The sequence below is a fragment of the Paenibacillus sp. UNC496MF genome (genome assembly GCF_900113915.1).
In the GTDB taxonomy this organism is placed as follows: Bacteria; Bacillota; Bacilli; order Paenibacillales; family Paenibacillaceae; genus Paenibacillus_Z; species Paenibacillus_Z artemisiicola.
This window is the reverse complement of the sequence record NZ_FORE01000010.1, coordinates 341028-398698: the sequence shown is the minus strand read 5'-3', so window position 1 is coordinate 398698 and position 57671 is coordinate 341028. Positions and strand designations below refer to the sequence as shown.

General features: G+C 60.0%; 47 protein-coding genes (1 of these 47 only partly in view). 3 read left to right on the top strand and 44 right to left on the bottom strand.

All coding sequences use genetic code 11. The annotated features are described in order from the left end of the window. Positions 1 to 31 precede the first annotated feature (31 nt). A complete protein-coding gene (locus tag BMZ79_RS19605; RefSeq protein WP_090642659.1) occupies positions 32 to 244 on the bottom strand; it encodes a hypothetical protein in 213 nt (70 codons plus the stop codon). A 303-nt stretch (positions 245 to 547) separates the two neighbouring features. Between BMZ79_RS19605 and BMZ79_RS19600 the strand changes: the two genes are divergently transcribed. Then, positions 548 to 2158, top strand: a complete 1611-nt coding sequence (locus BMZ79_RS19600) for a nitrite/sulfite reductase (RefSeq protein ID WP_090642657.1) — start codon at positions 548 to 550, stop codon at positions 2156 to 2158. Positions 2159 to 2286: 128 nt separating this feature from the next. On the opposite strand, the gene uvrA is transcribed toward BMZ79_RS19600, so the two are convergent. The 7 genes from uvrA to ftsE all read right to left on the bottom strand — a co-directional run bounded on the left by uvrA (position 2287) and on the right by ftsE (position 13379). After that, the gene (uvrA, locus tag BMZ79_RS19595) at positions 2287 to 5172 is read right to left on the bottom strand and encodes an excinuclease ABC subunit UvrA (RefSeq protein WP_090642656.1); all 2886 of its coding nucleotides are present in this window, start codon (positions 5170 to 5172) and stop codon (positions 2287 to 2289) included. 21 nt (positions 5173 to 5193) lie between these two features. Beyond that, the gene (uvrB, locus tag BMZ79_RS19590; protein ID WP_090642654.1) at positions 5194 to 7197 is read right to left on the bottom strand and encodes an excinuclease ABC subunit UvrB; all 2004 of its coding nucleotides are present in this window, start codon (positions 7195 to 7197) and stop codon (positions 5194 to 5196) included. Between the two features lie 327 nt (positions 7198 to 7524). After that, complete coding sequence (locus BMZ79_RS19585; RefSeq protein WP_090642753.1) at positions 7525 to 8808, bottom strand: PDZ domain-containing protein; 1284 nt, start codon at positions 8806 to 8808, stop codon at positions 7525 to 7527. Positions 8809 to 8983: 175 nt separating this feature from the next. Then, positions 8984 to 10417 carry a S41 family peptidase gene (locus BMZ79_RS19580; protein ID WP_256252861.1) on the bottom strand — a complete coding sequence of 478 codons (1434 nt, stop codon included), beginning with the start codon at positions 10415 to 10417 and terminating at the stop codon, positions 8984 to 8986. A gap of 176 nt (positions 10418 to 10593) precedes the next feature. After that, on the bottom strand, positions 10594 to 11769 hold the full coding sequence (locus BMZ79_RS19575) for a murein hydrolase activator EnvC family protein (RefSeq protein ID WP_090642651.1): 1176 nt from the start codon (positions 11767 to 11769) through the stop codon (positions 10594 to 10596). A gap of 16 nt (positions 11770 to 11785) precedes the next feature. Continuing rightward, positions 11786 to 12703, bottom strand: coding sequence for a permease-like cell division protein FtsX (gene ftsX, locus BMZ79_RS19570; RefSeq protein ID WP_090642650.1), 918 nt, complete (start codon positions 12701 to 12703; stop codon positions 11786 to 11788). Further along, positions 12693 to 13379 (bottom strand): cell division ATP-binding protein FtsE, encoded by a 687-nt coding sequence (gene ftsE / locus BMZ79_RS19565; RefSeq protein WP_090642648.1) that lies wholly within the window; start codon positions 13377 to 13379, stop codon positions 12693 to 12695. The genes ftsX and ftsE overlap by 11 nt, the downstream gene beginning before the upstream one ends. Positions 13380 to 13612: 233 nt before the next feature. Here ftsE and BMZ79_RS19560 point away from each other — a divergent pair, with 233 nt between their 5' ends. Next, positions 13613 to 15094 carry a VanW family protein gene (locus BMZ79_RS19560; protein ID WP_090642647.1) on the top strand — a complete coding sequence of 494 codons (1482 nt, stop codon included), beginning with the start codon at positions 13613 to 13615 and terminating at the stop codon, positions 15092 to 15094. Between the two features lie 283 nt (positions 15095 to 15377). On the opposite strand, the gene argH is transcribed toward BMZ79_RS19560, so the two are convergent. The 14 genes from argH to BMZ79_RS33665 form a co-directional block, all read right to left on the bottom strand. Further along, positions 15378 to 16793: an argininosuccinate lyase gene (gene argH / locus BMZ79_RS19555; protein ID WP_090642645.1), complete on the bottom strand. Its 1416-nt coding sequence runs from the start codon at positions 16791 to 16793 to the stop codon at positions 15378 to 15380. 175 nt (positions 16794 to 16968) lie between these two features. Beyond that, positions 16969 to 18207 carry an argininosuccinate synthase gene (locus BMZ79_RS19550; protein ID WP_090642644.1) on the bottom strand — a complete coding sequence of 413 codons (1239 nt, stop codon included), beginning with the start codon at positions 18205 to 18207 and terminating at the stop codon, positions 16969 to 16971. Between the two features lie 175 nt (positions 18208 to 18382). After that, positions 18383 to 19342 (bottom strand): ornithine carbamoyltransferase, encoded by a 960-nt coding sequence (gene argF / locus BMZ79_RS19545; protein ID WP_090642642.1) that lies wholly within the window; start codon positions 19340 to 19342, stop codon positions 18383 to 18385. A gap of 14 nt (positions 19343 to 19356) precedes the next feature. After that, positions 19357 to 20571, bottom strand: coding sequence for an acetylornithine transaminase (locus tag BMZ79_RS19540; RefSeq protein WP_090642641.1), 1215 nt, complete (start codon positions 20569 to 20571; stop codon positions 19357 to 19359). Positions 20572 to 20604: 33 nt separating this feature from the next. Further along, the gene (gene argB, locus BMZ79_RS19535) at positions 20605 to 21396 is read right to left on the bottom strand and encodes an acetylglutamate kinase (protein ID WP_090642639.1); all 792 of its coding nucleotides are present in this window, start codon (positions 21394 to 21396) and stop codon (positions 20605 to 20607) included. 23 nt (positions 21397 to 21419) lie between these two features. After that, entirely contained in the window at positions 21420 to 22661 is a 1242-nt protein-coding gene (gene argJ, locus BMZ79_RS19530) for a bifunctional ornithine acetyltransferase/N-acetylglutamate synthase (protein WP_090642638.1), read from the bottom strand. A 39-nt stretch (positions 22662 to 22700) separates the two neighbouring features. Continuing rightward, on the bottom strand, positions 22701 to 23750 hold the full coding sequence (gene argC / locus BMZ79_RS19525) for an N-acetyl-gamma-glutamyl-phosphate reductase (protein ID WP_090642636.1): 1050 nt from the start codon (positions 23748 to 23750) through the stop codon (positions 22701 to 22703). Positions 23751 to 23882: 132 nt separating this feature from the next. Further along, the gene (locus BMZ79_RS19520) at positions 23883 to 24722 is read right to left on the bottom strand and encodes a YitT family protein (protein WP_256252881.1); all 840 of its coding nucleotides are present in this window, start codon (positions 24720 to 24722) and stop codon (positions 23883 to 23885) included. A gap of 441 nt (positions 24723 to 25163) precedes the next feature. Continuing rightward, positions 25164 to 26277, bottom strand: a protein-coding gene (prfB, locus tag BMZ79_RS19515) for a peptide chain release factor 2 (protein WP_143088998.1) whose coding sequence is annotated in 2 segments (ribosomal slippage) — positions 25164 to 26204 and positions 26206 to 26277 — 1113 coding nt in all. Because the reading frame shifts where the segments join, the coding sequence is not laid out codon by codon here. A 62-nt stretch (positions 26278 to 26339) separates the two neighbouring features. Then, positions 26340 to 28847 carry a preprotein translocase subunit SecA gene (secA, locus tag BMZ79_RS19510; RefSeq protein ID WP_090642631.1) on the bottom strand — a complete coding sequence of 836 codons (2508 nt, stop codon included), beginning with the start codon at positions 28845 to 28847 and terminating at the stop codon, positions 26340 to 26342. A 150-nt stretch (positions 28848 to 28997) separates the two neighbouring features. Beyond that, complete coding sequence (hpf, locus tag BMZ79_RS19505) at positions 28998 to 29543, bottom strand: ribosome hibernation-promoting factor, HPF/YfiA family (RefSeq protein ID WP_090642630.1); 546 nt, start codon at positions 29541 to 29543, stop codon at positions 28998 to 29000. A gap of 251 nt (positions 29544 to 29794) precedes the next feature. After that, positions 29795 to 29992 carry a cold-shock protein gene (locus tag BMZ79_RS19500; protein ID WP_090642628.1) on the bottom strand — a complete coding sequence of 66 codons (198 nt, stop codon included), beginning with the start codon at positions 29990 to 29992 and terminating at the stop codon, positions 29795 to 29797. A 132-nt stretch (positions 29993 to 30124) separates the two neighbouring features. Then, positions 30125 to 30583 carry a CDP-glucose 4,6-dehydratase gene (locus BMZ79_RS33670; protein ID WP_143088997.1) on the bottom strand — a complete coding sequence of 153 codons (459 nt, stop codon included), beginning with the start codon at positions 30581 to 30583 and terminating at the stop codon, positions 30125 to 30127. A gap of 30 nt (positions 30584 to 30613) precedes the next feature. Continuing rightward, a complete protein-coding gene (locus BMZ79_RS33665; protein ID WP_218154725.1) occupies positions 30614 to 30925 on the bottom strand; it encodes a CDP-glucose 4,6-dehydratase in 312 nt (103 codons plus the stop codon). Positions 30926 to 31058: 133 nt separating this feature from the next. Between BMZ79_RS33665 and BMZ79_RS19490 the strand changes: the two genes are divergently transcribed. Further along, positions 31059 to 33002, top strand: coding sequence for a tetratricopeptide repeat-containing glycosyltransferase family 2 protein (locus BMZ79_RS19490; protein WP_090642625.1), 1944 nt, complete (start codon positions 31059 to 31061; stop codon positions 33000 to 33002). Positions 33003 to 33067: 65 nt separating this feature from the next. Here BMZ79_RS19490 and BMZ79_RS19485 read toward each other — a convergent pair whose 3' ends face one another. The 22 genes from BMZ79_RS19485 to BMZ79_RS19380 form a co-directional block, all read right to left on the bottom strand. Further along, positions 33068 to 33391 (bottom strand): hypothetical protein, encoded by a 324-nt coding sequence (locus BMZ79_RS19485; protein WP_090642624.1) that lies wholly within the window; start codon positions 33389 to 33391, stop codon positions 33068 to 33070. A gap of 8 nt (positions 33392 to 33399) precedes the next feature. Then, positions 33400 to 33777 carry a flagellar export chaperone FliS gene (fliS, locus tag BMZ79_RS19480; RefSeq protein ID WP_090642622.1) on the bottom strand — a complete coding sequence of 126 codons (378 nt, stop codon included), beginning with the start codon at positions 33775 to 33777 and terminating at the stop codon, positions 33400 to 33402. Positions 33778 to 33792: 15 nt separating this feature from the next. Further along, the gene (gene fliD, locus BMZ79_RS19475) at positions 33793 to 35268 is read right to left on the bottom strand and encodes a flagellar filament capping protein FliD (protein WP_090642621.1); all 1476 of its coding nucleotides are present in this window, start codon (positions 35266 to 35268) and stop codon (positions 33793 to 33795) included. 15 nt (positions 35269 to 35283) lie between these two features. Then, positions 35284 to 35688, bottom strand: a complete 405-nt coding sequence (locus BMZ79_RS19470; RefSeq protein ID WP_256252849.1) for a flagellar protein FlaG — start codon at positions 35686 to 35688, stop codon at positions 35284 to 35286. A 70-nt stretch (positions 35689 to 35758) separates the two neighbouring features. After that, on the bottom strand, positions 35759 to 36814 hold the full coding sequence (locus BMZ79_RS19465) for a glycosyltransferase family 2 protein (protein WP_177222218.1): 1056 nt from the start codon (positions 36812 to 36814) through the stop codon (positions 35759 to 35761). Between the two features lie 100 nt (positions 36815 to 36914). Further along, a complete protein-coding gene (locus tag BMZ79_RS19460) occupies positions 36915 to 37682 on the bottom strand; it encodes a flagellin N-terminal helical domain-containing protein (RefSeq protein ID WP_090642618.1) in 768 nt (255 codons plus the stop codon). 233 nt (positions 37683 to 37915) lie between these two features. Then, positions 37916 to 38692, bottom strand: a complete 777-nt coding sequence (locus BMZ79_RS19455; RefSeq protein WP_090642616.1) for a flagellin N-terminal helical domain-containing protein — start codon at positions 38690 to 38692, stop codon at positions 37916 to 37918. 127 nt (positions 38693 to 38819) lie between these two features. Then, entirely contained in the window at positions 38820 to 39056 is a 237-nt protein-coding gene (csrA, locus tag BMZ79_RS19450; RefSeq protein WP_090642615.1) for a carbon storage regulator CsrA, read from the bottom strand. Continuing rightward, positions 39050 to 39505, bottom strand: coding sequence for a flagellar assembly protein FliW (gene fliW / locus BMZ79_RS19445; protein WP_177222217.1), 456 nt, complete (start codon positions 39503 to 39505; stop codon positions 39050 to 39052). Before fliW ends, csrA begins: the two co-directional genes overlap by 7 nt. A gap of 97 nt (positions 39506 to 39602) precedes the next feature. After that, positions 39603 to 40181, bottom strand: coding sequence for a DUF6470 family protein (locus BMZ79_RS19440; RefSeq protein WP_090642612.1), 579 nt, complete (start codon positions 40179 to 40181; stop codon positions 39603 to 39605). A gap of 1 nt (position 40182) precedes the next feature. Then, positions 40183 to 41091, bottom strand: a complete 909-nt coding sequence (gene flgL / locus BMZ79_RS19435) for a flagellar hook-associated protein FlgL (RefSeq protein WP_256252846.1) — start codon at positions 41089 to 41091, stop codon at positions 40183 to 40185. Positions 41092 to 41109: 18 nt separating this feature from the next. Further along, the gene (flgK, locus tag BMZ79_RS19430) at positions 41110 to 42642 is read right to left on the bottom strand and encodes a flagellar hook-associated protein FlgK (RefSeq protein ID WP_090642610.1); all 1533 of its coding nucleotides are present in this window, start codon (positions 42640 to 42642) and stop codon (positions 41110 to 41112) included. A 16-nt stretch (positions 42643 to 42658) separates the two neighbouring features. Further along, positions 42659 to 43159, bottom strand: coding sequence for a flagellar protein FlgN (locus BMZ79_RS19425; RefSeq protein ID WP_177222216.1), 501 nt, complete (start codon positions 43157 to 43159; stop codon positions 42659 to 42661). Positions 43160 to 43170: 11 nt separating this feature from the next. Continuing rightward, positions 43171 to 43449: a flagellar biosynthesis anti-sigma factor FlgM gene (gene flgM, locus BMZ79_RS19420; RefSeq protein WP_090642607.1), complete on the bottom strand. Its 279-nt coding sequence runs from the start codon at positions 43447 to 43449 to the stop codon at positions 43171 to 43173. A gap of 161 nt (positions 43450 to 43610) precedes the next feature. Next, on the bottom strand, positions 43611 to 44036 hold the full coding sequence (locus tag BMZ79_RS19415; RefSeq protein WP_090642606.1) for a flagellar protein: 426 nt from the start codon (positions 44034 to 44036) through the stop codon (positions 43611 to 43613). Positions 44037 to 44200: 164 nt separating this feature from the next. Then, positions 44201 to 45007 (bottom strand): ComF family protein, encoded by an 807-nt coding sequence (locus tag BMZ79_RS19410; RefSeq protein ID WP_090642604.1) that lies wholly within the window; start codon positions 45005 to 45007, stop codon positions 44201 to 44203. A gap of 7 nt (positions 45008 to 45014) precedes the next feature. Continuing rightward, a complete protein-coding gene (locus BMZ79_RS19405; protein ID WP_256252844.1) occupies positions 45015 to 47555 on the bottom strand; it encodes a helicase-related protein in 2541 nt (846 codons plus the stop codon). A 193-nt stretch (positions 47556 to 47748) separates the two neighbouring features. Next, positions 47749 to 48330: a glycosyltransferase family A protein gene (locus BMZ79_RS19400; RefSeq protein ID WP_371263751.1), complete on the bottom strand. Its 582-nt coding sequence runs from the start codon at positions 48328 to 48330 to the stop codon at positions 47749 to 47751. Between the two features lie 273 nt (positions 48331 to 48603). After that, positions 48604 to 49332: a response regulator transcription factor gene (locus BMZ79_RS19395; protein WP_090642601.1), complete on the bottom strand. Its 729-nt coding sequence runs from the start codon at positions 49330 to 49332 to the stop codon at positions 48604 to 48606. Between the two features lie 7 nt (positions 49333 to 49339). Next, positions 49340 to 50500 (bottom strand): sensor histidine kinase, encoded by a 1161-nt coding sequence (locus tag BMZ79_RS19390; RefSeq protein ID WP_090642600.1) that lies wholly within the window; start codon positions 50498 to 50500, stop codon positions 49340 to 49342. 71 nt (positions 50501 to 50571) lie between these two features. After that, entirely contained in the window at positions 50572 to 53274 is a 2703-nt protein-coding gene (locus BMZ79_RS19385) for a stalk domain-containing protein (RefSeq protein WP_090642598.1), read from the bottom strand. Between the two features lie 149 nt (positions 53275 to 53423). Continuing rightward, positions 53424 to 57671, bottom strand: the 3' portion of a protein-coding gene (locus tag BMZ79_RS19380; protein WP_256252843.1) for an Ig-like domain-containing protein. It continues 168 nt past the right edge of the window; the window shows 4248 of its 4416 coding nt (coding positions 169-4416); the start codon falls outside the window, past its right edge — the gene reads right to left on this strand; its stop codon occupies positions 53424 to 53426.

The window sequence follows — 57671 nt, the reverse complement described above, 5'->3', positions numbered from 1 at the left end:
CAGTCCGTTCATTGCGCTTCGCGCGGGGGTCTTACGACGCCCAAACTTTGAAGATCATCACGTAGTTCGCGAACAGGAATACGAGCAGCGACACCGTCGTCCAGCCGATCGCGAATTTATTTTTCTTCGGACTCGTGATCAGCCGAATCCATCCGATGAAGATGACGATCGTGAACAGCAGCATCATGATATCCATGGGATCGAATTTCGCGAGTGCCGTTGTTGCAGTCTCAGCAAGATACATGGGGGAGATCCTCCTTCGTTTTCGCACGTAGCCTATATTACTTATGTTAGCCTCATCACGGGTCCGTTGCAAGACGCAATTGGGAATCGTAACAAGTTTGTCACCATTTTCCGGAAGGCGTTTCGCTTATTATAAACGATCGGCCTTCTAAATATAACAAACTCTTATAGGTATGGCGCCGCTTTTCATTGTCGGTCACCCGGAAGTATGATACGATTCAAGTAATGATTTCATACAAAAATCGTCGGAATTGGCCCTGGCCGTGACGGCCGGGCTACATCGCCCAAGGAGGAACAATGAACCATGGCCTATGAAGCCGTATGGATGAACAACCCGGATAAATTGAATAAATTCGAGTTCGTCAAACGGGAAAAGGACGGTCTCGACGTCATTCGTACCATCATCGACAAATACGCGAAGGAAGGCTATGCCTCCATCCCCGAGGACGACATGAACCGGTTCAAATGGGCAGGCGTCTATGAGCAAAAGCCGAAGGACGGCCATTTCATGATGCGGATCCGGATCAACACCGGCATTATGACATCCGCGCAAGCGCGCGCAATCGCTTCCATCGGCCGCGACTACGGCCGCGACCTGATCGACGTCACGACGCGCCAAGCGATTCAGTACCACTGGCTGAGGGTCGAGAACCTGCCGGACATCTTCAAGCGCTTGGAAGCGGTCGGCCTGTATTCGTACGAAGCGTGCGGCGACTGCCCGCGCACGATCGTCGGCAATCCGCTTGCCGGCATCGACCCGAACGAGCTGATGGACACGCGGGAAATCGTCGAGCAAGTCAACGACTTCTACCTGCTGAACCGCGACTTCTCCAACCTGCCGCGTAAATATAAAATGTCCATTTCCTCCAACATCTATAACAACGCCAATGCCGAAATCAACGACCTCGCCTTCGCGCCGGCGACGAAAGTCATCGACGGCGAAGAAGTCGTCGGCTTTCACGTCTACGTCGGCGGCGGCCTGTCCGCCAAGCCGCATTTGGCGAAGGAGCTCGACCTCTTCGTGCGTCCCGAGGACGTGCTGAAGGTCTCGATCGGCGTCACGACGATCTTCCGCGACTACGGCTACCGCGAGAAACGCCATCAAGCCCGCCTGAAATTCCTCGTGGCGGATTGGGGACCGGAGAAGTTCCTCGAGAAGCTGAAGGAGATCATCGGCGACATGCCGACTAAAGGCGAGAACAAAATCGTCGGCTGGAATGCCGTCTACTACGACGGCGTCTACCCGCAAAAGGAGAAAGGCTTGAACTTCATCGGCCTGAACGTGCCGGTCGGCCGTACGAACTCTTCGGAGCTGGAGCAGCTGGCCGATGCCGCCGATCAATTCGGCGATGGCACGATCCGGACGACGATGTCGCAAAACATCATCCTGGCCGGCATTCCGGACGACAAGGTCGAAGCCGCGCTTCAACTGCCGGTGCTGCAGCGCCTATCCCCGAACGCGAAGCCGTTCATGAGCCGGACCGTGTCCTGCACGGGCAACGAATTCTGCAACCTGGCCGTCGTGGAGACGAAAGAACGCGCGCGCCGCGTCGCGGAATTCCTGGACGAGAACGTACAGCTCGACGAGAAGATCCGCATCCACTTCATCGGCTGCCCGAACGCCTGCGGCCAGAAGCATATCGCGGATATCGGCCTGCAGGGCGCGCTCGTGAAGACGCCGGACGGCATGGTCGACGCGTTCGACATCGCGGTCGGCGGCATCCTCGGCCCTGGCGCCACGTTTAACCAATCGCTCAAGGGCCGCGTCAAAGGCGACGACCTGGGCGGCGTGCTCGTGCAGCTGATCAACTTCTACAAAGAAGGACGCGAAGCCGGCGAGACGTTCCACAATTACGTCAACCGCGTCGGCGTGCCGGCCTTCCAAGAGAAGCTGACCGAAATCTTGGCAAGCTAATCCCAAAAGCATGTTATAAACAACTAAAACCGGGGACTCCGCTTCGTGCGGAGTCCCCGGTTTTAGTTTGCCTGCCGGCGGAACGATCTGCCGTGCCGCGAGGCGAAGGCAGAGTCGTGCCTGCTTGCTTATTGTTCGGCTCCGGCCGCGACCCGCTCCACCTCGCGGTGCTGCGCGAGCGTGCGTTCGCGGTCCCGATCCAGAATCGGCTTCAAGTACCGGCCCGTGTAGGAGCCATCGACCTTGATCACATCCTCCGGCGTGCCGGTGCCGACGATCAAGCCGCCGTTCTTGCCGCCCTCCGGCCCCAAGTCGACCAAATAATCGGCGGTCTTGATAACATCGAGGTTGTGCTCGATGACGAGCACGGATTCGCCCGAATCGACCAGGCGATGAAGCACGGTGAGCAGCCGGTCGATGTCGTCGACATGCAGCCCCGTCGTCGGCTCGTCGAGAATGTAGAGCATCTTGCCGGTGCTGCGGCGGTACAGCTCGGCCGCCAATTTCACGCGCTGCGCCTCGCCGCCCGACAGCGTCGTGGCCGGCTGGCCGAGGTTCATGTAACCGAGGCCCACGTCCAGCAGCGTCTGCAGCTTGCGGTGGATCCGGGGTACGTTCCGGAAGAACTCGCACGCGTCTTCGATCGTCATCTCGAGCAGATCGGCGATGCTCTTGCCTTTGTATTTCACGTCGAGCGTCTCGCGGTTATACCGTTTGCCTTTGCAGATCTCGCAAGGCACGTAGACGTCCGGCAGGAAGTGCATCTCGATCTTGATGATGCCGTCGCCGCGGCACGATTCGCAGCGGCCGCCTTTCACGTTGAAGCTGAAGCGGCCTTTCTTGTAGCCGCGCACCTTCGCTTCGTTCGTCGAGGCGTATAGATCGCGGATATCGTCGAATACGCCCGTGTACGTCGCCGGATTGGAGCGCGGCGTCCGGCCGATCGGCGATTGGTCGATGTCGATGACCTTCTCGACGTGCTCGAGGCCGCGGATTTCTTTATGCTCGCCGGGACGGACCTTCGCCTTGTTGAGATCGCGCGCCAGCGTCTTGTACAGGATTTCGTTGACCAGCGTCGATTTGCCGGAGCCGGATACGCCCGTCACCGCCGTGAACACGCCGAGCGGGAACTTGACGTTGACGCCGCGCAGGTTGTTCTCCTTGGCGCCGCGGACTTCCAGCCACTTGCCGTTCGGCTCGCGCCGCTTCAGCGGAACCGGGATGAACTTGCGGCCGCTCAAGTAGGCGCCGGTCAGCGACTGTTCGTCCGCCATGACTTCCTTCGGCGTACCCATCGAGACGACTTGTCCGCCATGGATGCCCGCGCCCGGTCCGATATCGATGATGTAGTCGCTCGCGAGCATCGTATCCTCGTCGTGCTCGACGACGATCAGCGTATTGCCGAGATCGCGCATATGCTCGAGCGTCTGGATGAGCTTGTCGTTGTCGCGCTGATGAAGCCCGATGCTCGGCTCGTCGAGAATGTACAGCACGCCCATGAGGCTCGAGCCGATCTGCGTCGCCAGCCGGATGCGCTGCGCTTCCCCGCCGGAGAGCGTACCCGCCGCGCGGCTGAGCGACAAGTATTCCAAGCCGACGTTCACGAGGAAGCCGAGCCGGCTGTTGATCTCTTTCAGGATGAGATGCGCGATCAGCATCTCTTTCTCGTTCAGGCCGAGCTCGCTGAAGAAGCGATCCGCTTCGCCGATGGAGAGCGACGTCACATAGGCGATGTTCTCGCCGCCGATCGTCACCGCCAGGCTTTCCTTCCGCAGCCGCTGTCCTTTGCAACCGGAGCACGGCTTGGCGCTCATGTACTGTTCGATATATTCGCGGATGCCGTCCGAGCCGGTCTCCCGGTAGCGGCGCTCCAGGTTGTTCACGATGCCTTCGAACGGCACGAGCGCTTCCTTGGCGTGGCCGAAGTCGTTGGTGTACCGGAAGCGGACGCGTTCGCCGCCCGTGCCGTACATCAGCTTCTTCAGCTGCTCCGGCGAGAGGTCGTCGACCGGCACGTCCCGCGCGATGCCGAAGTGCTTGCACACCGCGTCCAGAAACTGCGGATAATAGTTGGACGTGCTGCCCGCCCACGCCTCGAAGGCGCCCTCCGCGATTGACTTGGACCCGTCCGGCACGAGCAGGTCCGGGTCGACGATCATCTTCGCCCCCAAGCCGTCGCAGTCCGGGCAAGCGCCGTACGGGCTGTTGAACGAGAACATCCGCGGCGCCAGCTCGTCGATGCTGAAGCCGCACACCGGACAAGCCAGGTTCGAGCTGAACAGCAGCTCTTCCTTCTCCATGACGTCGACGAGCACCTGCCCGCCGGACAGCTTGAGCGCGGTCTCGAGCGAGTCCGCCAAGCGGCTGTGGATGTCTTCCTTCACCACGATCCGGTCGACGACGACCTCGATGTTATGCTTCTTGTTCTTCTCCAGCTCGATGCTCTCGCTCAGCTCGCGGAGCTCGCCGTTGACTCGCACGCGCACGAAGCCCTGCTTCTGCACGTCCGTCAGCAGCTTGGAATGCTCGCCCTTGCGGCCGGATACGACCGGCGCCAAAATCTGCAGCCGCGTCCGCTCCGGATATTCCATGATGCGGTCGACCATCTGCTCCACGGTCTGCGACGTGATCTCGATGCCGTGATCCGGGCAGTGCGGCTTGCCGACGCGCGCGAACAGCAGACGCAGGTAATCGTAAATTTCCGTTACGGTGCCGACCGTGGAACGCGGGTTCCGGCTCGTCGTCTTCTGGTCGATGGAGATGGCCGGCGACAGCCCGTCGATGGAATCGACGTCCGGCTTCTCCATCTGGCCGAGGAATTGGCGCGCGTAAGCGGACAGCGACTCCACGTACCGGCGCTGCCCCTCCGCGTAAATGGTGTCGAAGGCCAGGGAAGACTTGCCGGAGCCGCTCAGGCCCGTCAGCACGACGAATTTGTCGCGGGGAATCGTCACGTCGATGTTTTTGAGATTATGGGCTCGCGCCCCTTTGATTACGATCGAATCACTAGCCACGTTCTTACCTCTCCTCCCGGCCTACAGGCCCAACTCCGCTTTAAGCTCCAGCAGCGCGTCGCGAAGCTCCGCGGCGCGTTCGAACTGCAGGCTCTTCGCGGCTTCCTTCATCTCGGCTTCCAGGCGCTGCACCAGCGACTGGCGCTCCTTCTTGGACATCTTGTCGACGCCGACCCCCGTCAAATAATCGCTCTTCTGCTCGGCGGCCTTCGTCGCTTCGATGACGTCGTGCACCTTCTTGCGGATCGTCTGTGGCGTAACGCCGTGCTTCTCGTTGTACGCCACTTGGATGGCGCGCCGGCGCTCCGTCTCCGCGATGGCGGTATTCATGGAGTCCGTGTGTTTGTCCGCATACATGATGACCCGGCCCTCGGAGTTCCGCGCCGCCCGTCCGATCGTCTGGATGAGCGACCGCTCCGAGCGGAGGAAGCCCTCCTTGTCGGCGTCGAGAATCGCGACGAGCGACACCTCCGGCAAGTCCAAGCCTTCCCGCAGCAGGTTGATCCCGACGAGCACGTGGAACGTCCCCATCCGCAAATCGCGCAGAATCGCCAGCCGCTCCAGGGTCTTGATGTCGGAGTGCAAATAGCGCACCTTGATGCCGACGTCCTTGAGGTAATCCGTCAAGTCCTCGGACATCTTCTTCGTCAGCGTCGTGACCAGGACGCGCTCGTCCTTGGCGATCCGGTCGCGGATCTCGACGAGCAGGTCGTCGATTTGGCCTTTCGTCTTGCGCACTTCGATGATCGGATCCAGCAGGCCCGTCGGACGGATGATCTGCTGGATCATCTCCGGACAATGCTCGATCTCGTAAGGGCCCGGCGTCGCGGAGACGTAGATCGCCTGCTTCACCTTGCCTTCGAATTCCTCGAAGCGAAGCGGCCGGTTGTCCATGGCGGACGGCAGCCGGAAGCCGTGCTCGACGAGCACTTCCTTCCTCGCGCGGTCGCCGTTGTACATGGCGCGGATCTGCGGGATGGTGACGTGGGACTCGTCGATGACGACGAGCATGTCGTCCGGAAAATAATCCATCAGCGTATACGGCGTCGCGCCCCGTTCGCGGAACGTGAGCGGACCCGAGTAGTTCTCGATGCCGCTGCAGAAGCCCATCTCCGCCATCATCTCGAGGTCGTAGCGCGTCCGCTGCTCCAGGCGCTGCGCTTCCAGCAGCTTGCCTTGCCCGCGCAGCTCTTCCAGCCGTTCCTCCAGCTCGCGCTCGATATTCTTGATCGCGACCTTCATCGTCTCTTCCTGCGTAACGAAGTGGGAAGCCGGGAAAATCGCGACGTGGTCGCGTTCGCCGACGATCTCGCCGGTCAGGACGTCGATCTCGGTAATGCGCTCGATCTCGTCGCCGAACAGCTCGACGCGGAGCGCCCGCTCGTTGTTCGCCACCGGAAAAATCTCGACGATGTCGCCGCGGACGCGGAACGTGCCGCGGATGAAGTTAATGTCGTTGCGCTGGTACTGGATGTCGACCAGCTTGTGGAGAATCGCGTCGCGCGGCTTCTCCATGCCCACGCGCAGGCTCAGCACCAAATTCCCGTACTCGATCGGCGAACCGAGACCGTAGATGCAGGACACGCTGGCGACGATGATGACGTCGCGCCGCTCGAACAGCGAGCTCGTGGCGGAGTGCCGCAGCTTGTCGATCTCGTCGTTGATGCTGGAATCCTTCTCGATGAACGTATCCGAGGACGGGATGTAGGCTTCCGGCTGATAATAATCGTAGTAACTGACGAAGTAGGAAACCGCGTTATCCGGAAAAAACTCTTTGAACTCGCTGCACAGCTGCGCCGCAAGCGTCTTATTGTGCGCGATGACGAGCGTCGGCCGGTTCAGCTTCGCGATCGTATTGGCGATCGTGTACGTCTTGCCGGTGCCGGTCGCGCCGAGCAGCGTCTGATGCACCGCTCCCTCGCGCACGCCGTCGACGAGCTCCCGGATCGCCTCCGGCTGGTCGCCCTGCGGCGTATAATCGGATTTCAGCGCGAAGAGCTTGCCTTGCTCCCGTTGTTCGATCATGAATTCGCTACACCCCGATCCTATGAGTTCTATGAATGATCCTAGTAACTGTATGCCCATAATGGGACGAAAAAATAGACGGACTATGGTAAATTACACGCCCGATCCGAATGAGCAAACGCGCGTTGCGCCCGGTGCCTGCCGGCCTCGGATAAGCGGCAATCGACATAAGAATATGTGTTCCCATTCTTATTTATTATACCGTGTCGCCCCCCATGTTGCAATGAGGGATCATCTTTCCATGCATGCCAAAAGCCGCCTCGCCCCAAGAAAAAAAAAGCCCCGGCGCATGCCGGAACGGCATGGCCGGGACCCCAAGGCGCCCGTTTACATCGACGCCGTCGTCGAACGGTTTCGGCTCCGCGCCGTTCGCTTCCGCAGCAGGTCGAACAGCGACGCCGGCGACGCCGCGGCGTAAAAGGCCGCCTGATCGTCCGGCGCGAGGACGACGCCGAGCTGGTGATGCTCGCCCGCGTAGCGCGCGCGCTGCACGAACTTCACGTGGCCTTCCAGATTGATCGCTTCGAGCTTGCAGAAGGCCGAGTTCAAGTACAACGCCGCGTGCAGCTCTTCCTTCGTCTGTACCCCGACGCCGTTCGCCTTCTGGATGATCTCTCCCGCCTGCAGGCCCATCGCTTCCGCCGGCGTGCCCGGGATGACGGCCAGAATCCGCAGTCCGCGGTCGTCGTGGACGAAGAGCGGCGCGTTCGAGTCTTCCTTATAATAGCTGACGGCGACCAGCGCTTCGTGCAGCAGCAGCGCGCAGAGCACCGCAACCAGCAGGAGCGGCGGCCAGTAATACGCCGCGATCGCCGCGGCGCCGACGATAACGCCGTAAACCAGCAGCGCCTTCGAGGAGCTGCGCGTCTTCGCGCCCGGCAGCATCGTGCGGGTCAATTCCGTGAAGCCGATCATCATCGGGAAGCCGATCATCGTGACGCCGTGGCTCCACGCCCCGCCGCCGCCGAGCAGCAGCGACCACGGCAGGTGGACGGCATCCCCGCTTCCCGCGGCCGCCGGCACGAGCAGCAGCATCGGCACCGGCCAATAGCCCTGCAGCATATACCCGCCGATCAGCTTGCCGCGCTTGCCTTCGAGGAACAGCGGGCTCGCGAACCGCGCGCCCTGCCAGCGGATCAGCAGCCCTTCCGCGAGATGCATGAGCGCCACGAGCACGAGCAGGCCGGGAATGTCCAGCCCGGCGATCGAACGGACCGCCTCGCCGATCCAATCGCTCCGCCCGTCGAGCGCCGTGAAGCCCAGCCCCCACTGCGCCAGGCCGAGCATGCCGGCGCTGTAGGCGAAGCAGAGGTAGCGCACGCGCACGAGCAGCAGCACGATCGCGGTGCCCCACAGCCAGAGCACCGCTTCGCCGTCGACCGCGACGCCGAGAAACAGCCCCGCAAGGGACAGCGGCACGCCGACGGCAAGACCGGCGAGCATCGTCCGCGCCAGCTGATTCGGCCACGCGTGCAGGCGCACGTGGAACAGCTTGCGCTCCAGCCGCGTCTGCCGGAAATATTGGAGCATGATCAAAATCACGCCGATATAGTAAAACGGGGACAACAGCAGCCCGAGAGCCGCCGATCCCATCATGCGAAGCACATCCATGACCGCGTCCAAGCTCCTCACTCCCTTGTGCATCCAGATGAACGGCCGGCGCCGGCGAGTCGATCGCCCTATGTAAATCCGCATAAACCGCCTAAAAAAGAAGAAGGCCGGTTCCGCATGGCGCGGAAGCTCAGCCTTCTTGTTATTCGACGCGCGGGTTCGATTTCCTGCTGGATTATTTTGCAATCCCCAGCTTGGCGTCGAGCACCTCCACGGCTTTGCGCATCTGGGTGTCGCTGTTCTCGTCGCGGATCTTCGCGATGATCCGCTCCTCCAGCTTCTCCGCCGTCGCCTTGTCCGCATTGCCCGTGACCGGCAGGCCTTCCTTCTGCTGAAACGCCTTGACGCCGCTCGCCGTCGCCGCGCTGTAAAAGCCGTCCTTGCGGTCGACCTTGTAACCGAGCCCCTCCAGCATGATCTGCAGGCTCTTCGTCTCCTCGTCGATCGTGTCCGGCTTGAGCGTCTTCGTCTTGGACATGCGCGCCGCGGTGTAGTAATCCGGGGGCTGCACGGCCACGTCCGGCTTCAGCCCTTTCTCGTGCACCCAATTGCCGAGCGGCGTGAGCCACTTGGCGATCGTCATCTTGACCAGGCTGCCGTCGCCCAGCTGCTTGTCGTAACTGACCTGCACCGTGCCTTTGCCGAACGACGTCTCGCCGACGAGGACGGCATGCGCCTCTTCCTTGAGCGCGCCGGCCAGCACCTCGGAGGCGCTAGCGCTCCCTTTGTTGATGAGCACCGCGACGGGATATTTCTTCCCGGGCCCGTTCGACACGGTTTTCTCCCGGTGGCCGCTCTTGTCCTCCACCTGCACGATCGGCTCGCCCTTCGGCACGAACGGCTGCGCGACCGACACCACGACCGGCAGCACGCCGCCGGGATTGCCGCGCACGTCGATGACGAGCCCCTTCATGTGCTGCTTCTCCAGCTTGTCCAGCTCCTCGGCGAACCGTTCTCCCGTGTTCAGCGAGAATTGGCGGATCTCGATGACGCCGATGCCGTCGTCGCGCAGATGGGCGTAGACGGTCTCGTAGTCGATGTCGTCGCGCACGATCGTCAGCTGCAGCGGCTTGGCCATGCCCGCGCGCTGGATGGTGAGCTTGACCTTCGAGCCCTTCGGCCCGCGAATCTTCGCCACGGCGTCGTTCAGCGGCAGGCCGGCCAGCTTCTCGCCGTTGACCGCCACAAGCACGTCGTTCGGCTGCACGCCCGCGCGCTCCGCCGGAGAGCCCTTGATCGCCGACTCCACGGTCACCTTGCCGTCCTTGATCTGCACGCCGGCGCCGATGCCCGTGAACGAGCCTTCGATCGTTTCGGAGAACTGCTTGGCCACGTCCTTCTGCATGTACACCGAGTACGGATCGCCGAGCGCTTCCATCATGCCGTTGGCCGCGCCGTCGAGCACCTTCGCCCGGTCCACGTCGCGGAAATATTTCGTCTCGATCAAGCCGAGCACGGTATTCAGCTTCTGCAGCTCGTTCTCGGTGAGTCCGTATGATCCGGACGATTCCGACGCCGCCGCCCTGGCCGCCCCTTCGCCGCCGATGACGATGAATCGGTCCGCCACGGTCAGCGTGACCAGCACGGAAGCCGCCATCGTCAGCAACATGAACGCCGCCACTGTTCGTCCTCTAAACTGCACGTCAACACCCCTTCGCGCGCCGGCGGTTCAACCGGCGTCCGTATTCGCAACTTTCCTAGTATATGACAAGCCGCACCCAATTATTTGCTGCTTGGGTGCGGCGCGTCGGTTCGGCCACGGAGCGTACGGCTCGGGCCCGCTATTTATTTCAGATACGGCGCCGGATTGACGGCTTTCTGGTTCGACCGGACTTCGAAGTGGAGATGGTTGCCCGTCGACATGCCCGTGCTGCCGACCTCCGCGATCTTTTGGCCGCGCTTGACCTGCTGGCCCTTCTCGACCAGGATGCCGCCGTCGCGGATATGGCCATAGACGGTCCACAGGCCGCCGCCGTGGTCGATGATGACGCAGTTGCCGTAGTCGCTCCACCATTGGGCGACGATGACGAGGCCGGACTCGGCCGCGTAGATCGGCGTGCCCTTCGGCACCGCCATGTCCATGCCGGTATGCAGCTTCTTCGCGCCGGTGATCGGGTGGATGCGGTAGCCGAACGGCGAGCTCAGATGCCAGTTGGCTTTAAGCGGCATGCCCAGCTTGCCGCCGGGATTGTAGTAGACCTTGAGCGAGTTTTTCTTCGCTTCGAGATCGGATACCTTCTTCGCCAGCTGGATCAGCAGCTCCTCTTGGTCCGAGCTGATCTCGTCGAGTTCGTCCGCCTGGCTGCTGTACTTCTGCACCATGACTTCCTTCTGTTGTTCCTTGTCCTTCAGCAGATCGTGGTAGTCCGCCAGCTTGCCGTACATCGTCTTCACTTCGGCCAGCGAGCTCTCGACTTCCCGCTTCTTCTGCTCGACGAGCGCCTTGTCTTCCTTGCGGCTCGCCAGGATCTCCTTGTCCTGCCCCAAAATGGAGGACAGCGAATTCATGCGGTCGATGAAATCGCTGAAGCTCGTCGCGCTGAGCAGCACGTCCAGGTAGGACACGATGCCGTTCGTATACATGAGGCGGACGCGGGACTTCAGCAGCTTGTCCTGCTTCAGGAGCCGGTCCTCCGCGGCCTGGAGCTCCTCGCCCGTCTTCCGCACTTCCGCTTCCTTATCGTCAATCTGGGTTTGCACCGTATTCAGCTGGGTGCCGACTTCGTTGATCTGGGAGACGATTTCGGAGACGGACTGCGCCGTCTTGTCCTTCATCTCCAAGATGTACGCCTTGTCCTTGTCCGCCTGGTTGCGGTTATGCGTGGCCGCGCTCATTTCCTTGCGGACCTGCGCGAGCTCCTTGTTGATCTTGTCCAGCTGCGAGGACGCCTCGCCCGGCGTCGGTTGAAAGATGGCTCCCGCGAGCACGAGCGTCGCGAATAGCAGCAAACCTTTCTTCACGTTTACAGTCACACCCCTACACTTTCAAATATTTGCGTACGGACAGCGTGCTTCCCCAAATGCCGATGAGCATGCCGAGCCCGAAAATGACCGCCGATACGGTAAGACCGGCTTCCTTCAGCGTCACGAGCTTGATCATCATGAGGCCGAGCTCGAACTGGGAAGCGTCGACGAGCTGCGAGTAGCCGAGCAGCAGGCCGGCGACCGTGACCGCCGCGCCGATGAAGCCGATGAGCGCCCCTTCGATGAAGAACGGCCACCGGATGAAGTTGTTGGTCGCGCCCACGAGCTTCATGATGCCGATTTCGCGGCGCCGCGCCAGAATCGTCGTTTTGATCGTGTTGGAAATGAGGAACATCGCCGTCAGGGCCAGCCCCGCCACGATGACCAGGCCGATGTTGCGGACGGCGTTCGTGATCCGGAACAGCTTCTCGACCGTCCCCTTGCCGTACTTCACGCTCGTGAACGGCTTCGCGGCATCCGCGTTGCCGAGGGCGTCGATCTTCTTCGCCGCGTACGCGATGTTCTGCGGGTCGAAGACGTCCACCGTGAAGGAATCCGGCAGCGGGTTGTTCGTCTCGTCGTAGCCTTCGAGCAGATCCGTGCCGTCGGCGCCGATGCTCTTGCGCAAGTCCTCGAGCCCCTGCTCCTTGGACACGAACGTCACTTTCTTCACTTCGGGCATGTTGCCGATGGCGTTCTTGAGCTCGCCGATCTTCGCCTCCGGCGTATCGAGCTGCAGGTAGACCCGGATCTGAACCTGGCTCTCGATCTGGCCCGCCAGAACGTTGACGTTCATCGCGAGCAGCAGGAACACGCCGAGGATGAACAGCGAGATGACGATGGAGCTCACGGAGGCGAAGGTCATCCAGCCGTTGCGCACGACGTTCTTCAGCCCCTCGCGGAAATGCCGGAGGACGGTGCTAATTTTCATACCCGTACTCCCCTCTCGCTTCGTCGCGCACGATCGAACCGTTCTCGATGGCGAGGACGCGCTTGCGGAGCGTGTTCACGATCTCTTTGTTGTGCGTGGCCATGATGATGGTGGTGCCGCGGAAATTAATCTCTTCGAGCAGATTCATGATGCCCCACGAGGTCTCGGGATCGAGGTTGCCCGTCGGCTCGTCCGCCACGATGACGGACGGATTATTGATGATGGCGCGCGCGATGGCGACGCGCTGCTGCTCGCCCCCGGACAGCTGCTGCGGCAGGCTGTTGTGCTTCCCGCGCAGGCCGACGAGCTCGAGTACCTCCATCGTCCGTTTCTTGATGATGCGTCTCGGCGCTTCGATGACTTCCATGGCGAAGGCGATGTTTTCATAGGCCGTCAGCTTCGGAAGCAGGCGGTAATCCTGGAAAATCACGCCGATGTTCCGGCGGACGAACGGGATTTTGCGCGGCTTCAGCTTGCCGATGTTGAATCCGTTGACGGAGATCTGCCCCTTGGTCGGGATTTCCTCGCGGTAGATCAGTTTCATGAAGGTGGATTTTCCCGCCCCGGAGGGCCCTACCAGATAAACGAATTCATTGCGCTCTATGAGAACGGAAACGCCGCGCAGCGCATGAGTGCCGTCCGCGTACGTTTTCCAAATGTCTTGAAGCTCGATCACGATATCACATCCTGTAGGTAGTCAGCTTCTAGGTATTCGACAGAAGCAGGCGAAATCCTCTACGAAAGTCCCACATTCTGCATTTTTTCATATTTCTCATCAAGGGGATCGCGCGGTTTCGGGGGAGGAGAAAGATGATTTTTCGACAAACGCATGGTTTGAAAACCCGTATGCAAAATCCGCCGTGGACGTGCATATACATGAAGGGACCCCGCCCAAGGAGTTGACGCCAAATGAAAATCAAAAGCCTCCATCTCGCCTGGACGCTGCTCGTCGCCTGCCTGCTGCTGTTCTCCGCCGGGTGGGGCGGCGTTTGGGTGTACGCTTCGCAGCATTCCGTGCCCAAGCCGCTGGCCGTGACGATCGGCGGTGCCGGTCCCGCGAAAGGTTCGACCGCGCTCGCGAGCGACGCGGCCCTCCGTCTCGGCGGTCTGGACCTCGCCGCGGCCAAGCAAAAGCTCCTCGAGCGGAAGACCGCGCTCAGTCAGCTCAAGCTGACCGTGGACGGCGGAACCGCGGGCGCGAAGAAAACGACGTGGACGCTAGCCGAGCTCGGCCTGTCCGTCGATACGAAGGCCGCCGAAGCGGCGCTCGCGACGCTGGAGACGGGCGGCGTCTGGACGCGCGCGAAAGCCCGGTGGCGGTTTCCGGAACGGCTGAGCGTCGGCGTCAGTTGGAACCAAGCGGCGTTCGAGAAGCGGATCCGCAGCCAATGGGGCTATTTGGACGCCGGCGAACCCGTGAACGCGAAACGAACGATCACCGCGGACGACCGGGTCGTCTATACGGCGCATAAGGACGCCTACCGGCTGGATGCGGACGCGATGTTCAAGACGGCGGTGCGGACGGTGGAGCAGGCGCTCGCGCAAGGATGGGACGGAACGCTCGCGCCCCTCTCCCTGTCGGTCAAGCTGAAGGCCGTCCATCCCGCCGTTACGCTGGACCGGCTGAAGGCCCAAGGCGTCGAACGCAGGATCGCCTCCTTCTCGACGGACTTCAAGACGAGCGGCGCCGGCCGCGCCTATAACGTGGACGTGACGGCGCGCACGCTGAACGACTGGGTGCTCGCGCCGGGCGAAGTCTTCGATTACGGCAAAGTCGTGGCGGCCACGAACGAGAAATACGGCTACCGCGCCGCGCCCGTCATCCTGAACGGCGAATTCGTCGACGGCGTGGGCGGCGGGATCTGCCAAGTATCCAGCACGCTGTACAACGCGGTGCTGCGGGCGGGGCTCGAGCTGGTCGAGCGGCGCAACCATTCGCTGCCCGTCGCTTACCTGCCGATGGGCCAGGACGCCACGTTCGCGGAAGGCGCGATCAATTTCCGGTTCAAAAACACGACCGGCAAAACGATCGTCATTCGCGCGGAAGTGGAAGGCCGGCATTTGACCGTGAAACTGTTCGGCACGATGCCGCAAAACGTCCGCTATGCGATCTCGTCCAAGACGGTCGGCACGATCGCGCCGGCCGTCAAAGAAGTGCCGCGCCCCTCGCTGCATCCGGGCTCCCGCCAACTGATCGCGTCCGGCAAATCCGGCTACGTGGTCGAGACGTACCGCTCCAAGCTCGTGAACGGCAAGGTCGTCGCCACGAGCCGGGTGTCGCGTGACACGTACAAGGCGCAGCCGTCCGTGTACGCCGTGGCGCCGGAGCAGGTCCATCCGGACGGCCATTCCGGCGAGAAGCCGCTGCTCGAGGACGGCGTGGCGGAGTAGACGGCTCGGCGGCGACGCGACGGCTTGCGCGGCGACCCTCAAGCGAGCGAGCAAGCTCGGCGGCGCCCCGCCGTTGTAAGGCAACGCCGCGCAAGCACGCGGCTTCGGCAGCCGCACGGCGCGTTCTCGCCCGCGCGCGCTCGCCGGCAGCCGCGCGGCCCGCGCGGCGTCGGTTCTCGCGCGGCACCGGTTCCCGCCGCACGGCAAAAAGCCCCGCCGCGGGGCCGGCCCAATGAAGGGCCGGTCCCGGACGGGGCTTTATCGCTGCCCGCGGCCGCTTGGCTTAGCGGCTGCGCTCGGCGTATTCCGCGACCCACGCCGCGGTCTCGGCCAGCTCGCCTTCGGCGCGGCCGATCGCTTCCGCGACCTGCTTCGTCGCCGTGCCGCCGTAGACGTCGCGGGCGTTCACGACGTTCTCCGGCTGCAGGACGGCGTAGATCCGGTCGTCGAACAGCGAGGAGAACTGCTTGAATTCGTCCAGCGTCAGGTCGAGCAAATATTTGCCCTGCTGGATGCAGTACAGCACCGTTTTGCCGATGACTTCGTGCGCTTGGCGGAACGGCAGTCCTTTGCCGACGAGGAAGTCGGCGATGTCCGTCGCGTTGGAGAAGTCCTGGTTCACGGCCTGGCGCATCCGGTCCTTGTTGACCTTCATCGTCGCGATCATCGGCGCGAACAGCTGAAGCGCGCCCTGCAGCGTGCGGACCGTGTCGAACATGCCTTCCTTGTCCTCCTGCATGTCCTTGTTGTACGCCAGCGGCAGCGACTTCAGCACCGTCAGCAGGCCGACGAGATTGCCGTAGACGCGGCCCGTCTTGCCGCGGACAAGCTCCGGCACGTCCGGATTCTTCTTCTGCGGCATGATGCTGCTCCCCGTGCAGAACGCGTCGTCCAGCTCGACGAAGCGGAACTCCGTGCTCGACCAGAGGATCAGCTCCTCGCTCAGGCGCGACAGGTGCATCATGATGATCGACGCCTGCGACAGGAACTCCAGGATGAAGTCGCGGTCGCTGACGGCGTCGAGGCTGTTCTCGTAGACGCGGTCGAACTTGAGCTGGCTCGCCACGAAATGGCGGTCGATCGGGAACGTCGTGCCCGCCAGCGCGCCGGCGCCCAGCGGCAGCGTGTTGACGCGCTTGTAGCTGTCCTGCAGCCGCTCGATGTCGCGGCCGAACATGCTGACGTACGCCATCAGGTGATGCGCGAACAAGATCGGCTGCGCGCGCTGCAGATGCGTGTAGCCCGGCACGATCGTGTCGAGATTCGCTTTCGCCTGCGACACGAGCGCCTCCCGCAGCTTATGCAGCAGGTCGACGAACTCGACGACGCGCTTGCGCAGGTACAGGTGCATGTCCGTCGCGACCTGGTCGTTGCGGCTGCGGCCCGTGTGCAGCTTGCCGCCGACCGGCCCGACGTCGTCGATCAGCGTCTTCTCGATGTTCATGTGGATGTCTTCGTCCGCGATGGAAAATTCCAAATCGTTGCGCTTGATGCGCTGAAGGACGCGGTGCAGACCGTCCTTGATCGCCTCCACGTCCGCGGCCGGCAGGATGCCCTGCTTGCCGAGCATCGTGACGTGCGCGAGGCTGCCTTGGATGTCCTCCTCCGCCAGCTCTTTGTCGAACGTGATCGAAGCCGTGTATTCTTCCACCAGTTGGTCGGTTTTCTTGGTAAACCGGCCGCCCCATAATTTGCTCACTCAGGTGCACTCCTTTGTCGGTTCTTCCCGTACTGCCGAACGACCCGGCCCGGTGCGGCGCACCGGGCCGGGTCTGCGAAAGGCGGCGCCGCCGGGACCGGAAAGCCGGTCCGGCCGCTGCCGAAGGATCTGGCCGCCGCCCGGGGCGCATGCCGCCGGAGGGCCGAACGATCGCTTACTGCTTCTTGTTCTGCTCCACGCCGGCGGATACCTTCAGGCGCAGCGCGTTCAGGCGGATGAAGCCGGTCGCGTCGCCTTGGTCGTACGCTTTGGACGGATCGGCCTCCATCGTCGCGATGTCCGGGTTGTACAGGCTGACCGGGCTCTTCACGCCGGCGCCGATGACGTTGCCTTTGTACAGCTTCAGGCGGACGACGCCGGTCACGTTCTTCTGGCTTTCCGCCACGAGCGCTTGCAGCGCGAGGCGCTCCGGCGCGAACCAGAAGCCGTTGTAGACGAGCGAAGCGTATTTGGAGATGAGGGAGTCGCGCAGGTGCATGACGTCGCGGTCCATCGTCAAGGATTCCATTTTGCGGTGCGCGGCGAACAGGATCGTGCCGCCCGGCGTCTCGTACACGCCGCGGCTCTTCATGCCGACGAACCGGTTCTCGACCATGTCGACGCGCCCGATGCCGTGCTTGCCGCCCAGCTCGTTCAGCTTCTCCATGACCTGCAGCGGGCTAAGCTGCTCGCCGTTCACGGCGATGCAGTCGCCGGCGTCGAACGTCAGCTCGACGTATTCCGCTTGGTCCGGCGCATCCTCGGGGGAGACGGACAGCACGTACATGCCTTTGTTCTCCTCGCTGCTCGGATCGAACCACGGTTCCTCCAGCATGCCGCTTTCGAAGCTGATGTGCAGCAGGTTGCGGTCCATGGAGTACGGCTTCGCCGCGGAGGCCTGGACCGGAATGTCGTGCTTCTCGGCGTAAGCGATCATCTCGGCGCGGCCCGGGAACTGCTCGCGGAACGCCTCGAGGCGCCAAGGGGCGATCACGGCGATGTCCGGCGCGAGCGCCGCGGCCGTCAGCTCGAAGCGCACCTGGTCGTTGCCCTTGCCCGTCGCGCCGTGCGCGATCGCCGTCGCGCCTTCGGCCCGCGCGATGTCGACCATGCGCTTCGCGATGAGCGGACGCGCGATCGACGTGCCGAGCAGGTACTGCCCCTCGTAGAGCGCGCCCGACTGGAACATCGGGTAAATGAAGTCTTGCGCGAATTCGTCGCGCAGGTCGTCGATGTACACCTTGGACGCGCCGGTCGCCAGCGCTTTGGCCTCCAGGCCGTCCAATTCTTCCTTCTGGCCGATATCGGCGGTGAACGCGATGATTTCCGCGTCGTACGTTTCCTTCAACCACTTCAAAATGACCGACGTATCGAGGCCGCCGGAATAAGCCAACACGATTTTTTCCTTCGCCATTGCTCGTTTACGCTCCCTTGATAAGGAAATTTATGATGTCCGGTTTGCGGATGCTCCCGCGAGAGGAAGTTCGTTAACAGACATGCCCGAAGGGCGGCTCGGAGTCGCGAAAGGCGACAACCGCGATCGGAAACTCGGAACCGATCGTCCGGCATGCCTTCGAAGATCCCTCTGCTCAGCCCATGATCGCGGCCATGACGGCCTTCTGCGCGTGCAGGCGATTCTCCGCCTGGTCGAAAATAATGGAATGCTTGCCGTCGATGACACCCTCGCTGACCTCTTCGCCGCGGTGCGCCGGCAGGCAGTGCATGAAAACGAAATCGGGCTTCGCGTGCCGCGCAAGCTCCTCGTTGACCTGGTAGTCCGCGAACGCGAGCTCGCGTTCCTTCTGCTCCGCTTCGAAGCCCATGCTCGCCCAGACGTCCGTGTACACGACGTCCGCGTCCGCGATCGCTTCGCGCGGGTCGCGGCAGACGTGGATGCGCGAGCCCGACTCGGCCGCGTATTCCTTCGTCATGCGCACGACGTCCGCATCCGGCTCGTAGCCTTCCGGCGTCGCGACCGACATGTGAAGGCCGAGCTTCGCCGCGCCGATGAGCAGCGAATGCACCATGTTGTTGCCGTCGCCGATGTAGGCGATCTTAAGCCCGGCCAGCCGGCCTTTATGCTCCAGCACCGCCTGGTAATCGGCCAGCACTTGGCACGGATGCGCGAGGTCCGTCAGGCCGTTGATGACCGGCACCGTCGCCGCCCGCGCCAGCTCGATGACCGTGCGGTGCGCGAACGTGCGGATCATCATGCCGTCAAGGTAACGCGACAGCGTCTGCGCGGTGTCGGACACCGTCTCGCCGCGGCCGATCTGCAGGTCGTTGCGGCTCAGGAACAGCGCCTGGCCGCCGAGCTGGTACATGCCGACCTCGAACGACACGCGCGTGCGCGTGGACGATTTCTCGAAAATCATGCCGAGCGTCTTGCCCTTGAGCGGATGATGCGTCTCGCCGGCTTTCTGCTTGCGCTTCAGCTCGATCGCGAGGTCGATCAGATACCGGATTTCCTCCGGCGTGTAATCCGTCAATTCTATGAAATCGCGGCCTTTCAGACTGACCGCGAGCTCTTCCTTCAGCAGTTGGGACATGGATGCTTCTCCTTTCATGTCAGCTGCGCCGCAGCCGTCAGGTCCGCGAAGATCGAGGCCAGGATGCTCACCGCTTGATCGACTTCTTCGCGCGACACGAGCAGGTTCGGCAGCAGGCGCACGACGTCGGGCCCGGCCGTGATGACCAGCAAGCCGCGCTTCTGGCCTTCCGCGACGACCGGCGCCACGGGTCCGGCGCAGGCAATGCCGACGAGCAAGCCTTGGCCGCGGATGTCGCGCACGAACGGATTGCCGGCCAGCTTCGCGCGCAGCTCGCTCACGAGGTACTCGCCCGTCTCCGCCGCGCGGCCCGCCGCGTCCTCGCTCAGCATCGTCTCGATCGTCGCTTTCACGGCGGCCGTCGCGATCGGCGTGCCGCCGAACGTCGAGCCGTGGCTGCCCGCCGAGAACGCCTCGGCCAGCTCGCCCTTCGCCAGCATCGCGCCGACCGGGAACCCGCTTCCGAGCCCTTTCGCCAGCGTGAAGATGTCCGGCTCGATGCCGTAGTGCTCGAACGAGAACAGCTTGCCCGTGCGTCCCATGCCCGTCTGAATCTCGTCGAAGATCAGCAGGACGCCGCGCTCCTTGCAGAGCTTCGCCAGGTGCCGCAGATACGCCGGATCGACCGGAAGGACGCCGCCCTCGGCTTGTATCGTCTCGATCATGACCGCGGCCGTCTTGTCCGTGATCGCCGCTTCCAAGGCCTCAACGTCATGCAGCGGGATGTAGCGGAAGCCCTCCGGCAGCGGCAGGAAGCCTTCCTTGACCTTCTCCTGGCCGGTCGCCGTCAGCGTCGCGAGCGTCCGTCCGTGGAACGATTGGGCGAACGTAAGAATCTCGTAGCGTCCGTTGCCCTTCACCTTCTGCTGATACCGGCGGGCCAGCTTGATCGCCGCTTCGTTCGCCTCCGCGCCGGTGCTGCAGAAGAACACCGCGTCCGCGTGGCTGTTGTCCGTCAGCAGCTTTGCCGCCGCCTCTTGATTCGGGATGTGGAACAGGTTGGAGACGTGCCACAGCTCAGCCAGCTGCTTCGCCAGCGCGTCCTTCACCGGCTTCGGCGCGTGGCCGAGATTCGTCACCGCGATGCCGCACATGAAATCCAGGTACTTGTTGCCTTGGTCGTCCCACAGCCAGCTCCCTTCGCCCTTCACGAGCGCGATCGGATACCTGGCATACGTCGGGAACAGCGAGCTGCCGCCGTTTGCCGCCTGCTTGTTCAATTCGCTCATCTTACGTTCACCCTCTCGTCGAAAATAAACTTCCTAGCCGCGCTGCACGATCCGCGTGCCGATGCCGCCTTCGAGCACGGCCTTCGCGAGCACGCCCGGCATGTCGCCGTTCACGATGACGACTTCCTTCACGTCGCCCTGGATGCAGGCGATCGCCGCGCGCACCTTCGGGATCATGCCGCCGTAAATCTCGCCGCTTGCGATCATCGCCTCGATCTCGTCCACCGTCGCGGACGGCAGCACCCGCTTCTCGCCGTCCACCGTTTTCAGGATGCCCGGCACGTCCGTCACGACGATCATCCGCTCCGCACCGAGATGCGACGCGACGGCGCCCGCCGCCGTATCCGCGTTGATGTTATAGCGCTGCGCCCCGGCGTCGATGCCGATCGGCGCGATGACCGGGATGTACCCCATGGCCATGACGCCCTCGATAATCGCCGCGTTCACGTGCGTCACGTCGCCGACGAAGCCGATCTCCGCCGCGTTCGCCACCGGGCGCGCCCGGATCAGCTCGCCGTCCACGCCGGAGAGGCCGAGCGCCTTCGCGCCGCTCTGCTGAATCCGCCGGACGATCTCCTTGTTGATCCGGCCCGCGAGCACCATCTCGACGACGTCCAATACCTCGTCGCTCGTCTTGCGCAGCCCGCCGACGAACTCGCTCTCGATGCCGAGCTTGCCGAGCGTCTCGGAGATCGCCGGCCCGCCGCCGTGCACGATGACCGCCTTGACGCCCCGCTCCTGCAGGTCGCGCAGCTCTTCGAAGAAAGACGCCGGCAGCGCCGCCAGCGTGCTTCCCCCGCATTTCATGACAAACCGCGTATCCATGTATCGTCCGTCCCCTTCCGCGGTCAAGTCCGGTACGCCGCGTTGATGCGGACGTAATCGTAAGTCAAATCGCAGCCCCACGCCGTAGCCGAACCTTCGCCCATGTGCAGCTCCACGTGGATGACGACCGTGTCGCCCTTCAAATATTCCAGCGCCGCGTCTTCGTCGAACGCGACCGGCCGGGACTGCGCCAGCGTAACGATCGGGCCGAGCGCGATGTCGACCGTCTCCGGATCGACCGGCACGCCCGCGCGGCCGACCGCCGCGATGATGCGGCCCCAGTTGGCGTCCGCGCCGAACACGGCGGACTTCACGAGCGACGAGCCGATGACCGTCTTCGCGATCGCCCGCGCCGCTTCGTCGCTCTCCGCGCCGCGCACCTGGACCTCGACGAGCTTCGTCGCGCCTTCGCCGTCGCGCGCGATCGCTTTGGCCAGCACCTCGCAGACATAGCGAAGCCCTTCCGCGAACGCGGCCAGGTCGGGATGGCGCTCCGTCAATTCGTTGTTGCCGGCGAAGCCGCTCGCCATCGCGACGAGCATGTCGTTGGTGCTCGTGTCGCCGTCGACCGTGATCATGTTGAACGTGAGGTCCGTCGCTTGGCGGAGCAGCTTGTGCAGCAGCTCGCTGCCGATCGCCGCGTCCGTCGTGACGAAGCCGAGCATCGTCGCCATGTTGGGATGGATCATGCCGCTGCCCTTGGACGCGCCGGCGATATGTACGGTTTGGCCGTCCACGGTCACCGCGACGCACGCTTCCTTCTTCACGAGGTCCGTCGTCAGGATCGCCTGGCAGAAGTCGTCCGCCGCCTCGTACGAATCCCCGAGCCGCGCCGGCAGCTCCGCGATGCCGCCGCGCACGCGGTCCATTTTCAGCAGCTCGCCGATGACGCCCGTGGACGCCACGGCCACCTGCTCCGCCGGCACGTCGATCGCGGCCGCGAACGCGCCGCGCATCTCGTACGCGTCGGCGTCGCCCTGCTTGCCGGTGCAGGCGTTGGCGTTGCCGCTGTTGACGATGACGGCGCGCAGCTTGCCGCCGGCGCCGATGCTCTCGCGCGTGACGGCGATCGGCGCCGCCTGGAACGCGTTCGTCGTGTACACGGCGGCCGCCGCCGCGGGTACGTCGCAGACGATCGCGCCGAGGTCGTGGCGCGTCGTTTTCTTCAGGCCGCAGTGCAAGCCGGCGGCCTTAAAGCCTTTGGGGGTCGTGACCGAGCCGTTCGGCACGACCGTGAATGATGCGGATGCGTTCCCCTGTCCCATGATTCAATCGCTTCTCCTTCTGCGCAAAAAGTCTCTATTTTACGGATAGACCGGCACGAAACGAAGACCCAGCGTCTCGTCCCAGCCCATCATCAGGTTAAGGTTCTGAATGGCCTGCCCCGCGGCGCCCTTCACGAGGTTGTCGATGACCGACACGATCGTGACGCGCCCCGTCCGCTCGTCGACGGCGAAGCCGATGTCGCAATAGTTGGAGCCCGCGACTTCCTTCGTCGCCGGGTAAGCGCCGTCCCGCCGGATCCGCACGAAATGGCGGCCCTCGTAGTAATTCCGGTAGAGCGACACGAAATCGTCGTACGTCCGATTGCCGGTCACGGTCGCGTACATCGTGCTCATGATGCCCCGCGTCATCGGCACGAGATGCGTCGAGAACGTCGTGACGACCTTGCGGCCCGCCGCGTCCGACAGCACCTGCTCGATTTCCGGAATATGCTGATGCTTGTTGAGCTTATATGCCTTGAAGTTCTCGTTGATTTCCGCGTAGTGGTTGCCCAGGCTCACGCCCCGGCCCGCGCCCGACACGCCCGACTTGGCGTCGACGATGATCGAAGCCGGATCGATGAAGCCCGCTTTGACCGCCGGCACCAGTCCGAGCAGCGTCGCCGTCGGATAGCACCCCGGATTGGAGACGAAATCCGCGCCGCGCACGGCGTCGCCGTAAATCTCGCACAGGCCGAATACCGCTTGGTCCAAGTAGTCCTGGCCGGCCGGCTCCTTCTTATACCACGTCTCGTATTCCGCGCGGTCCTTCAGCCGGTGGTCGCCCGACAGGTCGATGACCTTGAGGCCCTCCGCCAGCAGCGACGGCGTGATCTTGGCGGCCACGCCCGCCGGCGTCGCGACGAACACGACGTCCGCCTTCGACTTCAGCAAGGCCGGATCGACGTCGTCCAGCAGCTCCGTGCGAATTTCGTTCAAATGCGGAAATCCTTCCGCGATCGGCGCGCCCGCGCTCGAGGAAGATACGACCGACGCGATACCGACCTGCGGGTGGCCCGCCAGAAGCCGAATCAGCTCCACGCCTCCGTAGCCGGTCGATCCGATGATTGCCGCTCTAACCGTTGTGCTCATGTCCGTTCTCTCCCATCCTTATCCTTTCTAGTACTTCATTGTACACAAACGAAAGGATCGTGGAAATAGCTTTTGCTTTGTATTATTATACATACGTATTCATATAAATACAACGCCAAATTAAGCGGATGCTCATGCCAATTGGAACCCTTCCCCGAGCACTTCCGCCGTGTCGCTGATAATCACGAACGCGCTTGGATCCGCGGCTTTGACGAGGCTTTTCAGCCTGGAGACCTCGCCCCTTCCGACGACGACCATCAGCACCGTCCGCGCCGAGCCGGTATAGCCGCCGTGCCCGTCGAGCTTCGTCAGCCCGCGGTCCAAATCATGCAGCACGACCTGGGTGATCGCATCCGGGCAATCGGAGATGATGAACGCGACTTTGGAGATCGCGAGCCCCGTCTGCACGAAATCGATCGTCCGGCTCGTGGCGAACAGGCCGATCAGCGCGTACAGCGCGTTCTCCGGGGCGATCAGGATGCCCGCCGACGCGATGACGAGGCCGTCGAAGCAGGCGACGGCAAGCCCGAGGCGGATGCCCGTGAACCGGTGCAGCAGCTGCGCGGCCAAGTCCAGCCCGCCGGTGGACGCCTTCCCGCGGAAGACGAGCCCGAGCCCCGCCCCGACGCCGATGCCGCCGTAGATGGACGCCAGCATGGCATTGTCCGTGAGCGGCTTCCAATCCGACGTGACCAGCACGAGCAGCGGCAGCACGAACGAGCCGAGCGCCGTCTTCAGCGCGAAGCGCTTGCCGAGCAGCCAGAGGCCGACGAAGAACAGCGGGACGTTGAGCGCCCATTGCGTGTACGCCGGCGGGATGCCGATCATGTAATGCACCAGAATCGAAATGCCCGAGACGCCGCCGGACGCGATGCCCAGCGGCACCAGGAACATGTTGAAGCTGACCGCGATGAGGAACGAGCCGGCGAGCAGCAGCAGGACGCTGACCAGCGCTTCCGTCTTGCCGCCCATGGCCCGCGCGCGGCGCTTCTTGGCGCGCGCGGCGGGCATCGCCCGTCCGTTCTCCGGCCTCTGCGCTTCCGCGGCTTGATCTGCCCGAGCCGGTCGGCTCGTCCCTGCCTCCGGTTGTCTCTCCGCCGTCCGGCGTGCTTCCTCCCCTTGCTCCGCCTGCGCCGGCCGCACTGCTTCTTCCGCTTGTCGCTCCTCCGCGGGATGCCCGGCTTCCTCCTCCTGCCGCCGTTTTCGATCCTGCCGATAATCCGTATGAATGCTCATATGTACGTCTCTCCTTTGGGTTGCCGCCGTGCATTCCATTCCATGGACGCTGGCGGATTACTGCTTTGCCGGGCCGCCCCTTTAACGCGGCCATGCGTTTCCGGGCACAGCAAAAAGAGTTCCAACCTTTATCAGTGTCGGAACTCTTTGTCTGGACTATGCATGCCGCGGGACGCTTTAGTTCTCCTCGTGGCGAATGCGGCTGCGCAGGTAGCCGTCGATGAACGGGTCGAGGTCGCCGTCCATGACCGCGCCTACGTTGCCGGTTTCCACCGAGGTCCGGTGGTCCTTCACCATGCTGTACGGATGGAACACATAGGAACGGATTTGGCTGCCCCAGGCGATATCGGACTGTTCGCCGCGAATCTCCGCGAGCTGCTTCTGCTGTTCTTCGATCTTCCGCTCGTAGAGCTTGGACCGAAGCATCTGCATGGCGCGTTCCCGGTTCTGGATCTGCGAGCGCTGCGTTTGGCACGAGACGACGATGCCCGACGGCACGTGCGTGATCCGGATCGCCGACTCCGTCTTATTGATGTGCTGTCCGCCGGCGCCGCTGGCCCGGTACGTATCGACCTTCAAATCTTCGCTGCGGATCTCGATTTCGATATCGTCGTCGATCTCCGGCATGATGTCGCAGGAAACGAAGGACGTGTGCCGGCGTCCCGACGCGTCGAACGGCGAGATCCGCACGAGCCGGTGAACGCCCTTCTCGGCCTTCAAGTACCCGTAGGCATTATGGCCTTTGACCGAAATCGTGACGCTCTTGATGCCCGCCTCGTCGCCGGCCAGGTAATCGAGCAGCTCGACCTTGAAGCCGTGCTTCTCGGCCCAGCGCGTGTACATCCGGTACAGCATCTGGCCCCAGTCCTGCGACTCCGTGCCGCCCGCGCCGGGATGCAGCTCGAGAATGGCGTTCAACCGGTCGTACGGTTCGTTCAGCAGCAGCTGCAGCTCGAACTCTCCTACTTTGGCCACGAGCTCCGCCACGCTCTTCTTGAGTTCGGCGTCCATATCCTCGTCTTCTTCCTCTTCCGCCAGTTCCAGCATCGTCTCCAGATCTTCCTGGTCGCTCCGCATCCGCTCGTATTGATCCACGACCGATTTGACGGCGTTCAGCTCGGCGATCGTGCTTTGCGCGCGCTCGTTATCGTCCCAGAAGTCGGGCGCGCTCATTTTCTCTTCGAAATTCAAGATCATCTCTTGCTTTAGATCTAAGTCAAAGAGACCCCCTGAGCTCTTGGAGACGTTTCGCCACTTCTCGCAAATCTTGTTTAACCGTTGTATCGATCATGACCGTCGTTCACCTCAAATTTCGCTTCTTGGCCTTGCTTTATGGTTATGCGCCGGACGGACTTATTGTCCGTGGCACTGTTTGTACTTCTTGCCGCTGCCGCACGGGCACGGATCGTTGCGCTTCACGCGCTCTTCCTTGCGCACCGGGCGCTTCTGCGACGTTTCGCTGCTGCCGCCGGATTCCGTTTGGCCCTTGGCGACCTCTTGGCGCTCCAGGTTGTTCTCGACATGCGCCTTCATGATGTACTTCGTGACTTCTTCCTGGATGTGCTCGACCATTTCCTTGAACATCTCGAAGCCTTCGAACTGATACTCGCGCAGCGGATCCGTGCCGCCGTACGCGCGAAGGTGGATGCCTTGGCGCAGCTGGTCCATGGCGTCGATATGGTCCATCCATTTGCTGTCGACCGCGCGGAGCACGACGACCTTCTCGAACTCGCGCATCGTCTCGGCGCCGATCTCTTCTTCGCGCCGATCGTACAGCTCGACGACTTTATCGTACAGGAACTCGATGATCTCGTCCGGCTCTTTGCCCCACAGATCGTCCTTCGAGATCATGTCTTCGTTCAGGAAATTGCCTTCCGCGTAATCCACGATCTCCTGCAACTCCCAGTTCTCCGGGATGTCGTCGGCCGGGCAGTGCGCCTGGACGATCTTGGTGATCGTCGGCTTGACCATCTCCAGCACGATTTCGCGAATGTTCTCGGAGAACAAGACTTCGCGGCGCTGCTTGTAAATGATTTCCCGCTGCTGGTTCATGACGTCGTCGTACTGGAGGACGATTTTCCGCTGGTCGAAGTTGTTGCCCTCGACGCGCTTCTGCGCCGACTCGATGGCGCGGGAGATGAGGCGGCTCTCGATCGGCTGGTCTTCCTCGAAGCCGAGGCGCTCCATCATGCCCATGATGTTCTCGGAGCCGAAACGGCGCATAAGATCGTCTTCGAGCGACAGGTAGAACTGCGAGGAGCCCGGGTCGCCTTGACGGCCCGCGCGGCCCCGGAGCTGGTTGTCGATCCGGCGGCTCTCATGGCGTTCCGTGCCGATGATATGCAGGCCGCCGAGACCGGCCACGCCGTCCTCGAGCAAAATGTCCGTGCCGCGGCCCGCCATGTTCGTCGCGATCGTAACGGAGTTCGATTGGCCCGCGCGCGAGATGATTTCCGCTTCCTCGGCGTGGTATTTCGCGTTCAGGACTTTATGCTCGATGCCGCGCTTCTTCAGCATCTCGGACAGCTTCTCGGAGTTTTCGATCGAGACCGTGCCCACGAGCACCGGCTGCTTGTTCGCATGGCGCTTGACGATCTCCTCGACGACGGCCTTGAACTTGCCGTTCTCCGATTTGTACACGACGTCCGAGATGTCGTCGCGGATATTTTTCCGGTTCGTCGGCACTTGAATAACCTCGAGCCCGTAAATTTTCTTGAATTCTTCTTCTTCCGTCTTCGCCGTACCGGTCATGCCGGCCAGCTTGCGGTACATCCGGAAGTAGTTCTGGAACGTGATCGTCGCGAGCGTCATGCTTTCGTTCTGCACCTTGATCTGCTCTTTCGCTTCGATCGCTTGGTGCAGGCCGTCGCTGTACCGGCGGCCGGCCATGAGACGGCCGGTGAACTCGTCGACGATGACGACTTCGTCCTCCTGCACGACATAGTCTACGTCGCGCTTCATGATGACATGCGCCTTCAGCGCCTGTTGAATATGGTGGTTGATCAGCACGTTGGCGTGATCGTAGAGGTTCTCGATGCCGAACGCCTTCTCGGCCTTCTCCACGCCCGCTTCCGTCATCGTCACGGTCCGCAGCTTGATGTCGACCGTGAAGTCGTCTTCTTCCTTCAGACGCTGCACGAAACGGTCGGCCGCGAAGTACATCTCGGTCGACTTGGCCGCTTGGCCGGAAATGATGAGCGGCGTACGCGCTTCGTCGATCAGGATGGAGTCCACTTCGTCGATGATCGCGAAGTAAAGCGGACGCTGAACCATTTGTTCCTTATATAGGACCATGTTGTCGCGCAGATAATCGAAACCGAATTCGTTGTTCGTGCCATATGTGATGTCGCATGCATACGCGGCTTGCTTCTCGTCGTGCGAGAGTCCGTGCAGGTTGCAGCCGACGGTCATGCCCAAAAAGGTATAAACTTGGCCCATTTGCTCGCTGTCGCGCATCGCCAGGTAATCGTTGACCGTGACGACGTGGACGCCTTTGCCGAGCAGCGCGTTCAAATAAACGGCCAGCGTGCCGACGAGCGTCTTGCCTTCGCCGGTCTTCATCTCGGCGATCTGGCCCTCGTGCAGCACCATGCCGCCGATCAGCTGGACGTCGTAATGACGCTTGTCCAGCACGCGCTTGGATGCCTCTCTGACTACGGCGAACGCCTCCGGGAGCAACGCGTCGATATCCTCGCCTTGTTCCAGACGGCTGCGAAACTCGACCGTCTTCTCTCGAAGCGCCTCATCCGAAAGTTGAGCGATCTGCGGCTCCAATCCGTTGATTTCCTCTACCGTGCGCAAAAGACGCTTGATCTCTCGTTCGTTGGCGTCTCCGAATAATTTCTTTACAAGTCCGAGCATGGTCTTCCCCTTTCGATGTTACGCCTGTTTGCATAAATTGTAACAGTTTGCGGCCCTTCCCGCAATGTTCGCGGCCCTAGGGATAAGATGGTTAAACGCGCGCGGGGACGCAAAGAGCCCCGGTCGCCCGGGGCTCTCCAAACGCTAGCGTCAATCCGCTTCCAGCACGCCGTACCGGCCGTCGCTGCGGCGATAAACGACGTTCACTTCGTTCGTATCGGAATTGGCGAACATATAGAAGGAATGGCCTACCATGTTCATCTGTAGAATCGCTTCCTCGATGTCCATCGGCTTCAATTGAAACCGCTTCGTACGGACCAGCTCGTAATCGTCCTCTTCGTCGAGGACCCTGACCGCGGAGCCTTCGTCCTTGAACATCGTCCGAACGCCGCTGTCTTTGCGGAATTTGCTGTTGATTTTCGTTTTATGTTTGCGAATTTGCCGTTCCAGTTTGTCCACCACGAGGTCAATGGATGCATACATATCCTCGCGTTTCTCTTCGGCGCGCAGCATGGCGTTCGGCAGCGGGATCGTCACCTCGACGGCGTGCACGCCCTTCGTGACGGACAACGTAACGATGCTTTCGGAGGTAGAAGGCGCTTCAAAATACTTTTCCAGGCGGCTCAGTTTCTTCTCGACATAATCGCGCAAGGCGTCTGTCACCAAGATGCGTTGACCTCGAATATTGTATTTCATGCAGGCATTCCTCCTTTACATGATCTTAGTATAACACTATATTCGGGCGGGCTCAAAGTTATTTTCAGTATTTTTGGAATTATCTAAAAATATATGAAATGCAAGGTTTTCGTAGATTTTCAGACTCGTTATCCAGCTCTCTATAGCTCTCCGAGCACGACAAAAAGCCCCGGTTGCCCGGGGCTGCTGCTTATCACATTCGGTTATGCGCGCATACCGTGTATGATGTGATCCGCTTAACAGCGGGATAATTACAGTTTTTGAACGTTAGCTGCTTGAGGACCGCGAGCGCCTTCGACGATGTCGAATTCAACCGACTGGCCTTCTTCCAGCGTTTTGAAACCTTCAGCTTGAATTGCGGAGAAGTGTACGAATACGTCGCCGCCTTGCTCCGTCTCGATGAAGCCATAACCTTTTTCAGCGTTGAACCATTTCACTTTACCTTGCATTCAGAACATTCCCTTCATTCTCATATAGCTGCGAGATCACGAGGCGTGGCCCACAAGTCGAATATACCAGAGCCTTCACAAATTTGTCAATATATTTTTGTAAGCGAATACATTTGCTGTGTTTTCCTTTTTTTATGAGGTGACTTGCAAATCCCGAGATGCCTCAAGCTCGTACTCCGTAATCTGCCCCCGGCATAGTTCCATGATATCAACACCATGCATATAACCGATCGTCCATTTCAATGTAGCATCCAAGGCTTTGTCCAGTGTCCAGGCAGGATGCAACTCGAGCTCGGCGAATGCTTTCGAGCAATCCAGTTTCAGCATCGTCGCTTCGTGCTTCCGATCGCTATCCACTATCTCATAACCAGGATGTTTTGCCGGCCATCGCTCCAGCATTTGATTAACAATCCACTCCACTGGCTTTGCATCACCTTCTGAAGGACCGAAATTCCATGCCTGAGCATATGCATCGCCATCTATGTACATGCGCTGGCATAATAACAAATAACCCGATAAAGGCTCCAACACATGCTGCCAAGGCCGTACGGCATTTGGATTCCGAATCTTAATCCGTTCTCCTGTCAACATCGATCGGATTAAATCGGGAATCAAACGATCTTAAGCCCAATCGCCGCCACCGATGACGCTCCCAGCCCGCGCCGTGGCCACTTTAATTTTAGAAGATGCCAAGAAAGAGTTCCGGTACGCCGAGGTGATCAGTTCCGAGCAAGCCTTGCTGCTGGAGTAAGGATCATGTCTGCCCAAGCGTTCGCTTTCGCGATATCCCCAGTGCCAATCTTGATTTTCGCAGCATTTATCTGTCGTTACAATCAGAATAACTTCAACCGAATCACACGCTCGAGCTGCTTCAAACAGATTGACCTGTACCGGGTTGTCGTAAGAAAGCCGAACAAGAGGCTGCGCCGCCATAAATAAGTTCTCAGGGTATGCCACATCGGCGCTTCACCAATCTTGCCCATCGGGTTTATATTTGAATTCCTAATAATTAACTTCGAAAATGTCGAAATAGTGATATACCCTTATGTAGTTAGGTGGATAAATCATGGATAAATTGCTTTCTGTCTGCATGATTGTAAAGAATGAAGAGGCCGTCATCGATCGTTGCTTGAGCAGCATCAACGATTATGCCGATGAAATCATTATTGTGGATACCGGCTCGACCGACTTAACTAAGCAAATCGCAGCCGCATATACCGATCTTATTTATGATTTCGAATGGATAAACGATTTCTCCGCCGCTCGCAACGCGGGCATCCGTAGGGCTACTGGACAGTGGATTCTTGTCGTGGATGCCGATGAATATTATCATCCGGCCGAGGCCGCGAAATTGCGCACTTTTCTCGAAACCGAAACTCCCAACCCGGGGCTCGTTTATGCCGTGAGCATCGTAAGCTACCTGGGCACTTCCATCGAAAAAAGCAGCACAATGAGCACGGGTGAGGTCGCCCGTCTTTTTCCCAACCATCAAAATATCTTCTATACCCGTCCGATTCATGAACAGTTGTATGCCACTGACGGAACGCCACTTCATTTTCAGTTGGCACCAGGTTCTTTATATCATACTGGTTATCTAAAAGATGCGATTGAATCAAAAGATAAACTAAATCGGAACGCGGGTATTTTCAGCGACTTAAAGAAGAACAAAGGCTTCTCTGCCTATGATTACTATACCGTCGGCAATGAGAAAGCCATGCAGCGCGATTTTCAGAGCGCGATTTATTATTATGAACGCAGTCTAAAAAAAAGCGAGCGAAACAGCAGCGTGTCTTGGTATCCAAGGTGCATCATTTCATTGGTACAAGCTTATCTGGAACTGAAACGTGTATACGATGCATGGCACCTCATTGAGACTAAACTGATTCAATGGAACCAATATCCCGAATACTATGCTCTAAAAGGATCGATTTATTATTACATCGGTCTGTTTGATGCCTCTAGGGAAGAATACCAGCTTGCATATCGGTCGGCGGAGAAATTGGCTGAAACGACCGAAGTCTTCTGGCTCGACAGTCCGGATTACGCATCGACCTTCCCATTGCGCGTATTATCGGATATCGCTGTTTATGAGAACGATGTGGAAAAAACCGTCTACTACTTGACTAAGCTGCTCATGCAAAATCCTTACGATTACCGTGCGATAACACAGCTTATTGACACATTAGCGCAAACGCAACCAGCCGAAAGCATCAGTCAGCTCTTAAATGAAATCGGCAATGCGGACGATCGCAAATTTCAATTGTACCTATTTAAAGTCACGCTTGCGCTCGGTCATATTGACTTGTCCAAGTATTATTGGGCCATGCTGGAAGATGTGGAGTCGGAGTTAGATATCATTGACCGTTTAAATCTTGCGCTTCTTCAGAGAGATGAAGCAATGTTCGGCAACTTAGTAGCCAGCCTAGCTAAAGATCAAACGATTACGCACGATATTCTTGTATCCTGCACGCTCGGCTCGCTAATGTGGGGATCGAATTACTATGAGCGAATTACGATTTCGGAAGATCATGCTTTATCCGCGAGCTACAACTCCTTCCGCTGCTTACTTGAAGGTGCTCCAGTCGACTCGCAGCCGGACATTTTCACATTGCTAACAAAATGCTACCTTTATCACAACTATGACTTATACGACCGATTCGTCAACGCGTATAGCTCGAGCGAAATAACGAACATGCTGGCAAATTTCTTCTATAACAAAAAGAATTACGATCTCGCCTTGAATTACTATTCATTGCTCTTGCGGAATAACGACCTGAGTGTAACCAGTCTGGAGAATTTATCCCTGTACCACTTGACCCGCCACTATATCGAAGATGGGTTAGAGTTTATTCTCGCCGCGCTGGAAAAGCGCCCTGATCTGCCCCATCTAATCACGTTATACTTGCGCTTCTGTACGAATCCGCAAGCAAAACAAACCTTCATTAAAAAATACGGGGACCACCTATCCTATTATCGCAAAATCCCGTTATTAGCTTCGTTGTTAAAATAACTTCCGTGAATTGAGGAACACAAAATGACTCCTGCTTGTGCAGGAGTCATTTTGCATCGTTATCTTTATTTTCGTTTATCGAAGAATAAACTGTTTGCTATATAGTCCGGCTCATAGACCCGCTTTTGAAACTTGGAAAAATTGATTTTATAAAGCGACTCCGAAGCTTCCTTACTTAGCTGCTTCATTCGCCCTAAGAGCGCCTCGTCGCAAGCCATTAATTGATGGATAATACGTTTGTCCGCTTCCTCGATACGATTAGTGGCTTGAAGATCGGCCAATGCCTCTTCGCGTAGTTCCACCAATTGAACGAGCTGTTCATAATCCACGTCAGCCAAATTCTCCATAATCGCATTCGTCTTATCGAATAGTTCCGTTAATCTGCTCATGCGCTCACCTAATTACCGACAGCTATCGCCGTTTTCGATACTTGTCTCCACCCATCTCTCAATTGCTCAAGGTGGCCGAGTACTTCGATTGCCAAGGAAGCTTCTTTCTTTAGATTAGCCTGTATCAAATTGTGAAGTAAGTATTCATAGATCAACACTAGATCCTTGGAAATCGGGTAATTGAAATTTAAAGAGCTAACCAATTCATGAATAATGGACTCCGCTTTACACAGGTAATTGTTTGCTTGCTCCCGATGCCCTTGTTCAATGCCCTCAATTCCTTGTTTCGTGAAGCGAATGGCGCCATCATAAAGCATAAGAACCAGTTGAATCGGTGTCGCGGTTTGAGCGGACAACTGTTGGTATTTCTGTTGAGGTGAAAGCATGTTACCGTATCCCCCTTACTGATAGCTAGAGAAGGCCGATGCTTGCGAGCTGTATTTGTTCATAGCCGTCTCCATTGCCGAGAATTGCGCGTAATACTGGTCTTCTTTCCGTTTCAACATGGCATCCATATCCGTAATTTGAGTTCCGATGCTTCGGAGTTGTTCGCTAAGCAATGAGCTGGCGATAAATGCTCCGTTTTTGTCCGTGCTGTACGAAGATGTGCCCGCCTTATCCGTGAGCGACTTAAGCGTGGACGCCACATTGGTGCTTAATTTTGTGAAGATGCCGGAGTCCGTGCTAGTGGGGTCCGAAGGGTTCGCACCCGTACCCGTGAAAAGCTTGGCTACGCTGTCCGGATCGTCGATGATGGCCTGGCGAAGCTTATCTTCATCCTGAATGACCAACTTCCCATAATCCGTCCATTGGCCAGTGGTGATGCCGATTGCTTGAATACTGGTACTTTTCCCCCCGCCAAGATCAAATCCTGTCACCATGGTTGCTCGCATATTGCTGACCATGGACGAAAGGATAGAATCATTGCTCAAGAGGCCGCTCTTCGCTTTTGTTTCCCATAGCTCGACTTGTTTATCCGACATGGCTTCTTCTTCATCTGTCGTCAACGGTTGATAATCACGGAAAACCTGTTCATGGAGCTTGCCGTTGACCTGATCCAATATGGCATTATAGTCTGAAATGAAAGACTTGATCGTGCTCAAGATTTTATCGGCATCAACGGTCGTGGACACAGTGGAAGGACCGTTGGCTCCCGTCTCAGCCTTTAATTGCATGCCAACGCCATTAACGGTCACATTGTTCGTGGTAGAAGTCATGCTAAGACCGTTTACCGTATATTCCGCGTTCTGGCCGTTTACTCTGCTTGCCGTTATTTCCGTAAATCCTGGTGCAGAAATAACCGCGTTGGCTCCGCTGCCGAGATCCCCGGTTTTATTGTTGGTGACGGACAGTTTACCATTCGCATACATCACGGTCGCGTTTACGTCTTTATCCGCATTAATGCGAGCGATAACGCTGCTCATCGTATCCGTATCGCTGAACGCAAACTCCTTCCCGTTTACCACGAACTTATTGTTTGCCGGCGTTGAAACATCGTAGATAGATGCCAACGATGGATCATCGCCAGTTAAATGCGTATCATAAACCCCGCGTGCCGATAATGCTACTTTCTCTACGGTTACGGACATGGAGTTTACCGCAGTACTGCCGGTGGAAGTAATAGCAACGGCCGCGGTATTACCCGTGACCTCTGCTTTCTTCGCCGTCATGTCCGCCATCGTACCATACTTTGATAGTTTATTAATACGGAAATCTACTAGTGAAGTGGCTACATCCCGATAGGCTTCCTGTTTCCAGGTAATAGACGTCTGCTGTTTGACCAGCTTGTCTCGTTTTCCCTGCTCCGCCTTCATTAGTGTTTTGACCATGGAGTCAATATCCATACCCGACGATAACCCGGTAATACGAAGCGTCATACGAATCCTCCTTTATTAAATCCGATGGTCGACAAGAATTCCGGCTACTTCCATTAATTTAGCAGCGACGTCCAATGTTTTTTCGGGTGGAATCTCACGAATCAGTTCGCCTGTGTCCTTATCCATGACTTTTATCATGATCGTATTCGTCTCTTTATGTACAGACAAGTGAAGCGTCGTTTGGGGGCCTTCCATGGCTTTTATGGCTTTATCAAGCATTTTGATTTTCTGTTCGTCGCCTACGGATACTTTCATGCCCCGGAGTTCGGCCAGTTGCATGCTTTCCGTTGTGTTAATCGTCGAAGTCAAGACCCCTTGGTCGCTATCCTGGATGGGCCTTTCTGCGCCGCTTTGTGCTCCCGAACCTACATCTGCAGAAATGAATTTATTGGAGCCGATTGAAGAAACATTCATTGACATGGTGTTGCCCCTCCCGATAAGTGTCCCTTACTTGATTTATCGACATAAATACCTACGAACTTAATATTGCTCAAAGCTGCGAACACAAACTCGCAAGCCTGTTCTCGGCTCTTTCATACCCCATTAAGGCCGCTTCCCGTAAACAATTCGCAGCTTCCTCGCGTCTTCCGAATACCTCGAAAAAGACGGCTAAATTATAAAGCGCAAGATAGGACCCCGTACCGGATTCCGAATCGTATCGGTACGTCTCTCCGATCATTAAACATTTACGGTAGGAAGCCTCGATCTCCGATAAGTACGACCCATAGACGCCCGGATCACTCATAACCAAATCCAGATAGAAAACCCCGCACGCGAAGTGATAGTCGGGAAATAGTTGGACCCACTCGAACTTGGTTTGAATAATGCGAAGCCCTTCTTCAAAACTGCGGGTGTCCTTTAACGCGTACAAATAGTGCACCACGACATTTGGCGCATAACGTTCCTTGCCGCCGATCTGCCCTAAGGCTCGGGCAAAGTATTCACTAGCCAAAGCTAGTTCGTGCTTTCCCTGGTACTCTTTCCCCAACTGAAATTTGATATAACTATTCTCGGGATGCTGCTGAACTTCTCGCAGCAGGAGGGGAAGATTGCGATCATGTTTACTCCCGTGCAAATATCCGTCATGATGAACGGTAATCGGAATTTGACTCCGGACTAGTTCGGAATCAACTTGCTCGTGAATTCTCCCCTTGTAACGGATTGGAGACGGTAACAGTCTCGTTATAAAACTCCTGCCTTTCCCTTCAACTCCCTTAGCGGAAGTAAAGCTGTTAATTTCCACCCTTCCCAGATCACCGCGTTCGTCCATGAACCGCTGGACAGCTTCCCGATCCATATGAACAATATATTCATCCGCGTCCAACACAAGGTTCCAATCGGATATCGATTGTGCTAATGCGTAATTACGGGCTGCCGAGAAATCATCGACCCAAACGAAGTCGAAAATGCGTGCGCCGAATTGCTTCGCAATTTCCTTTGTGCGATCTACAGATCCTGTATCCACAATGATGATTTCATCCACATACGGCGCCGCGTGCGTTAAACAACGACCCAGCTTCTCTTCCTCATTGCGTACGATCAACACGAGTGCTAGTTTACTGTTCCTCAATAAGATCACCTATTTCCTTTATAAAAAAAAGGTCTTAGATAAGTATCTAAGACCCTGATTATATGCAATGCTAAAATTAACGAAGCAGCGACAGCACGCCTTGCGGTGCCGAGTTCGCTTGCGCCAGCATCGATTGCGAAGCTTGCAGCAAGATGTTGTTCTTCGTCAGGTTGACCATTTCTTTTGCCATGTCCGTATCGCGGATACGGGATTCGGATGCCGTCAGGTTTTCGGTCGTCGTGCCAAGGTTATTGGATGTGTATTCCAAACGGTTTTGTACCGCACCCAGCTTGCCGCGCTCCGTTGCGACCGCGGAAATTGCAGCGTTAACGTCCGTCAGAGCAACGTTAGATGCAAGGCCAGTGAAGGCTGTCGTCGTGATTGCACCGATGGAGATCGCCGTACCTTTGTCATCCGTAATAATCGTTGCGCCGCCCGTAATCGACTTGCCGTTAAAAGTCGTGTTCGTCATGATGTTATCGATCTGCGAGGACAGTGCCGCAACCTCGGTCGTGATGTTGGCGACGTCGGAGGTTTGGTACGTGCCGTTCATGCCTTGGATCGTCAGTTCTTTCACGCGGCTTAGCATGGCGGATACTTCGTTCAATGCACCCTCTGCCGTTTGCACGAACGAGATGCCGTCCTGCGTGTTGCGCTGCGCTTGTTCCAAACCGCGGATTTGTCCGCGCATGTTTTCGGAGATCGAAAGTCCTGCTGCGTCGTCCGCTGCGCGGTTGATACGCAGACCGGAAGAGAGCTTTTCCATGTTTTTTGAAGCCGCCGTATTGTTCAAAGCCATGTTGCGGTGCGTGTTAAGCGCGCTGATGTTGTGGTTGATAATCATCGTAAATTCCTCCCTGAATGTGAATATTCGTTCCCGCATCCTTGCGGTAAAGTCGATGAAAGGTCGGCCGCCCTTTTCAACCCTATCTTATTTATCGGCAATCCATCGCTTTTTATTAGAGCCGGGGAACCGCTTTGCCAGGATATTCGAATCATATCAAGAAAAAAGGAGCTGTCCCGTGTCATTCTGGATGACGGATCGGGTCAGCTCCTTATTCCCCATGCGATTAGTGCTTAACGAAGCAGCGACAGCACGCCTTGCGGAGCCGAGTTCGCTTGCGCCAGCATCGATTGTGAGGCTTGCAACAAGATGTTGTTCTTCGTCAGGTTGACCATTTCTTTTGCCATATCCGTATCGCGAATACGGGACTCAGAAGCCGTCAGATTCTCGGTCGTTGTACCAAGGTTGTTGGACGTGTATTCCAAACGGTTTTGAACCGCACCCAGCTTGCCGCGCTCTGTTGCAACATCCGTAATTGCCGTATTGACTTTCGTAAGACCGGCAGCATCGAGGGTAACCGTAAGTGCAGAGAAGTTCGTCGTCGTAATCGAGCCAATGGAAATTGCCGTTCCCTTATCATCCGTAATAATTGTTGCGCCGCCCGTAATGGACTTCCCGTTGAATGTCGTGTTATTCATAATATTATCGATTTGGGAAGACAAAGCGTTCATTTCCGTCGTGATATTGGTCTGATCGGCAGCCTGGTACGTGCCGTTCATGCCCTGGATCGTCAGCTCCTTCATGCGGCTCAACATGGAGGATACTTCGTTGAGCGCACCTTCGGCCGTTTGTACGAAGGAAATACCGTCTTGCGTGTTACGCTGAGCTTGCTCCAAGCCGCGGATTTGTCCGCGCATATTCTCGGAGATAGAAAGACCCGCGGCGTCGTCTGCCGCACGATTGATACGCAGACCGGAAGACAGCTTCTCCATGTTTTTCGAAGCAGCCGTATTGTTCAGTCCCATGTTGCGGTGCGTGTTAAGTGCACTAATGTTGTGATTGATAATCATGATAATAATCCTCCCTGAATTTGAATGATAGTCCCGCATCCTTGCGGTAAAGCTAAGGGTAAAAAGTCCTGCTCAGCTCTAATATATGTATCGGTCGGACCATAGCTTTTAATTAGCGTCTCCGTAATTATTTACTTTTTAAATTGCGATATTGGCTTTGCAAATCCGAAATCGAGGACAAAGAGTTCAACGCCTCCTTGTTTGTATCCGCGACCGCGATGAACAGTTCCTTTCGCAAAATGCCGATTTCCTTAGGCGCGGCAATGCCGAGCTTCACGCCATCTGCTGATACATCTAGCACCGTAAGTTCGATGTCATTGCCAATCATGATGGTTTCGCCCTTCTTTCGACTTAGCACTAACATGACCGCCCCTCCTTCTCCTGACCGGTTACGGATGGAAAGAGTGTATGCTTGGTCAAATATGACGGATCTTGAAGAACGACTTGAGCAGCCGAATTATTGGCCGTATTCCATATGATTGGAGCGGCCAGATTTGCCGTCGCTTCTTGTATGTTACCTTTTACGGTTACGATATTCAAAACTCGGAGATTTTCGGTCAAGGGCTGCCCCAGCGCGTGGAGGATATTCGACTGAAGTTCAAATTCGTATTTCGGAAAGAATTCAAAGGGGGAAACGACGATGAAGGATAGCCGGCCTTCCTCCACCGACTGCAAAAAATAAAAAGGGCTCTCTTCTATGGGCATCAACGTATAGCTTCTATGCTCGGGAAATCCCGGGATTCCTAAGGGAAAATCAATAATCTCATTTTCTTCTATTTCGAGCGCGCCAAATCGCGTTGTATGAATAATCACTTTGTCACTCCCTTTAACCCTATGCAAATGCATAATTAAATGTGGAAGAGCTATAGCACTGCACGTGCCATAGCTCTTCCTGCGCATTTCTTGCGTATTATACCATTAAATCCACAATCGGCGGCGGCGTAACCGTGACTTTCGGGTAGCGCTCCATCGTGTAACGCACCTTGCCCGGCGTGAATTGAATATCGGGCTTTTGGTGCGGCTCCACGTCGATGGATACCTTCCACGGCTTCACTTCGATGTCGGGCTTGCGTACCTCGAACGATATCTTCGTATTTAACCGGGAAGCGGGACCGAAGACGGGAAGGGCGGGCCGCTGACGGGTGATCGACGCGTAAGCAAGGTCCGGAATCGGGTTGGCCTTGTTATTCGCCAAATCCCCGATGCTGCGCCACTTCTCGTTCACGGACGCAATGTACTGCGCCACGTAGCTCGTCGTCTGGGACATCAAACGCTTGGCCAAGCCCTCCGGCCTTCCTCCGTTGATCGCGTCCCATGTCGCCGACTGGTCGATCGTCATGACCGGCTTGTACGACTGCGCTTCCGTCGGCGGCCTGTCCGTATGTACCTCGACCTCGGCGCGCTCCGAATGAATCGTCCTGACGCCCCATTCCGTCCGAATGCCGAGATTGGCGGTTTGGCTCGTGATTTGAAGCTGCGGCAGCTTCATCTTAGTTCAAGAAATTGACCAGCGACGGCGTAATGATCTTCGCCCCGACCGACAACGACGCCTGGTAGATGTTCTGGCTGACCGTGGAGTCGATGTAGAGCTGGTCCATGTCCGCGTCCTCGGTCTTCGACTGCAGCGCGGTCAAGCCGACATTCATCTCTTCCATCCGGTTCTGCATGAGCTCGGTCCGGTTCGTTTTCGCGCCGTTCTCGGAGCGGGCGGAGATGATTTTGTTCATCCGAGACTTGACGTCATCGATTTCGGCGGTAACCGCCGAGTAGTTGCTCGACTGGAGCGCGCTCGACAACCGGTCGAACATCGAGAAGACGTTGTCCGTCGTACCTGCGGGATCCGCATCTCCGAACACTTGGTTCGCCGTCATGTTGACGTCGATCGTAATGCCCTGGCCGATCTCGTACGTGACCGCGCCGGCGTCGGCCGACACGGTCTTCGGATCGGTTCCGGACGGATACGGCTTCTCGTCGAACAGCTGCCCGCCGAAGACGAACTTGCCGTTGAAGCTGCTGTTGGCGATATCCGTCATCTGGTTCTTCAGCTCGGCGATTTCCTTGTTAATGGCGTCGAGGGAATCCGGCGTGTTCGTTCCCGTGCCCGCCTGAACGGCCAAATCGTTCACGCGCTGCAGCACCTGCGTCGCCTGGTCCATCTGCGTATCGTAAAAGTCCAGCCACGACAACGACGACGAAATATTGTCCTGATACTGCGTATTGGCCGTCAAATCGGACCGGTACCGCAGCCCGTAGGTGAGGCCGACCGGATCGTCGGACGGCTTGTTGATTTTGCGCCCCGTCGAGATTTGATCCTGTTGGATCGCCATCTTGCGCATGTTGGTATTCAAATTCTGAATGAGCCGCGAACTCGTCATGTTCTGGGTTACCCGCATCGACATAGCTGATTGCCTCCTCGCTTACCGGCCGACCGATCCGGTGCCGTTGATTAATTTATCCAAGGTTTCGTCGATGACCGTCATGAACCGGGCGGCCGCGTTATAGGCGTTCTGGAACACGATCATGTCCGACATCTCCTCGTCGAGCGACACGCCGCTGACCGATTGTCTCGCGCTGCCGGCTTGGGAGACGAGGGTATTCGCGTTATCGTATTGCCGGTTCGCCTCTTGCGCCTGAATGCCGATCGCGCCGACCATGGAGTTGTAGAAGACGCCCATCGTCGCCTGCGTCACCGGTCCGCCGGTCGACGTTTGATCGAAAGAGAACTTCGTGTCCTTCAGCTGGGAGATCAGAAGCGCCAGCGTGTTGTTGCCCTTCACCACGGACGTGCCCGCCGCGTCCGTCGTCGTCCGCATGGACACGGCGATTTTGTTGCTGTCGGTCTCGATCGCGGGATTGAGCCGGATGCTCGCGGCCGTGATGCCCGTCGCGCCGGACGTCGTATCGAAGGTGAAGAAATCCTCGCCCTTCGTAGCCGGCGATTCGTTCGTGAAGCCGAGCTGATGCAGGCCGTTGATGCCTTTGACGGTGACGACCTGATCGGCGGCCAGCGTGACGCCGTTATAGGTGGAGCCTTTCGGAATGGTAACCTGCAAGTCGCCCTCGGCCAGCGTTCTGGCGATGGTATCCAGCTGGTCCTGGTAGCCCTTCACGTACTGGTCGCGGGAAACGATCGTCCCGTACAGGTCGCCGTTGTTCAAATCGCCCGAAGCATAGGCGGCCTCGACCCCCGCCGAGGTCAGGTCCGTCACCTGCTCGCCGGCCACGAGCGCGGTTCCGCCCATGGCGATCGTGTAGCCGTCGCCGCTCTCGGACACGTTGACGTTCATCATCTTGGACAATTGGTCCGCGTACAGGTCGCGCTGGTCCCGAAGGTCGTTCGCGCTGTCGCCGGTGGATTCGTTGCGCTTGATCTGCACGTTCAGATCCGCGATGGCATGCAGCAGGACGTTCGCCTGCTGCACCTTCGTGTCGATCGAGCCCGTCAGATCGTCGCTCAGGCTCTGCAGCTGCTTGGCCGTCTGGTTGAAGGAGTCGGCGAGCGCCAGCGCGTTTTGCTTCACGATCTCGCGGTTGGTCGTATTGTCCGGATCCTTGCTCAGATCGGACCAGGCCGACCAAAAGTTGTCCAACACCGTGCGCAGTCCCGTCTCCGACGGCTCGTTCACGATCGTCTCCAGCTTGCTCAGCGTATCCGACCGCACTTCCCAGTTGCCCAAATATTTGTTCTCGTCGCGGTACTGCGTGTCAAGGAACGCGTTGCGGACCCGGTTGATCGCCGTGGCTTCGACGCCGGTTCCGATCTGCCCCGCCGCCGCGGAATGGGTCATGCCGAACGCTTCGATCGGACGCGTCGCCTGGATTTGAACCCGTTGACGGGTATAGCCCTCGGTGTTCGCGTTGGAGATATTGTGGCCCAACGTGCCGAGTCCGACCCGCGTCGTCAGCAAGCTGCGCTTGGCCGTCTCGATGCTGTGAAACGTGGACGTCATCCTCTCGCCCCCTTCGTCATCTTCTCTGGTCGTACCGCGCGTAGGACGGTTTGCCGTACGGCGCGTGCCGCGGATGTTGGTACGTATATTGGCTGTTCGGGTCGTCGCTCAGGAGATCGATCGTATAGTCGATAAACTTCAGCGACTGCTCGATCAGCTGCTGGTTCAGCCGGGTCGCGTGCTTCAGCTCGTCGAGCAGGCCCGTCAGCCGCCCGTGCAGCTCGATCAGCCGCGATTTCTCGTGGGGCGACGTGACGGTCTTGATCATCTCGCTGATTTTGCCGCCCTTGTACCGCAGCATGCCGACGGACGTGAAGTATTGTCCCGACAGCCGCATGCGCTGGGCTTCCAGCTCCTCCGCCGCCTTGAGCAGCCGGCGTTCCTTCTGGATCGTGGCATTGATCAGCTCCACCTTGTTGCCGACCAGGTAAGGCGTCTTCTCCTTCGCCAGCGCGAGCAGCCGCTCGTATACTTCCGCCTGCTGTTCCAGCGTGGCGATGATCGTCTCGACGTTCACGGAAAACCCACCTATTCTTGTTTGTTAGTTTTCAGGTAAGGCAGCAGCTTCTCGGCGATTTTGCCGGATTCCACGCGATAGGTGCCGGAGCTGACGGAAGCCTTCAGCTCGTCGATCCGCTTGGCCCGCTCGGGATCGGAAACGCGGCTGACGGACAGCATCTCCTGCGCCTGCGCTGAGATTTGGACCTCGTCCGTTTTCCGTTTGCGGCCGACGTTTCCGGTTTGCTGCTCGTTCTGCTTCTGGTACGGATTCACCGCGCCGATGCGCTGCGTTTGGTTGATTTTCACGTTTAACCCCTCCAACAATTCGAAAACCGATTCGCTGATACCACTATTATCGGCAATTCGATGCGATTATTTATAGCGATTCGAAACCATAGAAAATGCCCGGCAGCGGCGGACGACGAGCCGCTGTGCCGGGCATGGAAGCGCATGAAGCGATAAATAAGTCAGTTGTTGTTCCGGTTTCGGTACAAAGAAGCCGCGGAGCCGGAGGAATGGTACGCTTCTTTGTCGTCCTTCCCGTCCTTGTCCGAGAGGCCCTGCTTGGCGCGGCCGACTTCGTTCAGCAGCTTGGCCCGGCAGCTCTCGCACTGGTTGTGCTCGCGGACTAACGTGCCGCACATCTCGCACGGGTACATCAGGTTCGGCGCGCCGACCAGCGAGATCCGGCCTTCTTTGATAAACTTCGTGATCTGCTTGATGCTTACGTCCGTGGCCGCGTTCAATTCGGTGATATTGGCGCCTCTATGTTTACGAAGATAGTCCGCGCACAGCGCATATTCGTTGTCGATGGCCTTGATGCAGGCGGGGCACACGTCGCGAAAGTTCTTGGCGAACAGTTTGCCGCAGCGGGGACAGTTATCGAGCTCCATCTTGCATGCTCCCTTCCAGGTCGCGATTCGTGACTCCATAGTATCGCAAATATAGCCAAAATTCATCCTTTTTTTTGGACGGGACCGGGAAGGGGCGGCATGCGAAACGGGCGGGCGGCGCTTAGAGGGAAGCCAGCTTCGCTGGAAGCTCGGGGTGATTCCGGCTAGGAGCGAGCCACCGTCAATACGTAAACGTCGAACCGGAGCCCGGGCGCCGCCTGTCCGATTCCGTCTGCCAAGGCTTGCGCGCAGGCGTTCGCCGTGCTGCCGGTCGTGTAAATGTCGTCGACCAGCACCAAGCGGTAGCGCGCGTCCCGGCCGGCCGTCGCAAGCATCAGGGCCAGCTCGGCCTCGTCGGCCTTGAAGAGATTCCGCGTGTCGCGCAGCCGGGCGCCGCGCGTCTTGGCGCTCTGCTTCGCGCTGTGCCGCGTGCGCCGCAGCGCGTCGAAGAACGGAATGCCCTCGGCCTCCCCGAGGCGGGCGGCGAGGCGTTCCGCCTGATTGAAGCCCCGCTCGAGGAGCCGCGCCTCGCTGACGGGCACCGGGATGACGGCGTGGACGGGACGGGGACCGGCCTCCCGGAAACGCTCGGCCGCGAGGCCGCGGTAGGCCGCCGTCAGCAAGTCCCCGAGCAGCGGTTCGAGCGCCTCGTGGCCGCGATACTTATACAGCGCGAGCCATTCCCGGATCGTCGCGTCGTACCGGACGGCCGACCGGTTCGCGACGAACGCCGTCCGCGTCCGGCGCGCGCAGTCGGGACACCGCTCCGGCCGGCCGCATACGGGACAATACACGCGGGCGATCCAAGGAATGGACCGAAAACATCGCTTGCACAAGGAGCCGAACGCCCCCTGCCGCCCCGGTTCGCAGCGGTTCCCGCAAACCGCGCAGCCGCTCCCGCCGACGGCCAGCAAGGACGCGAACAGCGGGAACGCTTTGCGGAGCGACTGCCACAGATCGCCGGTCGTCATCGCCCGCTCACCGTCCTTCCTTGCCGAGCAAGTAACCGCGGCGCCCGGCGATGCGGTTCATGCCCCGAATCTGGGCGATCGCCGCCTGCTGGGCGCGCGTCCGCTCCGGCGCGCAAAAGTAGACGCTGCCCGCGGGATCGTCCTTCGACCTGCCGGCGCGGCCGGCCATCTGGATGAGCGAGGCGTCGTCGAACAGCTTGCCGTCCGCGTCGAGAATGAAGACGTCGCTCTTCGGCACGGTGACGCCCCGCTCCAAGATGGTCGTCGTGACGAGCAGCCGGATCGCGCGGGCCCGGAATTGCCGCACCTTCTCCGCGCGGTCGGGATCCTGCGACGACGTGCCGGCGACGGGGACGGACGGGAACGCGGTCCGCAGCTTCGCGACGAGCGGCTCGACGTCGCGGATCTGCTGGACGAACACGAACAGCTGCGCGCCGCGCTCGAGCGACCGCCCAAGCGCGGCGGTCAAGCTCCGCGGAATGCCGCGCAGCAGCAGCTTCCGCACGGGCGGGATGCGAAGCAGCGCCGGTACGGGCAGCGGATGCCGGTGAAACCGCACCGGCACCCGCACATGAGCCAGCCGGCCGAGCCTGGCTTCCATCCGGAGGGAAGCCGGCGGCGTCGCGGACAGCAGCACGTGGGTGCCATGCGGCGCGCGAACGTGCTCGGCGGCGAAGTGCAGCATCGGATCGCCGTGATAGGGGAACGCGTCGATTTCGTCGACGATGACCAGCTCGAAGCCTTCGCGGAAACGGAACAGCTGATGCGTCGTGGCCAGCGTGATGTCGCCTTGCTCCCAGCGCTGCTCGCTGCCGCCGTAGAGCGTGACGACGGCCGCGGCCGGAAACGCTTTGCGGATCCGCGGGTCCAGCTCGAGCACGACGTCCCGCCGGGGCGTCGCGATGAGCGCCCGCCCGCCGCGGGCGAGGCAGGACTCGACCAGCGGGAAAATCATTTCCGTCTTGCCCGCGCCCGTCACCGCCCAGAGCAGAAACCGGCGCTTCGCGCCGCGCCGGCCGGGCGGCGCGTTGATGTAGGCGAGCGCCGCGGAGGCCGCCGCCGTTTGGGCCGGGCTGAGGCCCCAGGCGGCCAGGTTCGGGGAGGGCGCCTGCGGCGGGCGCGAGACCGGGGGCGGAGCAGCCGCGGCCAGGTGCGGCGAGCCGGCGGGCGCGGGCGAGTAGGCGCCGGCACCGGGCACCGGCAGGCCCGTCGCTGGGGCCGCGCTGAGCGCAGGCTCGCGCGCAGGCGGAGCGGCGAGCGCGAGGCCGGCAGGCGCGGCCCCATGCGCGCGCGCGTCCTGCGCGGGCGGGCGAACGAGCCCGCCGGGCAATGGCGGGCGGGCTCGTTCCGCGGCGCTCGGCGTGCCGAGGATGAGCAGCCCGCACTCGCGGCTGCGGCCCATGGCGAGGCACGCCTCGCAGTACGCGCACGCGCGGCCGCACGCGGCGCATGCGGTGCGGCGCATGCGCGCCGAGCCGCTGCCGCAGCGCTGGCAGCGGAGCCGCGGGCGCGGCCGCGCGCCCAGCGCTTGCCGCCACCGCAGCAGCCGGGGCTGCGGCTGCGGGGCGACCGCGCCGCCGAGGCGCAGCCGGCCGAGCAGCGCGGCCAGCTGGAGCGCGGGCGCCCACGCGCTCCACGTCGCCGGCGCGGCGCCGGCCGGCCCGGCCGCGCCCGCGGCCTCGAGCAGGGCGAGCGCTTCGCCGCTGAGCAGCGCTCGGCCCTGCAGCAGCGCCGCGGCGCGGCAAGCGCGCGCCGCCAGCGCCCGGGCGCCCGCGCGGCCCGTACCGGGCTCGGCCGCGCCGAGCACATGCCGCGCATGTGCCGACGGCTGCCGCGGAACCGGCAGCCCCATGCGGGCGTCGCCCGCCCAGGCGTCGCCGACGAGCCGCGACAACGCCGCCTCCAGGCGCCCGCCCGCCAGCCGTCCGCCGGGCCAGCGCGCCGCGACCTGCAGCGCGTGGCCGAGCGGGAGCGGCACCGGCCACGCGACCAGCCGCACCGTCTCGCCGTCCATCGCATCCCCGGGGCGCCCGCCCTCTCCCTCGCCGGCCCGCTCCGCCCCGCTCGTCTCACGATGCACCGTTCCGTCTCCGAACCGGTCCATCGGCGTTCCATCCTCTCTTTGCTTCTCCTTGTCCCGCCTCATCGCCGCCCGCTCCGACCCGCTCGTCCCAAGACTCGCCTCCTCTCCTCCGAACCGGCCCATCGGCGTTCCATCCTCTCTTTGCTTCTCCTTGCCCCGCCTCATCGCCGCCCGCTCCGACCCGCTCGTCCCAAGACTCGCCTCCTCTCCTCCGAACCGGTCATCGGGCGCGTCTCCCGCTCCTTGCTTCTCCCGATTCCCGCTCGCGGCCGCCCGCCCACCCGCCTCGTCGGGTGCCCATCTCGCTTCAGCTCCGCGCCGCTCGCGATCCCACCTCATCGCCGCCCGCTCCGCCTCCGCCCGATAATCGGCGTCCAACCAGTACGCGAAATCCACTTCGGGCGCGATCGTCCAGCCCGCCCATGAGCCGGCGGGCGTCGCCGCCGCGTACACCGTCACGTTCATCGTCATCTTCCTCCATTCGGCTTCCTCCCGAAAACGCCAAAAAAGCACACCCCGACCGCCTTCCGGCAGTCGAACGGGTGTGCTTCACGCGTTTCGATCTTCAGTTGTGTCGATTATACCTCGCCCTCCTCCGGCGCGCAACGGTTCGGCCTCCAGCCAACCGCATGCCCCGCGGTCGCCGTCCGCCACCGCCTCAAAACGGCAGCTTCGACAAATCCGCCGGGTCGCGCAGATCGATAAGCACCGCGTGCTCCTTCGCGGAGACGATGCCTTCCGCCTGCAGCATCCACAGCAGGTGCGTCGGCTCGAACGGCTTGCCGTCCTTGCCTACCGGCTTCGCGTCCCGACGAAACCGTTTCCATTTTCCGGAGCGTCCAATTCCCGTTATCGCTTCTTCTCCCCCGCGCGCAGGCGGACCGGCAGCGGAATCCGCCCCTTCCCCGGCCTTCGCCGCGCTCGCGGGCCTGCCTTCGGCATCCGCGGGCAGACGGCTTCCGCCATGCACCTGCACGTTCATGCCCTGCTTCGCGAACGCCCGCGCGATCTGTAGCGTATCGTCCTGCGAGCCGTTATCCACGACGGTGACCTTCACGTCGGTCCCGGTCAGGTGCGAGAATCGGCGAAGCGAACGCATATACCATTCCATCCGCGGTTCTTCGTTGCCGGCGATGAGCACGTAATGCTTGACGTTGCGTTCGCGGCCCAAGCGAAAAGCCGAGCAGACGTAGACGACGATCGCCGCCAGCACGTAGCAGCCTACGATCCAGAGCAACACCGATATCAAAGGCGTCCACCTCCTTTTTGTGACATCATATGCCGCGCCGCGCCCAGAGGTTACGGAGCGCCGAGGACGAGCCGGCCCAATCTGCGGCCCCCCGTCCGGCCCTCGTTTTTTTAGCAACCGGAAAAGTAATGCCCCTCGCCCATCCAACTCCTTCCGGCTCTATCCATCCCCTTTCAACCGCTTCCCATCCGGCCTCCCCGTCCGCGCGCAAAAAAGGCTCCCGCCACAAAGCGGAAGCCCTCTTCGCATGTATGTATGCCTGACTTAAAGCGTAACCCAGCCGAACTTGATGGAGTTGATGACGGCCTGCGTGCGGTCGTCGACTTCCATTTTCTGCAGGATGCTGCTGACGTGGTTCTTAACGGTTTTCTCGCTGATGAACAGGAATTCCCCGATCATCTTGTTGCTCTTGCCTTCCGCCATCAAGCGAAGCACCTCGGCTTCGCGGCGCGTGAGCGGATTGTCCTCGCTCGGAATGAACTTGACGCCGGTTTCGCGCGCTGCCGCCGCGCCCGAGCTCGAGCCGATCTCGTCGAGGTACGTCATGCGGCGAAGCTGGTTGATCAGCTTGCCCGTTACTTTCGGATGGATGTACGCATAGCCGTTTACGACGGATCGAATCGCATTCGCCAACGCTTCGGCCTCCATGTCCTTCAAGAGATAGCCGCTTGCTCCCTTGCGAAGCGTCTCGAAGACATAGCTCTCGTCATCATGGATCGAAAGAATAATAACCTTCACGTCCGGGAAAATGTCCCGCAGCCGTTCCGTCGCCACCACGCCGTTCTCGATCGGCATGTTGATGTCCATCAGGACGACTTCCGGCTTGTTCTCGTTGCAGAATTCCAGCACTTGGATGCCGTCGTTGCATTCGCCGATGACTTCCAAGTCGTCTTCCATATTCAGAATCCGCTTAAGCCCTTCGCGGAACAGCTGATGGTCATCCGCGATCAGGACCTTGATTTTGCGCTTGCCGCTCGAAGCTTTGAATTCCATTCGTTAGTTACTCCTTTCTAGATTCCGCGTTGATGGGGATATGGATCGTGATTTTGGTGCCTTCGTTGATTGCGGATTCGATCTCCATCCTCCCTTCGAGCAGTTCAACCCGCTCTCGCATGCCGATCAGACCGAAATGCGCGCTGTTCTTCGCCTTGGACTCGATCAGATTCGGATGAAACCCGACTCCGTTGTCCTTGACGACAATTTTCACCATTTGCGCCTGGTAGGTCATTTCGAGCGTCACATAGGTCGGATTCGCGTGCTTGAACGCATTGCTGTACGCTTCCTGCACCATGCGGTAGATGGCGGCTTCCATGGCCGACGGGAGCCGCAGCTCCTTGCCGATCGTTTCGAACCGCGTTCGAATCTTGTTTTTTTCTTCGTAATCTTGAATATATTTGCGAAGCGTTGGCACTAGACCGAGATCGTCGAGCGCCATCGGCCGCAGGTTGAAGATGATTTTGCGAATTTCTTCGATGCCGGAACGCACTTGGCTCTTCAAATCTATTAATTCGTCCTGCACGATTTGAAATTCCTGCTTCATCAGCATGCGTTCCGCAATTTCCGTCCTAAGCACTATATTCGCAAGGGACTGGGCGGGACCGTCGTGAATCTCCCGCGCGATCCGTTTGCGCTCTTCTTCCTGGGCCAAAATAATCTTGAGCCCGATTTGCTGTCGGTTCTTAGCGGATTCCAGGATACGCGTCACCTGGTTCAAATCTCCCGCCAAGTACTCCAGCACCACGTTGATTTTGGACGCGATGGATTCCGCCCGCTCGATGGACTTCTCCACGTTGCGGACCCGCTTCTGCAATTCGTCGCGCCGGGCCTTCAGATACGTTTCCTTCTCGCGGAACATCATCAGCTCCAGCTGGAGCTGCGTCGCTTTTTCGTACGCCGTTTTGATGTCCTCTTCTTTATATCGGACGAAGTCCCGGCTAACTTCAGTCAGCCGGATTCTCGCCCTGCGGTAATCGAGCTCGAGCTTGTCGACTTTGTCGATGATCTCCCCGGTTTCGGCCAGCACCTCGTTCAGTTCCTGGCTTAGGGAATACATTTCCTTGCGCGCCGATTCGCAGATCTCGAAGATTTGGTACTTGCTGTCCTCCATGACCAAGACGGCGTTCTTTATGACGCGATCGATATCGTCTACGCGAAAATCCATCCGATAACGGCCCACTTTCTGCTTAATCTACTAAATCTATCATAGCATAGATTCAGAGGCAGGCATCCATATCATTCGACGGTAATCGTGCCCATTTTTCCATCCCAATTTACAACTAGGCCCAATTGCTCGGAAACGAGCCGGATCGGGACCAGCGTACGTCCGTTGCGGGTCATCGGTGCGACTTCGGACTGCTTGCGCTCCCCGTTCAGCACATACTCCTTGCTGCCGACCCACATGTCCATCAGCTGGCTCCCGCGCAGCACGGAGACGCGCTTCAGCACGGCGTCCCAATCGACTTGGGCGCCCATCGCCTCGGTCACGAAGCGGAGCGGCAGGTACGTCGTGCCGTTCAGCAGCAGCGGCGCCACGTCGAGCTTGTAGGCCTTGCCGGCGACCGTCGCGTTCTTCGAGCCGATCTTCAGGCCGATCTTCTCGCGCGGCGGCTCCGGCGCAAGCGCCGGGTATTGGAACGCGACGTTGTCGAACCCGATCGCGCCCGTCAAGGCGCGCTCGTCCTGCCCGTCCTCCAGCGACGCGACATACAGGCGCTTCAGCGTAACCGGCGCCGGCATGCCCTCGGCCGCCAGGTTGACCTTGATCGTCTTCCAGCCGGTCCAGTCCACTTGCTTGGCCAGCGTGATCAGGTGCGCCGCTCCCTTGCCGTCGATGAACTCGGCGCGCGCCCAGTTCAGGCTGCCGTCGCCCATGACGTCGATGCTCATGCCGGACGGGCTGCCGTCCACTTTCCGGCCCGTGCCGTTCAGGACGGCATAAGCGGCCTTCGTCCCGCTTCCGTTGGTAAAATCGTACTGCAGCTGCACGACGCCCGTACTATTCGTGCCGGGCAGTCCCGACACGACCGAGGCCGTCCCACCTACACCATTCGTACCTTGGAACGAAATTGGATAGGTCTGGTTCTCGAAATCGTCAAATTTTTTATCCGCGCCCGTCGCAAGCACGGCCATTGTCGAAAATCCGTCGTAGCGGGCGATGACATACCCGGCCTTCGCCGTCGGGCTCACCGCGCCGATCGTCAGCGTGCCGTCGTTCACGGCGCCCGTAAAGCCGCGCAGCTCCCATTTGACCGAGGACGCCGGAACGGTCAGCTGGCGTCCGTCCTTCAGCGTCGCGCTGACCGGAAGCGCCATGGACTTGCCCGCTTCCAGCACGAGCGAGCCCGCGCCGATCGTCATCGAGGCGATGTCGCCGCCGCTCACGATCTCGATCGGGAGCTTGTCGCTGACCGCGCCGGACTTGACCGTGATCGTCGTGGAGCCCGCCTTCGCCGCGGTGAACGTATTGCCCGAGAAGCTGCCGAGCGCGGAACCGGCCTGCCAGGTCGGCTGCAGCGTGCCGGGATCGATCGGGTTGTAGTAGTTGTCGTACGCCTTCATCGCGTAGGACGCCTGCTGGCCGACGAACATCACGCTGCTGCCGCTGGCTTTGATGCCCATCAGCGTGCCGGCGGGCGCCGTCGAGAAGACGCCGAGCCCGTTCGCGACGAGCCGCTGCGTCGCGCCGTATTCCGTCGGGAACGCCAGCTGCGCCGCCGTCTCCCCGAGCGGGCGCGCGATCATCGTCGTGGAGCCGCCGCCGTCCAGGTTCATCCCTTTCCAGACGCCCGCTTGCACCATGATCTGCTGCAGCTCCGCCAGCGTCACGCCGAGGCTGCTGCCGCTGTCCTCCACGGTGACGATGAATGCCTTGGCGCCGTCCTTCGAATACCCGAGCGCCGTGCGCGCGCGGTCGCTGCTTCCGCTGATGCTGCTCGTGCTGCGGGAGAAGGCCGCCGCCGCGCCGTTGTTGACCAGAATGGTATGGCCGCCGATCAGCATCTGCAGTTGATTCGGGTCGATCTTCTGGCCGGTCGACTGCGCGACCAGGTTATAATTGACCGCGACCTGCGCCCCCGCCTGCAGATGCGCGCGCGCGTACTCGGCCGCTTTGCCGTGCGTGCGCAGAATGATGCCGTCCGCCGGGATCGCGCCCGTTATCATGGCATTGTCGGCGAACTGCGTGACCACGCCGTTTTGCACGAGCACCTCCGTCGGCGTCGTGGAGCTGTCGCTCACGTCCGGTCTCGACTGCGTCCAGGCGCCCGTATAGACGTACATCGCGTTGGCGTGGCTGAAGCCGTTGTCGGGCTCCGTCTTGTACGCCGCCTTGTTGATGCCGGACAGCGGGAAGGCCGACCCGTCGGCCGCCGTAACCGCCCCTTCAAAACCATATGTATCGATCGTCGGCTTATGATCGTTCGTCAGCGCGAACGCGTACATGCCGGTCAGCTGCGAAGGGCTCGTTACGAGCTGGCCGCCCGTCACCTCCGCGCCGATCGGATTGCCTTTGCCGCTCGCCGTATTGAAATAATCCCCGTTCACGCCCGCGACCGCCCCGGTCTGGCCGACCATGCCGGCTACGGAGCCGACGCTCGTCACCGAACCCGCCTTGCCGTTCATGACGTCGAGCTTCACGTACGGATTCGTCAAATCCACCTCGATGACGTGCACGTACGACGGTTTTGCCCCTGCCTTGCTTATCCATGTATAATCGACGCGTTTCGCGCCGGACGTAATCATTTCCGCGTTCGTTTGCACCAGCTGCTTCACCGCAGCCTGAATGCCGTTCGTGCCCGCGCCGCTCTCCGCGGCCGCCGCGAAGGCGGGCACCGCGATCATCAGCGGCTGCGCCAGCAGCGTCGCCCCCAATGTCCATAGCAGCAAGCGTCTGCCGGTTTTTCCCGGCACCCGGTTCGGTTTCTGTTCGTCTCGCATGTCTCCTGCAACTCTCCCATCTCAAAGTCTAGTAGGTTAGACTATGAAACCGCTGGAAAAGTTACGTCTGATAGAAGAGTCCTATCAACAGCATTCGACCGACAAAAAAAAGCTATCCGAGCCGATTCGACCGGATAGCTGATAATAAGCTAGATATCGAGAAAATCCACGTTGGCCAGCAGCCGCTTTACCATGACCGCGGCCTCGGCGCGCGTCGCTTTGTTCTTGCCGCCGAACGACGTCGCCGTCTGGCCGGCGATGATGCCCGCCTGCACCGCCTTGGCGACGTCCGCCTGCGCCCATGTGCCGATCTTGCCGCGGTCGGCGAATTTCTTCAACGTGTCCGCCGCGGCGCCCTTGAGCGCGTATTGGACGCCCGCCGCCGCCGCCGCGCGCACCATCATCGTCGCCATTTCTTCCCGGGTGATCGGATTGTTCGCCTTGAAGCTGCCGTCCGTCATCCCCTGCACGATGCCGGACGTCGCCGCCGCGCCGATGTACGCCGCGAGCGCCGCGGACGTGTTGACGTCCTTGAACTTCGCCGCGGCCGACCGGTCGCCCGTGAGTCCGAGCCCTTTCGCGATGAACATCGCGAACTCGCCGCGCGTGACCGCTTTGTTCGGGGCGAACGCCGTGAGCGTGCTGCCTTCGACGATATACTTGTTCGCGAGGAGCTGGATGTCGTTGCGGGCCCAATGCTTCGCCAGATCGGTGAACTTGGCCGTGCCTTTCACGACGGCATAGACGCTGTTGCCTTTGCGCTTGAACGTGACGACGGATTGACCGTTCGCCTGCGTTACCTGCGTCGGCACGTACGACAGCTTGTTCGTCTGCGGATCCAGCCACACGACCGCCACTTGCTTGCCGTCGAGGTTCGCGGACGTCTTGATCGTGCGCGTGACGTACCCGCTCAGGTTGTCGACGGGCTTCGTCCGGCCGTTGTTCGTCACCGCCAGCTGGAAGCTGACCGGGTTGACGAGCGACAGGTCGCCCGCGCTGCTCAGCTGCGCGTTCAGCGCCGAAGCCAACGAACCGGCGTTGGTGTCGATGGAGACGACGAGCTGGCCGACCGGTCCGGCCGCGTTCATCATCTGCGCCAGCTGCGCGAAATTAAGCGCGCTGAGCGGGATGTCGTAGGTGACCGCCTTATAGGCCACGCCGATCGACGCGTTGGAAGCCAGCTTCTTGGCGTCCTCGAGCGCGCCGAGCGGCAGCGCGACGATCGCGGCGTTCTCCGTGCTCGGCACGGTGAAGACCACGCGCGGCACCGTGCCGCTGACGGACCTTACCGCGTTGTAGGCGGCCGTGACCTTCTCGCCCGTCAGGGCGTATTGGTTCGCCGGAATGCCGGCCGGGGACACCGTCGACGTCGTGATCGCCGCGGATGATTTGATCCCCAAGCCGCCGCCTTCAGCCGCCTCGTAATCGCCCGATGCATTATCCGCCCAGGTCGTCTGGTTAGCGGCGCCCACCTCCGTGAACGAAGCCGGCAGCACGCCCGTGACGGAGCGCGGGCCGAGACCCGCATTGCTATAGCTGACCTTCACCGCATCGCCGATCGCGACCGGCGTGTACAAGGACAACACCACGCTGGACCCGCTGACCGAAGCGTTCGAAATCGGGCGCGAGGCGTTATTGACCTTGACCGAGAACTGCGACGTCGACGCCGGATAGCTCGCGCTCAGCGCCGCCGAGAAGCTGACGGTGACCGTGCCGCCCTTCGCGATAATGCCGTTCAGGACCAGCGACGAGGTCCCGCCGTTGTTGGCCGGCATGCTGCTGAACGTCGATGCCGCGTTGCCGTACAGATCCGTTATGGCCGGCGTGCCGCCGACGTAGGTGACCACGACGGAATCCCCCGTCGAGATCGCCGTCGAGAGCGACAGCAGCACTTGCGAACCGCTGACGCTTACGCTGTAGACCGACCGGGACGCGCCGTTGACCGTGACGTAGAACGACGCCGCCGGCGGCGTCAGCGCCGTGTTCAACGCCTCGTTGTACGCGAGGGTGACGAGGGAGCCCGCGGCCGTTACGTATTGCAGCGCCGGCGCGCTCCGGTCCGTTCCGTTCTGCACGTAGAAATTGCTGAAGTTGGCGGCCGCGTTGCCCGCCAAGTCGCGCAGCGGGTAGGACTGCGCGTAATAAGATACCGATACGGTCTGTCCCGACGCCGGCGCCGCGCCGCTAAAAGCCAGGAAGACGACGCTGCCGGAGCTCGAATAGGACGTGGCCGAGCGGTAACTGCCGTCGACGTAAACCGAGAATTGCGCATAGGCGTACGAGCTGACCTGCGCGATCTCTTCGCTGAACGTCAGCACGATCGTGGTGCCGTTCAGCGAGCCGCTCACCTGGTAAGGCGCCGTCGTGTCCGGCACGTTCGTGACGATAATGCCCGAGAAACTCGCCGCCGCCGTGCCGTCCAGGTCCTTGATCGGATTCGAACCGGCCGAGTAGGATACCTTGATGACCTGGCCGTAGGACGCCGCGCTCTGCAGCGTCAGCGTCACGGTATGTCCGCCGATGGCCACGTTCGTCACCGAGCGAGCTGCGCCGTTGACCGTCACGTAGAAATTCGCGGGCGCCGGCGTTGCGGTATCCCGCGTATCCAGGTTCTCGTTGAACGCGATATCGATTTTGTTCGTGCCGACAAGCGCCGCGCCGGTCACCGTCGGAGGGCCGTACGACGAGGCGGACGTCCGGAACGCCCAGCCGTACTGGTTCAGAATCCCGTCGAACGCATTGCCGGCCAGATCGGTGACCGCTCCCGGCGAGATTTCCGCATAATAGTCCGTGTTGCCTGCCATCGTGCCGTTCACCGTGACCAGGAGCTTACGGTTGTTGTTCGGATCGATGGCATACGTGGTCGTCAGCGGGGAATTTCCCGTGCCGCTCACCCGTTTGACTGTGATTGCCGCTCCGCTCGTACCCAGCATGATCGGTTCGCTGAACGTCGCTTCCAGCTGCGTGCCCTGAAGCGGTACGTTCTGCGCCCCACTCGCCGGTACCTGAAGCACGAGCGAAGGCTTGTCGCTGTCCTGCGTCACCGTGAACGACCACGCGATGGAGCCGGACAAGCCGGCGAAATAATTCCCTTTGACGTCCGAGAACGCTTGTCCGCCGATTTCGACGTAATACCGGGCGTTATCCGCGTACGTTTTGCTCGCGTCCGTGACGGTGATTTTTGTCGTCCCACCTCCGGAGACCTTCGTAGACGTGACGGGAATGCTCGCGAACGCATTGCCCGACGGCAGCGAGCGAATGACGATGTTGCCCGTGCCCGGATAGACCGGCTCGGAGAAATTCATTTCCAGGCTGACCGTCCTCGTCGCCTGCGTGCCGAGCGGCTTCCGGTCCGCGAGCAGCGTCGGCGGCGTCGTATCGTTGCCGGGATCCGTAACGAAGCTCCAAGCCCGCGCATCCGAGATGCCCTGGAACAGCTTCGACGAATCGCCGGCATCCTTGAAGGCGCCCCCGTCGATCAGCACGTAGAAGCCGGTATTCGGCGCCAAGTCGGAAGGCGGATCGATGACGACGTCGGTTCCTCCCGTCGACGCGTTCGGTACGTACGACACGCTGCCCGAGTTCGCGCCGATGGTTTGCACCGTCGTATTGTCGGCGACTTTATTAATGGTGATCGTCCCCGTATTGGCGGCCACCGCGCCGGGGAAACTCAAAACAAGATTCGTCGTCACGCTGACCGAATAGGCGTTGTCCGCCGGCTTCAATACGGGCGTGCCGAGCGGCGGCGCCGTCGTCGTAAACCGCCATCTCGCCCCGTCGACCCCGCCGAACGGATTGCCGGCCGCGTCCTGGAACGCGCCGCTGGGCACGCTGACTTCATACGTGCTGCTGCCGTTCAATACGTTGGGCAGCGTAACGTTGATCGTCGACGTCGAGCTGCCGCTGACGCCGACGGAATTGACGGAGATGACTTGACTATCCCACGATTGGGCGACGTTCTGCACCGTAATCGAGCCGCTGGCCGCGAAGACCGGTTCGTTGAAACTCAGCTTCAAGGCCGTGCCGACGCCTGCCGTGCCGCCGTTCGCGGGCGAGAACGGGTTGGTCGCGTTCAAGGCAGGCGGCGTCGTATCGGCCGCGGCGACCGTCGTGAAGCTCCAGCCGACCGCGCTTGTCAACCCGGCGAAGTTGGCATTGTTGCTCTCGTTCGCGAACGCGCCCGCGTCGATCGTGACGTAATAGCTCGTATTGAGCGCGAAGTTCGAGCTCGGCGAGATCGTCACGACGTTCCGGTTGGCCCCCGTGCCGATCGCGACCCGGCTGTCGGTCGCGACGACGTACGATTCGAACAACGCGTTGTCCAGCTGCTTGCGAATCTGAATCGTCGCGCTGCCCGTCCCCTTGCGGACGTTCTCGTCGAACGTCAGCTTCAAATT

What these genes read in the sequence shown, in the direction of transcription:
- BMZ79_RS19605 (WP_090642659.1), bottom strand. Translation starts at nt 244, where the DNA reads ATGTATCTTGCTGAGACTGCAACAACGGCACTCGCGAAATTCGATCCC.
- BMZ79_RS19600 (WP_090642657.1), top strand. Translation starts at nt 548, where the DNA reads ATGGCCTATGAAGCCGTATGGATGAACAACCCGGATAAATTGAATAAA.
- uvrB (WP_090642654.1), bottom strand. Translation starts at nt 7,197, where the DNA reads ATGATCGAACAACGGGAGCAAGGCAAGCTCTTCGCGCTGAAATCCGAT.
- BMZ79_RS19585 (WP_090642753.1), bottom strand. Translation starts at nt 8,808, where the DNA reads ATGGATGTGCTTCGCATGATGGGATCGGCGGCTCTCGGGCTGCTGTTG.
- BMZ79_RS19580 (WP_256252861.1), bottom strand. Translation starts at nt 10,417, where the DNA reads ATGTTGCTGACGATGGCGGCTTCCGTGCTGGTCACGCTGACCGTGGCG.
- ftsX (WP_090642650.1), bottom strand. Translation starts at nt 12,703, where the DNA reads ATGAAAATTAGCACCGTCCTCCGGCATTTCCGCGAGGGGCTGAAGAAC.
- BMZ79_RS19560 (WP_090642647.1), top strand. Translation starts at nt 13,613, where the DNA reads ATGAAAATCAAAAGCCTCCATCTCGCCTGGACGCTGCTCGTCGCCTGC.
- BMZ79_RS19550 (WP_090642644.1), bottom strand. Translation starts at nt 18,207, where the DNA reads ATGGCGAAGGAAAAAATCGTGTTGGCTTATTCCGGCGGCCTCGATACG.
- argF (WP_090642642.1), bottom strand. Translation starts at nt 19,342, where the DNA reads ATGTCCCAACTGCTGAAGGAAGAGCTCGCGGTCAGTCTGAAAGGCCGC.
- BMZ79_RS19540 (WP_090642641.1), bottom strand. Translation starts at nt 20,571, where the DNA reads ATGAGCGAATTGAACAAGCAGGCGGCAAACGGCGGCAGCTCGCTGTTC.
- argB (WP_090642639.1), bottom strand. Translation starts at nt 21,396, where the DNA reads ATGGATACGCGGTTTGTCATGAAATGCGGGGGAAGCACGCTGGCGGCG.
- argJ (WP_090642638.1), bottom strand. Translation starts at nt 22,661, where the DNA reads ATGGGACAGGGGAACGCATCCGCATCATTCACGGTCGTGCCGAACGGC.
- argC (WP_090642636.1), bottom strand. Translation starts at nt 23,750, where the DNA reads ATGAGCACAACGGTTAGAGCGGCAATCATCGGATCGACCGGCTACGGA.
- BMZ79_RS19520 (WP_256252881.1), bottom strand. Translation starts at nt 24,722, where the DNA reads ATGGGCGGCAAGACGGAAGCGCTGGTCAGCGTCCTGCTGCTGCTCGCC.
- secA (WP_090642631.1), bottom strand. Translation starts at nt 28,847, where the DNA reads ATGCTCGGACTTGTAAAGAAATTATTCGGAGACGCCAACGAACGAGAG.
- hpf (WP_090642630.1), bottom strand. Translation starts at nt 29,543, where the DNA reads ATGAAATACAATATTCGAGGTCAACGCATCTTGGTGACAGACGCCTTG.
- BMZ79_RS19500 (WP_090642628.1), bottom strand. Translation starts at nt 29,992, where the DNA reads ATGCAAGGTAAAGTGAAATGGTTCAACGCTGAAAAAGGTTATGGCTTC.
- BMZ79_RS33670 (WP_143088997.1), bottom strand. Translation starts at nt 30,583, where the DNA reads ATGTTGACAGGAGAACGGATTAAGATTCGGAATCCAAATGCCGTACGG.
- BMZ79_RS33665 (WP_218154725.1), bottom strand. Translation starts at nt 30,925, where the DNA reads ATGGCGGCGCAGCCTCTTGTTCGGCTTTCTTACGACAACCCGGTACAG.
- BMZ79_RS19490 (WP_090642625.1), top strand. Translation starts at nt 31,059, where the DNA reads ATGGATAAATTGCTTTCTGTCTGCATGATTGTAAAGAATGAAGAGGCC.
- BMZ79_RS19485 (WP_090642624.1), bottom strand. Translation starts at nt 33,391, where the DNA reads ATGAGCAGATTAACGGAACTATTCGATAAGACGAATGCGATTATGGAG.
- fliS (WP_090642622.1), bottom strand. Translation starts at nt 33,777, where the DNA reads ATGCTTTCACCTCAACAGAAATACCAACAGTTGTCCGCTCAAACCGCG.
- fliD (WP_090642621.1), bottom strand. Translation starts at nt 35,268, where the DNA reads ATGACGCTTCGTATTACCGGGTTATCGTCGGGTATGGATATTGACTCC.
- BMZ79_RS19470 (WP_256252849.1), bottom strand. Translation starts at nt 35,688, where the DNA reads ATGTCAATGAATGTTTCTTCAATCGGCTCCAATAAATTCATTTCTGCA.
- BMZ79_RS19460 (WP_090642618.1), bottom strand. Translation starts at nt 37,682, where the DNA reads ATGATTATCAACCACAACATCAGCGCGCTTAACACGCACCGCAACATG.
- BMZ79_RS19455 (WP_090642616.1), bottom strand. Translation starts at nt 38,692, where the DNA reads ATGATTATCAATCACAACATTAGTGCACTTAACACGCACCGCAACATG.
- csrA (WP_090642615.1), bottom strand. Translation starts at nt 39,056, where the DNA reads ATGTTAGTGCTAAGTCGAAAGAAGGGCGAAACCATCATGATTGGCAAT.
- BMZ79_RS19440 (WP_090642612.1), bottom strand. Translation starts at nt 40,181, where the DNA reads ATGAAGCTGCCGCAGCTTCAAATCACGAGCCAAACCGCCAATCTCGGC.
- flgL (WP_256252846.1), bottom strand. Translation starts at nt 41,091, where the DNA reads ATGTCGATGCGGGTAACCCAGAACATGACGAGTTCGCGGCTCATTCAG.
- flgK (WP_090642610.1), bottom strand. Translation starts at nt 42,642, where the DNA reads ATGACGTCCACGTTTCACAGCATCGAGACGGCCAAGCGCAGCTTGCTG.
- BMZ79_RS19415 (WP_090642606.1), bottom strand. Translation starts at nt 44,036, where the DNA reads ATGGAGCTCGATAACTGTCCCCGCTGCGGCAAACTGTTCGCCAAGAAC.
- BMZ79_RS19410 (WP_090642604.1), bottom strand. Translation starts at nt 45,007, where the DNA reads ATGACGACCGGCGATCTGTGGCAGTCGCTCCGCAAAGCGTTCCCGCTG.
- BMZ79_RS19405 (WP_256252844.1), bottom strand. Translation starts at nt 47,555, where the DNA reads ATGAACGTGACGGTGTACGCGGCGGCGACGCCCGCCGGCTCATGGGCG.
- BMZ79_RS19395 (WP_090642601.1), bottom strand. Translation starts at nt 49,332, where the DNA reads ATGGAATTCAAAGCTTCGAGCGGCAAGCGCAAAATCAAGGTCCTGATC.
- BMZ79_RS19390 (WP_090642600.1), bottom strand. Translation starts at nt 50,500, where the DNA reads ATGGATTTTCGCGTAGACGATATCGATCGCGTCATAAAGAACGCCGTC.
- BMZ79_RS19385 (WP_090642598.1), bottom strand. Translation starts at nt 53,274, where the DNA reads ATGCGAGACGAACAGAAACCGAACCGGGTGCCGGGAAAAACCGGCAGA.